Raw genomic sequence first — 56,262 nt, 5'->3', positions numbered from 1 at the left:
CAGCCAGGTGTGGTTGCCTTAACAATCGGTACAAGCGGCGCGATTCGCACGGTAACCGATCAACCAGTCACGGATATAAAGGGAAGAATCTTTTGTTATGCGTTGACAGAAAATCACTGGGTTATTGGTGGTCCGGTTAACAATGGTGGCATGGTGATGCGTTGGCTTCGTGATGAGCTTTGTAGGGAAGAAGTAGAAGAAGCGAAAAGAATTGGTGCTGATCCTTATGATTTAATCACTGAAAAACTTGCCAAAGTAAAAGCTGGTGCGGAAGGTCTAGTCTTTCATCCGTATCTAGCTGGAGAACGTGCACCATTGTGGAATGCTAATGCAAGAGGTTCATTTTTTGGATTAGGCATGCACCACAAAAAAGAACATATGATGCGGGCTGTGTTAGAAGGGATTAATCTAAATATTTATACCGTATTACTTGCCTTAGAGGAGATTATTGGCATACCAGAAAAAATTCATGCTACAGGTGGTTTTGCGAAATCTGCTGTTTGGAGACAAATGCTTGCAGATGTATTCAATCAGGAAGTGCAAATCCCAGAAAGTGTTGAAAGCTCTTGCCTAGGTGCGGTGGTACTAGGTTTATATGCTTTAGGGGAAATTGATGATCTAACCGTTGTTTCGGATATGGTTGGTACGACGGAAAGCCATAAACCAGACCAAGAACAGGTGAAAATTTATACAGAGTTAATTCCGATTTACTTACGCCTAAGTCGTCTATTTGAAGAAGATTATGAAGCAATTGTTCAATTCCAACAAAAATATAGCTCGTAGTAGTGTGCAGAGGGACATTTCTCGTAAACGAGGGGACGGTTCTTGTGTTTCCATAAATGGAAACACAAGAACCGTCCCTCTGCTTACTTTGTTATGCTGTTTAATCTTTCTGTGCTTAGTAGCATGATTCCTATGTAAATGGCTATAAAGAATGGAAAGATTGCAATGGTTGTATAGGATGCGATAAAGCCAAGCAGTGGTGGCATTAGAGTGCTACCAGTGTATGCTGTAGCCATTTGATATCCCATAATGGTTTGGGAATGCGTCTTACCAAATCGTGCTGGTGTTTCATGTAACATACATGGGAATATTGGCGCTAACCCTAATCCAATCATTACAAAGCCAACAAGTGAGACAATCGAAGGTAACGGTAATAATAACAGCGCCCCGCCAACGAAAGCGATGATTTGTCCTGATCGAATTAGGTTGCGGTTACTCATTTTAAAAGTAATAAACCCAGTTAAAAATCTACCAACCGTCAAACCACCCCAATAAAAGGATACCCACTGTGCGGCAACTGCCGCAGGTAACTCTTTCACATTAACGAGAAAGCTACTTCCCCAGAGACCAACGGAAGTTTCAACCCCGCAATAGAACAAAAAGGTTAACATGGCGAATTTCACACCTTTGATTTGCAAAGGTTTCACTTGGCTCAAATCATTATCCGTAGTGGAACTAACTAACGCTTCCGTATCCACTGACTCCGCATGCTGCTCTTTTGAAACGCGTCTCCATAATGGTAAAGATAATAGCAGGATTACGACTAAAATCATTTGAATCACTGCAATAGTAAGATATCCACCCCTCCAGCCATTTTTCCCCGCGATAAACAGTGCCATAATGATGGGACCTAAGGTTGCTCCCACACCCCAAAAGCTATGTAACCAACTCATATGGTGTGCTTTGTAATGTAAAGCAACGTAATTGTTTAATGCAGTATCAACAGCTCCAGCACCTAACCCAAGGGGGATAGTAAATAAAACCATCCAAAGAATCGATGGTGCAAAATAAAAACCCAGTAAGGCCATAGCGGTCATAAGACAACTTACAACGGTGACTTTACCAGTACCAAATCGTTTAATTACTTTACCACTAGCTAAACTCGAAACAACCGTACCTACTGCTGCAGTCATAGACAGGACTCCCCCTGTCTCCAGTGGCACTCCAATGTCAAGATGCATCACAGGCCAGGCAGCGCCTAGCAATGAATCCGGTAATCCTAAACTAATAAAAGCTAAATAAATAATGACTAAGAGTAATAGTGTCAATTGTACTGTTTCACCTCTCTCAAAAATGGCTTTAGAATTAGTAAAATATTTACGCTATTGAAAATGTATCATAACTTACATAAGAAGGGGTAAACACAAGACCTTCTTTCCTTAATTTTTTTGAATAAAGTTAAGTCAATTTAAACATTGTAAAGCGAATGCATTGTTATTGTTAATTATTGGTAACGGTGATATTTTATTGCTATTCCTACAGTATGATAGAAATGTAGTTTACTATTGTTACATTTAAAGGAGGAAATATCGATGCAAGAGTGGAAGAAAATGAAAAAGGGTTTCATAACTTTATTGGCAGTGTTAATGATCACTGGATTTGCAACAGGGTGTAGTGAAGATACGGAAGATAATGAATCTGAGGATAATAATACAGAAGAAAATGCAGAGGAATAAATGAAATAGTTGGTAAGGCTAAATAACAAAAAAGGAGGTGCAATTAGTATGCTAATTGCACCTCCTTTTTTATCTATAAACCAACTTTGAAGTTGATTTACCCTTAATGTACATTTATTGGACTATTTATTCGTAATATTCGTATATTTGATTAAGGAAAAAATGAAATTTGAGGTGGGTATATGAAGGCAATTGTGTACAAAAGGTACGGTCCCCCTGATGTTCTTGAGTTGAAACGGGTAGAAAAACCTATTCCGAAAGAGAATGAAATTTTAGTTAAAGTAAAAGCCACAACTGTAACAGTAGCAGATATTCGAGCGCGGAGCTTTACCTTACCACCAGTTTTTTGGCTACCTGCACGTGTATCGCTTGGTTTGAAGAAACCAAAAAAAGAGATTTTAGGGATGGAATTAGCTGGAGAAGTGGAGTATGTAGGAAAGCATGTAAAAAAGTTTAAGCAAGGGGACCAAATTTTTGCAGCTTCCTTGATTGGATTTGGAGCGTATGCCGAATATAAGTGTTTAGAGGAAGATGGGCCTGTTGCAATAAAGCCTTCTAATTTAACTTTTGGTGAAGCTGCCGCCATTCCTATTGGAGCTCGAACAGCATTGTATTTTCTTAAAAAGGCCGGTATAAAGAGTGGTCAATCGATTCTAGTCTATGGTGCTTCTGGAAGTGTAGGTAGTTATGCAGTTCAACTTGCCAAATATCTCGGTGCGATTGTTACAGGTGTTTGCAGCACCTCTAATTTAGAATTAGTAAAATCTTTTGGAGCTGACAAAGTAATAGATTACACAACAGAAGATATTTCTAATATCGTCGAAACATATGATTTCATCTTTGAAGCGGTGAACAAGAGCAGTTTTTCAGATTGTAAAAAATTATTAAAGAACAATGGTACCTATATAAATGTTACTGAACCATTGCCTAGCGTTCAGATGCTGTGGACATCGTTGACGAGTAGTAAGAAGTTAATAATGGGCCAAAATTCACCTGAGACTTCCGAAGCTTTAGATTTTCTAAAAGAACTTGTTGAGATGGGAAAGTTGAAAGTGGTTATTGACAGATACTATTCATTTGATGAGATTGTCGAAGCGCATAGATATGTCGAGAAAGGACATAAGAGGGGAAATGTCGTTATAAATGTGGAATAAAACCGGATTAGCAAGACAAAAAGACCAGATTAATCTAGTCCTTTTGTCTTGCTAGTTTTATAGTGTAATGCGCAAAGTTAAGTCCATCATCTATTAGCTAAATAAAAAGGTTTTAGGAAGAACGAAGTCGTTTCTTAGCACTGCGGTTATCAGCGGTAACCGGTTGTATCGCCAATGCTTTTCCTAACCCATAGGTCGGCATATTGCCGTAGATCGATTCATAACTGCCACTTTTTACTTGATACGTTTCGTGATAGATGCCGACTGCATCATTGTTACCAACTTTTTTATTGAAATTTTTCCATGCCGTTAAGTGCTTCTGGCCTTTTGCATAGGCAATGAGTTCTTCGGTTGAACGCCAGTATTGGATCATTACAGTTGTTCTAAGTCCAAAATAGCTTTCCATCGATAAAAAACCTAATTCCTCTTTATGAACATAAAGCTCTTTGATCATGCCAGGCATAGCGTTGAAAACGGGCAACCATTTGTGTACAGCAAGTCGTTTGTTAATACGCATGCCAATGATGAAGACAACAATATCATCCTTATTTTCCGTTGTGTACCGGCCGGTATGAATGTTGGTAGCCATTTCTAATCCTCCTCTTTATTAACTTTTTCGAGCGTACGCTGGCACCAATCAATGGCAGCGATCGTTACGCTTTTTCCGTAATCCAGGGTGAATAACCAGTACATCGCATCCGCATCCTCTTTATTGTGATCGATGATACTTTGTTCAATTGCCACATACGTTTGGTAGCGACTTTCCAATCTTTGTTTATATTGCTTTAGGAGCATTACAGTTTGCTCATCCGTCTGATAGCGACCGAAAAATAATTTAAGCAAGATTTCATTTCGTTCGACAGGTAATTGTTCGACTGGTTGCTCCAGCCAATTTCTTAATACTGCTATGCCTTTTTCTGTCAGATGATATTCATTTTTATCCTGCTTTCCTTTACTAGTAGAAGCTTGAACTTCTGCTAATCCTTCTTTTACAAGTAGTTTTAACGTAGGATATATCTGGCCATAACTGATTTTCCAGAAATGATTTAAGCTAGTATCAATGAATTTTTTGATCGCATAGCCTGATCTACATTCGGTAGTTAATATGCCTAATAGTGCATATGTTGTATCGTTATAATTTTTCAATTGTCTCAACACCTATCAAAAAGATATATATCATTTAGATATATTATATGTGTGTCTTTATAAGAATACAAGTAACTTTCAAAAAATTTACAAACAATTCCTACTGTGCTCGTTTTTGCTACAACCTATAAGAGTTTCCAACGCAACATTTAGTATTGGCCCCTCCAAGTTTTTAATAAGTGAAAAAATATAATCAGTAGTAAGAAAACAATAGTTGGGAAAGATTACTTAAATGGGAGGTGAAAAGATGAGTTTAACTCCAGAACAAAGAAACCAAGTAGGGAAAGAAATCGGAGACAACTTAAAGCTTGCTGGATTAACACCAGAAGTTGTCCAGGCTGATCTAGCTTTCAATCATGCGCAGTACGAAGAAACAGTAAAGTTTGGGCCTACCGCTAATGAAGAAGAGGTAGCACGCTTGCGAAATTATTTAGCAGAAAAGGTAAAAGAACAAGGCAAAGAACCATATTCTTATACTTAATCATGGGTGTAAGCAGGGGGACGGTTCTTGTGTTTCCAGAAATGGAAACACAAGAACCGTCCACTTGCTTTTTTTTGGAAAAATGAGTTGAAATTTTTAACAAAGTATAATAAACTTACCTACAATACCAAATCAAAGTAAGTCAATCGGAATTAAAGGTAATCGGTTTGCATAAACTGAAGGATCGTAATGGTGCGGGGGTGGATAAATATGCCGGATAATAAGCTTGTTCAAGTAAGTAACTTAGGTAAATCCTTTGATGTGAATGGAACGGAAGAGAAAGTACTACACGATATTTCCTTACATGTGGATCGAAATGAAGTCGTCTCTGTCTTAGGGGAAAGTGGATGCGGCAAGAGTACGTTACTCAATATTATCGGTGGATTTGAAAAGCCGACAACTGGTGAAGTTACCATTGATGGCAAAACAGTCCAAAAGCCGAGTAAGAACTGCATGATGCTTTTTCAAAATTATGGGTTATTGCCATGGAGAACGGTATTTAAGAATGTGGAGTTAGGTTTAGAAGGACAGAAGATGTCTGCATCTGAACGCAATGAGCGCGTTTTTAAGTACTTGGAATTAGTAGGTTTAGAGAATAAAGGACAACAGTTCCCGCATGAAATGTCTGGTGGGATGCAACAACGTGTAGCGATTGCCCGTGCGTTAGTGACGGAGCCAGATATGATCTTAATGGATGAACCGTTTGCGGCACTCGACACATTTAATCGTTACTATTTGCAGGATGAGTTATTAAAGATCCAAGAAAGAAGCCATACAACCATTGTCCTTGTTACCCATGATATTGATGAGGCAATCTATTTATCTGACAGAATATTTATGATGAGTAAAAATCCTGGTGAGATTCACCGTGAAATAAAAATTGATTTATCGAAGCCGCGCGACAGAAGTCATAGTAATTTTCAATATTATCGTAAACAAATACTTGAAGAATTCAAGTTTAGTGGGGAAAAGAGCAACATCGGATTTCATATTTAACTAAACAAAGGGGGATAAGGAGAAATGAATAAAGGAAGATGGAGTAAAATAGTAAGTTTTGCACTAGTGTCTGTGCTACTGCTTTTAACAGCTTGTGGGGAAGATAGTGCTAGTGGTTCAGCAGATAAACCGACAGTAAAAATTGGGTATCTACCAATTACGCATGCTGTTCCACTTTATGTAGAGGAAGCTTTGGCAGAAGAAGGCTTTGAAAACTTTGAGTTAGAGCTAGTGAAATTTGGCTCATGGCCTGATCTAATGGATGCATTAAATACGGGAAGAATCGACGGAGCATCAGCATTAGTAACAGTTGCGATGCGTGCAAAGGAACAAGGAATAGACCTCAAAGCAGTGGCACTAGGTCACCGCGATGGGAACGCGCTTGTAACAGCAAACGATATTGAGGGAATAGCGGATCTCGAAGGTAAAACGTTTGCGATCCCACACAAGTTTTCGACACACAATATATTACTCTATCAAGCTTTGAAACAAAACGGCTTTGACTACGAATACGTCAACGCTGTTGAAATGCCACCGGCAGAAATGCCTGCAGCGTTATCAGAAGGTAGAATTGCTGGTTACGTGGTAGCGGAACCGTTTGGTGCGCAATCGGTCGTACACGGGAACGGAAAAGTTCTCTATCAAGAGGATGATTTGTGGCAAAATGCGATTGACTGTGCGTTAGTGTTACGAAGTGAATTTATTGAATCAGAGCAAGAAGCGGCTGAGGAGTTTGTGGATGCGTATGTAGCAGCAGGTCTTGAGGCCGATGCAGGGCATGAGGAAACACACGCGATCATTCAAGACTATTTAGATGTCGATGATGAAGTACTTGACCTATCACTAGAATGGATTTCGTATGACGATTTAAAAATTAATGAAGATTCCTATACAGAGCTAAGAGAATACATCATTGAAATGGGGCTTTCGGAAAATCCACCAACGTATGATGATTTCGTTGATAATTCTCTAATCGATAAAGCGATGTGATTAAGATGAATAGTGTAGCGAAAAAAACGTTAAATATTTTCATAGGTTTTGCGATCTTAATCGCGATTTGGCAAACGGTCATTTTAGTAACAACGATTAATGAAAACCTATTTCCGACACCACTGATGGTGTTAGAAGGCATTATTTCATTAATCGCTGATGGTACCTTGTTTGTGCACTTGCAGGTAAGTCTGTTTCGCTTTGCGGCGGGCTACTTATCTGCGGTCGTGGTCGCGATTGTTCTTGGTTTATTTTTAGGACGGATGGAACGGGTTTGGAATATTGTCGACCCAATTGTGCAAGTATTGCGTCCGGTTGCACCAATTGCTTGGGCACCGTTTATTGTATTGTGGTTTGGGATTGGTAATGCCCCTGCCATTGTAATTATTTTCATTGCAGCATTTTTCCCAGTGTTACTTTCAACGGTTTCTGCGGTGAAAAAGGTAGATAAGACGTATCTAAAAGTGGCGGAAAATTTGGAGATCAAACAACCGCAGTTGATGACAAAAATAATATTCCCGGCCGCATTTCCTTATATTGCAAACGGGCTCCATATTGCGCTTGGAACGGCATGGATTTTCCTTGTTTCCGGTGAAATGGTTGGCGCGCAATCTGGGTTAGGTTATTTAATTGTCGATGCTAGGAATTTACTTCGATTAGATCTAGTGCTAGCAGGGATCATTTTTATCGGTTTATGTGGACTACTTTTAGATAAGTTGATTATGGCTTTTGAAAAGTGGATTCAGAAGCAGTGGGGTGGCGTTACACCGTCAAAATAAGGGACCGCAACCTGACAGACGGGGATGAATAAAAAATAGTTCCTCACACCTTGTGTTAGGAACTAATCTTCTCCTCATCTACTTCCACAACGGATAACTGATCGACATTGGTTTCACAGTGTGGGCAATAGTAGGCAATCGTTACCTCATGCTGACATTCGGTATGAACTAACTTTTTATAACATGTTTGCAAATGGTCTCGTCCCCATAAAAGTATTGCGTGAAACACGTGCTCTAAATCTTTTCCGCTATCAGTCAACTGGTAGTGGTAGCGTGGTGGGTGATCGGAATATAACTCTGACGTGACAAGGCCACATTGTTCTAAGTATTTCAACCGGTCTGACAAAATATTGGAGGATATCCCATCAAGTGCTTTTTTGATATCACTGAATGTAACATTCCCTTTTAAGATTTCATGGGCGATTAATAACGTCCAGCGGTCTCCAATTATGTTTAATGATTGCGCAATATTACATGGTAAGTTGTAAGTTGTTTTCATGTAGAGTCCTCCTTTTTTTCCATAGGACCATAATAACATAAATATAAAAAGTATAGTTGGTTGTTATTTTTAACTAAGTATAATAAAATAACTTATAAGAGAGTATAAATAAACAAAAACAAGGAGTGGAGCAAACATGGCTTTATTTTTAGTCGAAACAACGGTTAATGGGGTATCAAGTAAAACGGAATTTGAGAACAAAGTAGAGGAAATTAAAACTGCCGTAGAACCAAAGCAAGTAAACGTAGTCGAGGTTCAAGTGTCGAAGGACTTTTCAAAAGCATTTTTCATTTTGGAAGGAGAAAATGAAGATGCAATAAATGCTGGTCTTGCAGATGTTGATGTGACAGTTGAATTAGTGAAAGAAGTAAGATTAGTAGGGAAAGAATTAGATGAAGTGAAAAAGCAAGCAGATAAAGTGAACTACCTCGTGCAATGGAACTTACCAGAAAACCTTACAATGGACGCCTACCTAAACCGTAAAAAAGAAAAATCTGTTCACTATGCAGAGGTTCCTGAGGTTTCTTTCTCTAGAACGTACGTATGTGAAGATATGTCTAAATGCTTATGCTTCTACGATGCACCAGATGAAGAAGCTATAAAAAGAGCGCGTGACGCAGTGCAAGCACCAATCGATTCTGTTACGGAAATTGACAATAACTAATTAACTTGTTTTCTCCCAATCATCAATGGTTGGGAGAGAACATCCCTTTTCCCCATCCCTATTTCCTCGTAAACATGGCGGGTGGTTCTCCTGTCCAAAGTAGCGTGAACAGGGGGACAGTTCTCTTGTCCACAAATGTGTCTTCTTAACAGTTATAAATCTAGGAGAGGTTGAGTCATATGATATCAGAAGGAATTAGCCAAAATGAAACATTAGAAGCGATCATTCAAGATCAATTAAAGCCTTATGTACGAAAAATAGACAGTGAAGCCTATTATGCGAAGGAGTATTTGCAAGCATTAGGGCGAGCTGGATTCTATGATTCAAAGCAGGCACCTGTAAATGACGTACTAAAAAGAGAAATAGCTGTTGTAGAAGAAACCGCAAAATACTGCATGACAACTGCCTTTAACTTGTGGTGTCAATTGGCTTCAATGACCTATTTGCGCTATAGCGATAATGCTTATCTTAAAGAAGAGATTTTACCCGAGTTAGAAAAAGGGGAGGTTCTCGGTGGAACGGGTTTATCCAATCCAATGAAATTTTATGGTGGCATGGAGAAATTGCACTTACAAGCAACGCGAACAGAAGGCGGCTATTACGTGTCCGGAACACTGCCATCTGTCTCTAATTTAGGTGAGAACCACTGGTTTGGCATGGTAGCAGAAGTGAATGAAGGTCATCGCGTGATGGCTTATGTTCGTTGTGATTCGGAAGGTTTGAACCTAAAGGAAAAAGTAGATTATCTTGGTTTGAACGGAAGTGCGACGTATGCCTGCCAATTTAAAGACGTCTTTATTCCAGACAAATGGGTGATTGCAGAAAACGCAGATGCCTTTATTAAACAAGTTCGTCCAGCCTTTATTTTCTATCAAATCCCACTTGGGTTTGGGGTAACAGCTAGTTCGATTCGGTCGATCCTTCGTGCTCGTACAAAACAGGGTGGCTGTAACAGTTACTTACCTGTGCAAGCAGATGATTTGGAACAGGAGCTAAATTCGTTACGCGAGCAAACCTACGAACTTGCAGGCGAGACAGAGGACTTTCCCGCTATTTGGGAAAAACTCCTCAGAATCCGTTTAGGTATCGCCTATCTAACATCAAAAGCCGTACATGCCAATATGATGCATAGCGGAAGTGCTGCATATATTCAAAAAAGTGATCCTGCAAGAAGATTACGAGAATCCTATTTTCTCGTAAATCTAACGCCAACGGTTAGACATTTAGAGAAACTATTGTCAGTCTAATATTGAAAAAGTGCCTTTTCTCTATGTATAATGTGTTGATTTGACATGTTGTGAATGGAGGGAAGGCACTTTTTTTATCTGGGTAGGAATTAACGTTCTATTCGATACCAATATCGATACGCTTCTTTAAATCCTAACTTTGAATAAAGGTTTAAAGCTGGATGATTATCTAACACAACTTGCAGATAGGCATGTTTTGCTCCATGTTCCTTACCCCAATGCAAAATAGTAGAAATCAGTTGCTGGGCATATCCCTTGTTTCTATACTTTTCATTCGTAACAATATCAAACAATCCTATGTATCCGTCCTCTAAAACGCCCATACCACAAGCCAAAGGCTCCTTATTATCCTGAAATAAAGTGACATAGCAAACGCGCGGAACGATTCTTTGTAGCATCTGTTTTAGTGTAGGCCGGTCCGTTTCTCTTACTTTATTTAGTGCACAAAAATCCGTAAACCATTTGTCATCAAAGTCGTTATAGATGACTGCGTTATTCGCAGGGGGTGCTGTACCAACGTGTAATGGTAATAGTTGCACACTGGTTAATCCATCTAATGCATATCCTTCGTGTTCTAAAATGGCATCCAGGTTTTCTGGAAATACATTGGTAGTAAGCTTGTACACAACCTTTAGATTTTGGGTTCGATACATATTTCTCATCGCTACTATTTTTTCTTTTACCTCATCATTTGAAGGGGAAAGAGGATTAACTGAGTTCGCTCTTTTTGTGTATCCATTAGAAAATCGCACGATCCACCCATCCACAAGTTGTGTTTCTAGTGCTGGCAGGGCATGCAATGATAGTTCCTCTATTTTTTGTATGTTCACCTTACTATTCATTTGACTTAATCTCCCACCTTACCAGTGCACTTGAAGTTTATTCCCATTTGGATCAAAAAAGTAGAAATAGGCATGGCCTTTATCTTCTTGTATAGCCTCCACCTTAACGTTATTTTCTGCTAAGTGTTGATGAAATTTCATTAACTCTGGACTAGTAAAGCCAATACTAAAGGCGGCTTCTTGATTAATTGTAAAATGGGCAAATGATTCATCTTCCGTAGGAACCAAGATTAGTAAAAATGACCCCTCACCAACTTTTAAAATCGCATAAGGGTCATCCGTAATGGTTAACACCTGAAGCCCTAATACATCTTGATACCATTGTGTGGACTGTTCTAAGTCTCTCACAGGAATTCTAATATAGTGAACTTGATCAATAAACGATTTACGCATAACGTGTTCTCCTTTCATAGGTAAAGCCTGTGCAAAAATTCCCCTAAACGAGTTGTGGCATTCTTTGACTTAAGACATGATTGACATCTTGTACTGTATTTTCTACGAACTCGTCGCTCTCATTTGGCGTCAAATATATAAATTTGTGGTCTTTGGAAACTGTGTGGTTAAGATAGAAGTTTGTGATGTTCTTAATCTGTTTATTTGTTTGACCTTTCGGAAAGAAATTTAAGTACTCAGGAAAATCAGTGATATGCTGAAAAGTAGTCCAGAAAATATTCTCCTTATGATTTTTAAGATATAAAAAGTCTAAACCGTACCAATCTCTTTTAACAAGCGGCGTATAGTTAGGCGTATTTATGATCTCCTGGAAGACTTTTTCTTTTTTCTTTTGATTCGTGAATGCAATCCATTTTTCATCCGTCACCAAATGTATGTAATACCCAAGATAATAGGAGAATGCCCGAAGCGAAAGCTCTTTTTCATCTTGGAGATATTGTTGGTAAAAAGAATCAGCATTAATTTTTCCATCGATCTTGAAATGCGTAATTTCTTTTGGAGGAGTTGGTTTACCATCCTTTCCGATCAGTCCACAATCTGGTCCGATATTACCAACCAAAAAATCATTCTTGGAGATTGGAAGCTCTTTTTTTAGAAATGCTTCGGCAATCCTAAAGTGAGTAACCCATGTAGCCAAATTTTCCACTCCTAACTTGTTTATATGCTTATACAATAAAAAGAATTTCGTCATGGATACTCGAAGTTCCTTTTTTTTTTTCGAACATCCACCAACATTAATTTTTCTATATACCAAAGGATTCTTTTGTAAGCAGAGGGACGGTTCTTTTGTGGACAAAAGAACCGTCCCTCTGCTCACAATTTGTCAATAGAAATTCATGGAGTAAATGTAAGATTTGACATACTTGTGAATGATTTCACATTATGTGGTTTTGTAACACTTTCTGTAATATAATACATGTGAAATAATGAACAAACTTGAATAACAATGAGGAGGAAATCTTTCGTGAAAACAAAATGGTTATTTTATGCTTTCGTTGCAATGATGTCTTTATTCTTAATTGTAGGTTGTGGAACGGATACCGATGAAGCAAGTGGTTCCGACAAAGCAAGCGGGGAAGCTGGAGAGTATGAAGATGGTCTTTACTTTGCCCAAGAAGATGGGTTCTCAGAAGATAGTGGATGGAAATATGTTGTTACATTAGAAGTGGAAGATGGAGAAATAGTAAAAGCTGACTGGAATGGTGCAAACATAAATGGTGGAGATGACAAAAAGACTTCTTCTACTAATGGTGATTATGGCATGGTTGAAAAAGGTGGAGCTCAAGCAGAATGGCATGAGCAAGCTGAAAAAGCAGAAGCACACTTGCTTGAGATTCAAGATCCAACTGCAATTGAATACACAAGTGATGAAGGACATACCGATGCAATCTCGGGTGTATCGATACACGTTGTAGAATTCTTTGATTTAGCAGAAAAAGCGTTAGCAAACGGTCCGGTTGATAAGGGCGCTTACAAAGATGGAGCTTACTTCGAGGAACAAGATAGTTTTGATGAAAAAAGTGGATGGAAATACACTGCTTCTCTAACAGTGATTAATGGTACTATCGTTGCAGCGGACTGGGATGGTGTGCATAAAGATGGTGGAGACGACAAGGATACTGTTTCTGCTAATGGCGAATACGGAATGGTAGAAAACGGTGGAGCTCAAGACGAATGGCATGTGCAAGCTGAAAAAGCTGAAGCATACCTACTTGAAAAACAAGATCCAACAGCAATCGAATACACAACAGATGAAGGACATACCGATGCAATCTCTGGCGTATCTATTCACGTTGTAGAATTCTTCGATTTAGCAGAAAAAGCACTAGCCGACGCAAAATAATGGAAACATGGGGACGGTTCTTGTGCACACACTTTGTGTGCGCAAGAACCGTCCCCATGTTTATGTCTTTTTAGGCATTCTTTTAAAAGGATTAAATAATTTTTGGAATTTTATGTTAAAATGGGGTTGTGATTCTGTGATCTTAAAGTAAAGGATGGCTGAAGAAGAAATTCACATTAAACATTAAGATATTATGCAAAGGGGATCATTTTTTATGACAGGTAAATTTTCAGATAGACGTTTAAGTCTAATAATCATTTGGGGATTATCTATCATTTTTATTAGTTGTCTCTACTCTTTATTTTGTATGTTCAGTTACGAATTTAACCTGTTATCTGACATTTCCTATTGTATATAGCGCTAAAAAACTAGATAGAGGTGATTATTGTGAAAGTACTGCTAGGTCATATTAGTTTCTTCATTGTTCTGATATTTCTCTCTCTCGTTTCTTTTTTTCTGATATTTGGCGCAGGGTTTGGGGGCGATATTAACATATTCGTGTTATATACACCTTTTTCCTTTAGTGTGTTTTGGCTCATTGGTTACACGTGGTTCATTCTTAGAACAAATCCAGATAAGATAAAATGGGTATTTCATCCGACTGAAAATCTTGGGTTTAACGTTTTTCTGCTTTCAGGTATTTTTACTGCATATTGTGTATTTCTAACATTATTTTTCGGTTTCATACCAATGATTGGAACCTCCATAATAATACTTCTTATCTGGTACTGGCTACTTTATAGATATATACAGAACAAAAACAGAGGGAAATATACGAAATGGGTGCCGAGTACGATTTTATTTATCCTTTCTCTGATCTATGCCTATCAAATATGTAAATTTTATCTTATCAACACTTGAGATAGTGAGTTCAAGTATAAAACACTTATGTTTGTATATTAGTGTACATAAATTAACGGAGCTAATGTGCAACAAGGATTCGAGTGAGAAAATGAAGTTTCTAAAAAGAAGACGGTTAAAAATACTGAATATGAAAGTAAGGAATGAACCAAATGATACTAAATGATCATAACCAATTTATTAGAGAGATTTATTTAAAAAGGGATCAAATCCCAAACGATCAATCTTTTCCTTTTTCACTTCCGGTTTTCAGGACATTAAGAGATTTAAAAATTCACCCTAATGTTACCTATATTATTGGTGAAAACGGAATGGGGAAATCTACTTTGCTTGAAGGTATTGCCATAGCTCTAGGATTTAACCCTGAAGGTGGTACATTAAACTTCAATTTTTCAAGTTATGATTCTCATTCAGAGCTAGATCAATATCTACGCGTGGTGAAAGGGGGAAATAAACCAAAGGATCATTTCTTTTTTAGGGCTGAAACTTTTTATAACGTTGCAACGAATATTGAAGAATTAGATAAAGAACCAGGTGGCGGTAAAATTATTGATGGCTTTGGAGGAAAGTCTCTGCACGAACAATCCCATGGTGAGTCTTTTTTTGCTGCATTTACGGAGCGATTTAGAGGTCATGGGTTGTATATTTTGGATGAACCAGAAGCTGCTTTGTCACCTTTAAGGCAGTTATCTTTATTAGCGAGAATCAATGATTTAGTCAATGAATCCTCTCAATTCATTATATCTACGCATTCACCTATTCTTATGGCATATCCCAACTCGAAGATTATTGAACTCACTGAGAATGGATTACATGAAGTGACGCTTGAAGATACGCAGCACTATTCGATTATGAAACAATTTTTTGATGATCGATCACGCTTATTGCATCATCTTTTTGAGTAGAGAAAATAAAGCTAATAACTAACAAGAAATTGTAAGTAAAGAAGCAGGTTAATACAACAATCCAATTACATTAAAAAGGGGGAGTTAATATGATTTTAGCGTCATCGGTAGGTGGAATACATATAGGAGATATTATCTTTTCATTGTTTTCGTTCTTATTTTTAGTAGCTATCGTTGTAGGAATTGTATGGTTTGTTATTATTTCTAAGAAAAAAAATAATCGATTAGAACGAGTTGAAGAAAAATTAGATAAGTTGTTAAACGAAAAGGAAAATTAGGTCGATAAATGCTACCAACAAACAGGAGCTAGTGTGCGAAGGTCAGTGTGACTGATTTACCAAATGGCAGGCATATTAATTAAAAACGAAGGTGGTGCAGATTTGTATTACGTTATAATAGCTTTTTCATTATTGGCTTCAACAATTTTATCTGTTCTAATTCTAAAAAAGAAAAACAATAAAGTGTTGAGTATGCTGTCTGCTTTTTGTGTAAATGTACTGATCTTAGTGTTAGCAACGTGGAGAGCCTATAGTATGGATGATGAAGCTAGGATCTTTGGTTTTGGTTATATAATTTGATATTTGCTATCCCGCTAATAACTTGGATAAACTTTTTAATACTTCAATTCCCAAGAAAAAAGAAAGTGAAAGCATAGAAATAGGAATTGTCGATGTGGGAACGCTTAGTTCATCTTCGTACATATAAAGAATGAAGAGGTGAAGTATGAAAGATAGAGTGAAGGAAACTTTCAACCAATTGGCAAGCATTTATGAAAACACGGTTGATACCAAGAGTTTGTTTAATAGTGAATATGAAAGACCTTCCATGATAGAGCAGATACCAGAAGATCTTAGGGATATGAAAGTTCTTGATGCTGGTTGTGCGGCTGGATGGTACTCTCTCCAATTAGTCTCGCGAGGAGCAAATGTAGTTGCGACTGATATTAGTCCGGAAATGGTTCTTGCTACGAGGCGGCGTTTGGGAGATAAGGCTGATGTTTTTTGCCTGGATCTAGAAGCAAAGCTACCTTTTGAAGATAATACATTTGATTACATAATAAGTTCATTGACCCTCCATTACATAAAGGATTGGAACTTTACTTTTGATGAGTTTCAAAGAATTTTAAAGCCACAAGGGATTCTTATGTTTTCCGTTCACCATCCATTTTCAGATATCAAACTACTCCAAGATCCCAACTATTTCAATACTGAATTGATTATTGATAAATGGAACAAAGAGGGGAAATCATTTGATGTTCCCTTTTACCGAAGACCACTTCATTCGATTTTAAACGAGACATTAAAGTATTTTTTAATTGAAGAAGTAATAGAACCTCAACCTACAATGCAGTTTAAATTACAAGCTCCTGAAAAATATGAAAGCCTTTTGAAGTGTCCGCAATTTCTGGTTATCAAGGCATTTTTACATTAATATCTTTAACGCAAGGCAACATTGGGGTCGTCATTCGTGGCGATCTTTTTCTTATAAATTCAAAAGTTATTGTGGAATATTATGTTAACATATAGATGTATGTATTACGAGCTAAAAAGAAGTCGTAGAACGTACCATTCTGCGACTTCTTTCATTAATTTAAACGACATAAAGGAGAACTAATGATGAAAAAAAATAAAGACATTCTAATTGTTATGCTTACTATGGTGTTGTTCATTTTATTAGCTGCCTGTGGCAATACACAGGAAGAATCGAGTGCTAAGTTTGATAACCAGTCGCAAAATAAAAACGCTACTCAACACACAAATGATGAAACTTCTAATGATGGTACGGATAATGAATCCAACCATGCAGATAAAAGTGATACGAAAGAAAAAATAGATACAACAAGCAATGAATCTATAATAGATGAAGGATCATCTCCTTCTAGTAGTGAAGGTAGTCTGAAAGAAGAATACCTGAAGAAACTAAGTGATGTTAAAAAAGAAACAGAAGAATTAGAAGCGACAGATTCATCGACATACGCATTGAAAAAGGTAGAAAACGATAGATGGGAAGCTTGGGATGCATTACTTAATGACATATATGGTGCGTTAGAGGAACAACTACCGCAAGAGGAAATGGACCAATTAAGAGAAAAACAGCGGAATTGGTTAGAATATAGGGATGAAAGTGCACTGGAAGCATCATTGAAATATAAGGGTGGTACGCAAGAACATTTAGAATATGTGATTGTGCTAGCAAATCTAACAGAAGAAAGATGTTATGAATTGGTTGAGGATTATATGAAGTGAAAATACTTCTATTGGTACGAATAGGATCTATACACCTTCTTATTAAAACATTTGGAACAAAGGGGTGACTTATTGCGTTGGAAACGAATGCTTTATTTTATAAAATTAAAACGGGGATTGTTTCTTCAGAGGATTATATAAAATGGTCACACAATTTAATAGAAAGCAATATGTCGTCACCATCTCTATCTATTATGTCTTCATTGTCATCGGATGAAAATATCTTTGAAGTAGAACATTACTTTAGAAGAGCTTTGAAAGAACTGGGAATAAAAGAACCTACCATGGAGACAAGTGATAGAGCCTATATATCCTTTTTAGTAAGCGATATAGTAAAAACCGAGCGTACTTCTGAGATATTTGATTTGGCTTATAAGGTTTTTCGGATTGTGGTAGACCTTCAATATCCAGAAGATTTAATTGCGTGGTATGAGATAAGTGAAAAGATTGATCAACTTCAATATGATGAGTCGCCTTTAGAATTTGATGAAGAAGATTTGAAAATGATGATCAAAAATGAAGCTAACCTCATTTTGGAAGAAAAAAAGTAGTTTTGATAGGAAATATAAAGGAGGTATGCAAGATAAAGGCAGTAAGGATTGCGGAATATGAATTGGAGATCGATTATGAAAAGACGCTATCGTATTATAAGAAACTCCCACTTATCGGTGAAGAAGAACACTGTCACTGCATTTACTGCAAAAATTATGCGCTAGCAACCAACCATTTTCCTATGATCGTGAAGACGCTGTTTGATGATATCGGTTTGGATCCTAAAAAGGGTGCTGAAGTTAGTCACTTTTACCAAGCTAAAAATAGTAAGCATATGTATGTCGCAGATTACAGGATTTTTGGAAAGATATTAAAGAAGCCAAGTGTAAGTGTTGTTGATATTTACTATAAGAATGATGAAGATTACTTTAAGCTTGGTTTTGAAGAAGGCCATACTTCAGACGGTGCGATTATCTTTTATATTGATGCTTTTTTACCTTGGGTTTTAGAAGAGGATCCTGAGATTATGTAATAGGAGATTGTTTTGTACTTTAAGTAATATTGATAAAAGTTATAGAAAAGGGAGTTTATCGATGATTTTAAAAAGAGAAATAGGACTGTTGAGTATATGTTTATGCCTGTTCTTCTTATTTGGGTGCCAGCAAATTTCTAATGCTGAGCGAACGGAGGAATCATTGGTTGATTATGAGTACCTACCATTAGACAACGGCTATTCTGCAGAGGTCGATAACTGGTTACATGATGCTAAACAAAGCGGAGATGAGATTGCACATAATTATGCCGCAGAAGACGGGATTGAGTATGTGTATGCCAAAGGGTATAGCCAAGCCAAGGCTTCTTATGTATATGAAAATATAGATAAGAAAATAAATAGTAAAATAAAAGTGACCTTACTTAAAGGTGAAAGCAGTGATGAGTTGTTCATCAAAGTTACTTATAGTAAAGATATTGATGTAACAGAGTTAGATGTAATAGAGGATGAAGCATTGTTTTACAATTAACAGTTATACAACCAAATTTTAAATATCTAGCGTTGAAGGGGCGATCAAAAAATGATTGCCTCTTTCTCTTTTAGCTAACTTTTGGAATATTATGTTAGTATTGAAATATGGTACTTTAACTATGTGATGCAAGAACATATTATTTTGTAAAACTACAAATGAAAGTGTGATTATATGAAAATACTAAGAGTTATCTTAGCAATTACAGTAGTCTCCTTAGCAGGTTATAGTTTAATAACAGATGAATATGGACTAATACCTTATACACTATTAATCTTAGGGTTACTACTTGTGGTTATGGGGATTAATGAAATTCTAGAAAAACGAAAAATAACTGCTCTTATTTGTTTCCTCGCAGCTGGCTTCGATATATTTGTTAGTTTGGACATATTATTTGGTTAACCTGGTCCTGACCGGAATAACTATAAAGAGGAGTGATGTAGTGGAGATTATCATCGGATATTTATTAGGTGCTATTGTCTTTATCCTATTTATCATTTCATTATTTAAAATGGTATCTAATCGAATGAAAACAGCTAATAGTGAATTAAATAAAAGGGTAACTGACCTAGAAAAACGGGTGGAGGAATTAGAAAACAAATAAATTTTGCTTCTACTTTTTGATGCAGCTGATTCTGATGACAAAAAGTCTAATTTAAAGGATTTCCTATTAGAAGGAGGTACCAATGAAAGCTAAGGTTTATATTAGTCTATCTGTTGTATTTATTGTGGCAGGGGTGCTTTGGTTACAACAATCAGGAGAGCGCGACCGAGCATTCATGGATAGTCTACTTATACATCAGCCTATTGAACTGAATCAAGTCAAAGCGATTCATGTATGGGAAAAGGATCAAGATATAAAAAGGGTTCCAACAGATGAATATATACATGTTGTGGATGGCTTTAATCAGTATGAACCAAACAGAATTGCATCAAAAGAAGTTCCTCCTTCTTCACAGGCGCAAGTTGTAATAGATACAAATGATGGCGCAACTATCGTTATCAATTATGTAGATGAAAAAATATATGTAAACAGAAATGATGTTGGTGAGGGGTTAATAGAATATGTGTTGCTTGATAAGGAACCTAGATTAGAAAACTTTTTTAGGGAGCTCATAGTTGAATAAGTTTTTTGATGAGGGAGGTATAAAGGTTGGTATGGTTGCAAGGGGGACCTTTTCTTGAAGTGAGTTTTGTTCTAAAGCTTGATGGTGAAAAGAAAGAAGCTATTCAAGCAATAATAGATAAATTGTCTAATCTCGATCACAAAATTGAAATAGTAGAAGAAAGACTTGGCGAGATAATTAATTCGTTTAGTAATGGTTATCCCTATGATATAGAAGACCCAGAAACAGTATTTATACACGCCATGCATTTACGTTTATATGTTCATGTAGCTGGGAGGCGTAAAGCGAATTTACAGATCGAACAAATATCTTCCAATGCGCTATTGGTATTTTTTTGTTTTTATGGAAGTGAATATGATGCGCCCGAATGGGATCAAATTGGCATAGGAGATGAAGACCTAATTTGTTTCAATAGCTTTTTGACTGAGCTCTATACTACATTTCAATTTAAGCTTGGTAGTATAGGGGTGGAAGAAGATGTATTAGGTTTACTTGATTGTGAACAAGTTCGACCAAATGAGTGTTATCGCTTTGAAAAGATTAAAACACAATCATTCTTTGATAGAAACCTAACCTCCTTTCATTCCGTAATATGGAATGAGCAATATGGAAAGTTAGATCCTATTCCTTTTGACTACAAAAGACTGAATCATTCAGGCTTGTTCATAAAGGGTAACAATCGTTCAAGAAAGGAGAGAACGTGATTGAGTCATAATAAGTCGGGAAGATTAGTAAGGTGGAGAGAGAAGTATGGAGCAATTGCTGTTGCAATAAGTTGCATATGTAGTGCAATTGTATCGTGGGGGAATAACTGGATACTTACGGGTATTTTAGTTTTAGGTGTTTTTTTTTGCGGATTAATAGGTATTTTTGATATAAAGCGAGCTAACCAAAAACGCAAATAGTAGTGAAATAAAGTAAATGAGGTGTATTTTCAACTATTTTATTCAAGAGAGGAGTAGTGGTTTATGGATAGAACGAAAATGATTCAAATAATGGTAAGTATAACTTTACTTGGGATCGCAATTGCAATTTTTCCAAGATACAACGAATTAGTGGATATGGGGAACATGAATCAAGCATTCTCTTATAGTCTAACTTTAGGAATTATCTATTTTTTATTCGGCATTCTTATAGAATTAGATAGGCTGCTTCATAACAAAACATTTGAAATTAGATGGGGTGCGTTGATCCCTTCCATCATCATTATTGCGTTAGTTTCTATACCAACAAGTAGGTGGATATTATGGTTTGGTGTAGGGTTTCCATATCCATATAATCCGTTCGTTTATCCAGAGCTCAAAGCAATCGCTACTGTTGTAGCTGGAATATTGTTTGTTCGTGGAATTAAGCAATAACAAGACTAACTATGTTTCACAATTTTAGTTTTGATAATTCTAAAGGATTTTTGGATCATTTCTTTTAGATCAATTTGCCCTTTTACAAGTTCAAAGTCTGCCTCAAACGTATCCCTTTCACAAAGGTACTGTTCTCCGTTTTTATCCGTAATTAGATAGTCTCCTGGAAGCCCCTTTTTAGTGCCGTCGCTTGTTTCAATAGTAATTGATCTTGTAAGTTTTAGTGCCTCAACAACAATGGGTTTCTTTCTATACTTTGGCATAGGTATCAACCTCCTTTTACTGCTATTTAATACAGACTATGCAAAACGGGCGAATGTGTTTAGGCTATAGGCATAAATGGAAACACAAGAACCGTCCCCATGTTTCCGAAACTTTTGATCTTTTGGGTTCGTATAGTATGCTAGGTGTTGCGACATTTTTTTATACGAGGAGCTAATCAAATGGAACAAACGGAAAAGAATACGCTGAAAGCCTTTTATTCGCTTATTTTATCAACAAAGGTACCTAAGCTTGCATTGACGATCGGATTAATTGGTGGGTTATTTACCACAATTGTTGGACTTTCAATTCCGATTTTAACAAGGGAAATGGTCGATGGATTCTCCATGGATGCCTTGAATTTTTATATGATCGGGGCTTTTTTACTTGTTTTTATTTTACAAGCGGTAACAGATGGAATATCGATGTATGCACTTGCCTATACGGGTCAAAAAATTGTGGCTGGTTTACGTGAGAAGATGTGGTTGAAACTTTTACGCATGCCTGTCAGTTACTTTGATACAAACACAAGTGGGGAAACAGTGAGTCGAGTCGTTAACGATACGGGAATAGTAAAGGACTTAATTACACAACATTTCCCTCAATTTATTACCGGTATCATTACGATTATTGGTGCTGTGACGATCCTATTTATCATGGATTGGAAAATGACTTTGTTAATGTTAATTAGCGTTCCAATCACGGTGCTTTTTATGGTACCGTTAGGGAGAAAAATGTCAAAGATCTCCCGTGGTTTACAGGATGAAACTGCTTCATTCACTGGAAGCGTCCAACAAACACTCAGTGAAATTCGGTTGATGAAAGCCTCAAATGCGGAGGTAATGGAAGATAAAAAAGGTGTTGCTGGAATACATAGACTCTTTTCATTTGGATTAAGAGAAGGTCGTATCTTCGCACTTATTGCTCCTTTAATGTATTTGGTTGTAATGGTTGTTATTGTTGTCATCATTGGATATGGCGGAGTTCGAGTAGAAGATGGCACGATGAGTACGGGATCTTTAGTAGCATTCTTACTGTATCTTTTCCAAATCATTTTTCCGATCACGTCCTTCACGATGTTTTTCACCCAATTGCAAAAAGCAACGGGAGCAACGGAACGGATTATTGACATATTGGAACTGGATGAAGAAGTAGGGCAAGAGGGCATTGAAATGGATATCTCTAATCAGGTAGTTCATGTAAAGGATGTGTCTTTTTCGTATAGTGAGGAAGAGCCGGTGATTCAACATGTGTCCTTTGATGTGGAACCAGGAACAATGGTTGCCTTTGCTGGACCGAGTGGTGGTGGAAAAACAACGATGTTTGGCCTGCTTGAGCGTTTCTATGAGCCAACCTCGGGTGAGATTCTAATCGGAGATACGCCGATTAAGGACTTGTCTATGTACGCTTGGAGAAGTCAAATCGGTTATGTCTCCCAGGATAGTCCGATGATGGTTGGAACGATACGTGAAAATTTATGCTACGGACTAGAAGATCGTCAGGATATAACAGATGAGCGTCTTTGGAATGTAGCGGAAATGGCTTATGCAGATCAGTTCATTAAAGAATTTCCGAAAGGTCTTGATACCGAAGTGGGAGAGCGTGGCGTCAAGCTTTCAGGTGGTCAAAGACAGCGAATTGCGATCGCCAGGGCGTTCTTAAGAGATCCAAAAATATTGATGATGGATGAAGCAACAGCAAGCTTGGACAGTCAATCGGAGGGTATTGTACAGCAGGCTCTCACAAGGCTGATGGAAGGACGAACAACCTTTATTATTGCCCATCGGTTATCAACGATCGTAAACGCGAATAAGATTATCTTTATCGAAAAAGGCCAAGTAACCGGGACAGGTACCCACCGCGAACTCGTCCAAACACATGACCTTTACCGAGAATTCGCCGAACAACAGCTCACATAATGGAAACAAGGGGACGGTTCTTTTGTCCACAATTTTGTGGACAAAAGAACCGTCCCTATGTGTATTTTTCTACTGTTCGATACAAACTAGGAAAAATATAGACCGAGGAGTGGATGTTGTGGAGTTTGAGATCCAAGCAAAAGATGGTGCTTTGCCGTGTGAGGTAATTATTGATGAGGACAATGGCAGGTATATGCTTCGAGATGCGGATACAACAGGTGAAGTGTTTAATGACCCGTATCAATTAAAAGCATGGATCGAGGCTAATTGGCATGCTGGTAGGTTTGAGGATCCAGATCAGTTTCAGCAGCTTTTACAAGAACTGAAGGCTTATTCCTAGTGCGATCACAGATGATCCGACGATCAAGTGACTAAAGCAAAAAACATGCTACGCATTGTAATAAAATAAAAAGGGTGATAGAAAGCCCATCACCCTTTTACAACCTTAACTATTACTATCATTATGTTTCTTACTAGGTAGTTTATTGCTTGGACGTCCGTTACCTTGTCGCTTCTTGTTTTTTGCTTGCTTTCGTTTGTTTTCATTAAATTCTTCTACAAATTCATGTGTATCCACAAAAAACACCTCCTTGGTTCCGTTTTAAGTTAACCTTCTTAGGACGAGATCATGCATAGCGGTCAGAGTTTAATGTGTAGTCATTGAACAAAAACCTTTTGTCAAAGAAATGGCTCCCACTATTGGTCCCTGTTCATATCAGATGAATCATCATAATCATAACGAAATCCGTCGGCCTGAGCAGATCCTTTTTGTTTGGTTTTCTCTTGTTCTCGGGTTTTATTTTGTTCTTGTTTTTTATTTTGCTTCATCTTAATGCCTCCCAATCTACTTTTTTTTATTATTCCTAAAAATGGTTGTACTATGCGAAAAGCCTTAAGAAGTTGCACACATAGGACAAATTGCCCCAAGTTGCCTGAATTTTATTTAAAAAACACCCAAATGCAACAAAAAAATGTCAGTTGTTGTTGTTACCTGATGGAAATTGTAGTTAAATAGTATTATAGAGTTGTGAAAGCGCTTTAATATTTTTTTATTTAATTCTAGGAAAATGTACAGAATGGGGGGAACATGTTGAAAAAGCGATGGGATTTAAAGAATGTAAAGAAACGCACGAATATCAAACCTATAGTAGAAAAAGCAAAAGTTTTGTTCTCTAAGCTCAAAATAGAAAAACAAGATGCATCAAAAGCGACATCGGTGAACAAAGGTAAATCTATAGGTACAAAGATCTTAAGCTCGTTCATTATTGGGGTTTTGGTGTTTGTATCGATTGTAGGTGTGTCTTCTTACGTTATCTCAAATAACATTATTAAGGGGAAGGTAGAAGATGCGAGCGCACAGACGATTGTTCAAGCAGGTGATAAATTAGATTTTGCCCTGTCCAAGTACACAAGTTTAATCCAAGAAAAGCTGGCGGATGAAGAGTTTTTTACAAACTTAAGCTCGGTTGCTAAGTACAATAACGACTTAAGTGATTATGAGTATATCAAGGTCATGAATAGTATTGCTGATGAATTAAACAAAGCTACATACACCGATTCAAATGTCGGCATACAGTTAATTCATATCGAAAATTCGATTGTCTTTTCCACTGGTGTGAATCAAGATGATGAAGGTATCTTAAATTCAGAATGGTATAGCAAAGCCAAGGAATCAACGGAAGATGTATGGATTGGTGGTACCGAGGCTGGTACATCTGGTGTGAATGACGAATCTACCGTAAGCTTTGCAAGAAAATTAACAGTTAATCAAGCCAACAGTTATGTCATTGCTGTTGATATTGATGCGACATATTTCAAAGAGTTATTTAGCAATGTATCATTTGGTGATAACACGGTGAAAGTGGTGGATGGGGAGAATAATATTGTCTTTTCTTATAATGATGAAGAGATCAATACAAAAAACGATTATGCAATGGATGTAGATACAGAAAGCAACGTAGTGGAATCCGGGGACCTTTTGGTATTTCAGTATGATTCTAATGTCTCTGATTGGTACTTAGTTGGGGCTGTTTCGTCAAGCGAACTAACCAAAGATACGAAAATAATATTTTATATTACAATTGGTATTATTTTATTCTCTGTAATCGTAGCATTCTTTGTTGGAAGAATGATCGTTAAATCAATAAGTGCCCCATTAGGAGAGTTAACTAACCTTATGTCTGAAGCTAGTGCAGGCGATTTACGAGTCCGTTCCGAGTTAACGGGTCGAAAAGATGAAATTGGTTCTCTAACAACGAGTTTCAATCATATGCTTGAGATGATTTCAGATATGATGGTTAAGACAAAAGAATCTTCGAACAAAGTGTTGAAAGCTGCTACGGATTTAACAGATGTGTCAAAAGTTACCTCACAATCTGCCAAGGAAGTTGCTGCAGCTTCAGAAGAAATAGCAACGGGTGCGACAACGTTAACAGAGGAAGCGGAAATTGGGAATAATTTAGCAGTGCAAATCAATGATGAAGTAGAGAATGTTTATCGTAACAATGATGCGATGGAAAAATATGCACAAGAAGTATTGGAAGTTAGTAACAAAGGGATAGATAAAATGAGTGAGCTAGTCGAGCAAACAGAGCGCGGCGAACAAATAACAACTGCTCTTGTTGGTCGAACAGTCGTACTAAAAGAAAGCACAAAAAACATTATTGATGTAATGGTGATCCTTAAAAAGATCTCAGATCGAACGAATTTGCTTTCGTTAAACGCAGCAATTGAAGCAGCACGTGCTGGGGAAGCTGGTAAAGGTTTTGCCGTTGTAGCGGATGAAATAAGAAAACTATCTGAACAATCGAAACAGTCGATTGATGCAGTAGGTGGCATTGTAGATGCTATTACGGTTGAGATCAATAAAACGTTGGAAATGCTAGAAGAGGCTAATCCAGTATTTAAAGAACAAGTAAATAAAGCGAAGGAAACGGATGAAATTTTAAATCATGTAGGAAGAAACATGAGTGATTTCACCTCGAAGATTCAACTTGTTTCTAGTTCGATCAATGAATTAAGAGAATCGCAACAGAAGTTGTCGGATACGATTGCGCATGTTAGTGCAACTGCGGAGGAATCATCTGCTATTAGTGAAGAAGTATCTGCTTCAACAGAAGAACAGCTTAAGATGAGTGATTCATTAGTATTTACTTCAGATGAATTGAAGGTCATGTCAGAAGAGCTACAAGCGTTGTTGGAACAGTTTAAGCTATAACGGAAACAAGGGGACGGTTCTTGTGTACACACTTTTGTGTACACAAGAACCGTCCCCTTGCTTACTTTTATCCGTTTACTAACTTCATGCGTATTTTATTGGATAGCAGTTCGATGATTAAAATTAGGATGACTAGGCCGATTAGGATTGAGCCAACTTGTTCCCATTTGTAGCCTTGCATGGCGAAAATGAGAGGTGCTCCAATACCGCCTGCACCAACAAGTCCTAAAATCGAAGCTTCACGCATATTCATGTCAAACCGGTAAATCATGACGGATAAAAAGATTGATAACAACTGTGGAATAATACCAAATCGGATTTTTTCAAAGGTTGTACACCCAATAGAAGTCATCGATTCTAATACTTTCACATCCAATTCCTCAATGGCATCAACATATAATTTCGCTAACATCCCAATCGAAGTGATCCCAATCGTTAATACACCTGCAAACGGACCTGGTCCTGTCACACGAATAAACATCAATCCATACACAAGTGCTGGAATGGTACGTATAAAGATAAGTAATAAGCGAGTAAGCCATGCTGCTGGTTTTGGAACAATATTTGAGGCGGCTAGAAATGCTAATGGTACAGCTAAAACAGCACCAACCAAAGTTCCGAGTAAAGCAATAGCAAGGGTTTCCCATAATAAATACAACACGCCATTTGTCGTCAAACTAAACAGGAATTCCAAATCTGGATGTAAAAGGCCACCTACAATGTTAGATGCAATTTTCATGCCATTCTGATCCAGTTCAAAGCTAACTTCCGTTACGGACCAAGCAATAAGAAGACATACGATTGCTAAGATGGTAAGAAAATAACGATAATGGCGTGGTGCAGCAAATAACTGCTTTTCTACTGTCGTCATACTAGGAACTACTCCTTTAAATTAACTTTTTCCTAAAGTGCTCACTAACGGTTTCAATCATATAGACGGTAAGGACTAACATGATTACGATCATGCCTAGGCTTGAATAATCGCGCCACCCAATCGTTTCATTAATCAAGTTACCAATTCCACCTGCGCCTACATAACCAAGAATGGCGGCATACCTTACATTTCCTTCAAAGCAAAATAGTGAGGTAGACAGATATCCTGGAAGTATTTGAGGAAATATTGCATAACGAAATGCCTGGATTCTTGTCATTCCTGTCGATTCCATTGCTTCAAAAGGACCCATGTCCACATTCTCGATTGCTTCATACAGCAACTTACCTACATAGGAAATGGTGAATAGAAAAATTGCGATTGTTCCTGCCGTAGCAGGTAAATCGAAAACATACGTTGCAATTAATGCTGTTACTAACGTTGGCATCGTTCTTAACAGACTAAGCACAGTCTTTAATATCGAATCTAGGATTCTATTTTTAATAATATTGGAAGAAGCGAGTACTGCTGCTGGTAACGCAACAATCGCACCAATTACCGAACCGAAAAAAGACATCTTTAACGTCACCATGAGTTCAGGTAGGATACCGCTAATGTACCCCCAGTTTGGTTGGAGCATTTGCAAGATGATAGTGAAGAACTCATGTATTCGTTTGAAAATTACTTCAAAGCTAAAACCAGTGGCTTGCGCAGCATAATATACAGCGATCATGACAATAAGTAGAATGAGTGGTGTTTTCGAGCGCTTTTCTACTACTACTTTTCCGTTGGCTAAGACTATTTTTTTTGGTGGAAAAATTTTATTGTACATGTACGTGTTGCTCCTCGAAGACCGTCTTATATTCTTCTTCGTTCCCTCCATAAATCTCATGAAGGATCGTATCTGTTACTTTAGAGGACGGCCCATCAAAGACGATCTCGCCTTGGCGAACACCAATAATTCGATCCGCATATTCCAAAGCAACCTCGACATGGTGAATATTCATGATGACAGAGATGTTCATCTCCTTATTAATTCGTTTAAAATCGTCCATTACTAGTTTAGAAGTCACTGGGTCTAGGGATGCAATTGGCTCATCTGCTAAAATAATGTCAGGGTTTTGAGCCAGAGTACGAGCGAGTGCTACACGTTGTTGCTGTCCTCCGGATAATTGATCGACACGAATATAGGCTTTATCTAAAATCCCAACTTTATCTAAGGCTTCTAATGCCTTTATTTTTGTTGTTTCTTATACAGGCCAGTGATATTGCGCCATAGGGCATTATCAGGGACAAAAGAAACTAGGACATTATTAAGCACAGAAATTCTTGTAACTAGATTAAAGGATTGAAAGATCATCCCAATTCTTCTACGTAAATTCCTGACTTGTTTCCCTTTCAGATTGGTAATATTCGTACCATCAACAAAAAGTTGTCCGTCAGTAATATCGTGCATGCGGTTAATACATCGGATGAGCGTTGATTTTCCCGCTCCGGATAAACCGATAACTGCAACGAACTCACCTTGGTCAATGAATAAGTTGAGATTGTGTAAAGCTTTTGTACCATTTGGATAAATCTTATGAACATTAATAAACTCGATCATGGTATTACTCCAATCTATGATTAGAATCTTTCTTACTTATTTAGAAGATAGATTGAAAAAATAAGAACATCACCATAAAATGATGTTCTTATTTTTATTTAGTAACGAACTGTCACTTCTAAATGTAATCACCTATCTACAAATAAAGAGTGAATCAATTATTGCTTAAGTCCTTTTAAAAATTCTTGTGCGTCTCTTTCACCATCGTAATCAGCTGCAGTTGCTTTTTGATAGCCTTCATGGCTGTAAACGCTAATGACTTCTTTTCCTGCATCGGTTTGAGCAATGTTCATAAATGCTTCTTGAAGAGCAGCTTTTAAATCGTCCGTCATCGTTTCTGAATTTTTACTTACAGAAACGGTATCGTTATAGATCGGTTGCGTAACACCAATAACGTTTGTTTCATCCCAAATCGAAGCGGAACGTTCAAAATCAGTTGTCCATTTATCTTCATTGTCACGACGTGCATCAGCGTAAGCCACAACAATATCGACTTGTTGTGCTGCTAATTTTGCAAAAGAGTCACCGTATCCATTCGATTGAACAGCATTGTCTAAGTCTGTAACACTCTTTTCAAAATTATCTTGTAACCATAGTGTTGGATAAATATATCCTGCTGAAGAAGATGTGGATTGTACAGCCCAGTTTGCACTATTTAGATCTTCCCACGTTAATGCTTCGCCATTGTTAATCTTTTTAGCAAGTTCTTGGCCTTTTTCAGAAGGGCCAGCGATCATTAGGCTACGATAGTAAGTTGCTTGTTCATCCTCTGAACCTTCCGTAGGTTTATTGTCATTCCAATCTTTTGGATTTTCAGAGTCATTGGACAACGCTGCACGTGTGGCAGTTAAGATTACATCTGCACCGTCATCGTATAATACAAACGTACCACCAGGGATTAATCCGACATCCGTAGTACCTGCAGAAAGAGCTTCCCCTACAGCTTCATATGTAGTTCCAACATTGATTTCAATTGTGTCTACATCATAACCAAGCTTACTTAACTCATCTTTTAAAAGTCCTTTAAGTGGTTCTGTCATCGTAACAATTTCTTCTGGGTCACGAGATGGGACAAAATCCACCTTCAATGTTTCGATGTTCTCATTTCCAGCTTCAGTATTTTCTTCTTCAGCTGCGTTATTGTCGGTATTTTCATTTTCTGCATTTTCATTTGTATCGGTTTCAGCACTTGCTGTGTTATCTTTGTCCTCAGAACCACAACCAGCTATAAAGCCGATCAATAACAAAACCCCAAGTAAAATCATTAATTTCGTTTTCATTATCCATTCCCCTTGTCGTTAAATATGTTTTTGAAACTATTTGTTGAAACATGTATCATCTTACACCCAAGATATTAAGCATTTATGTAGGGAGTATAAAGAATTTGTAAATGATGGAAACATGGGGACGGTTCTTGTGTACACAAAAGTGTGCACACAAGAACCGTCCCCATGTTTCCATCTGAGGTGTTTTATGTTTGGCCAATTGGGAAATAAGTAATCTAGAGTCAAATGATAAAAGGGTGAATCTAATGAGAGAGATGACAGTAGGTTTACTGCCGGCTCCGGAATTACCTGAGAAGGTGGCTAGGAGTTTAACAGAAACACTTCCAGATGCATTAAACAAGTATATTGATGCCAACGTGGAATGGAACGTTGAGGTAATAGTGGACCCGTTAACAGGGGCGGCGGAAACTGCAGATGAAATATCAGAGGAAGCGAAACATGCAAAAGAAATGCATAATTGGGATTATGCAATCAGTGTGACGGACCTTCCCGTTTTTTCTAAGAAAGATATTGTGTTAGCAATCTCAAATGTGAATGAAAAAGTCACACAAATTTCTCTTCCTGCATTTGGACTATTCCCAATGCGAAAGAGATTAAAGGATACCATTATTCAGATGGTAAGGGACTTACATATGGAAAAGTCCAATCAAATGCAGGAAATGGAGCGTGGGATGTTTAAGCAAATAAACCATAAAATTTCTCGTGTTTTATCACCTGTACGAAGAAAAAGAACGAAGCAAAGTCAGGATACGATTTATCAATATTTTGTGATCCCTAGGTTGAATGGTAAGCTGAGAATTACGTTGGGGATGGTCCATGCGAATCGTCCATGGAAGATCTTTTCTTCGTTTAAAAAAGTAATCGCAATTGCGTTTGCTACTGGTGCGTATGGACTTATTTTTCCTTCTTTATGGAACCTGAGTGTTGTATTTGAACCTTCTCGTTATATACTCCTCATGGTTACATCCTTAGGGAGTATGGTGCTTTGGATTATGCTTGCTCACCACTTGTGGGAAAAACCTAGCTATTGGAATAAGCGGAAAATGCGCAGAATCTATAATACAACGACGGTGATCACCTTGAGTGTCGCAGTCCTATTTTATTACATTATATTATTTGGTTTGTTTTTCTTAGCAGTAAGGCTCTTTGTGCCAGAACAACTTTTCCGTGGTCAGTCCGTCCTGCATGGAAACGTTACGATTGTAGATTACCTTCATCTGACTTGGCTTGTGACTTCTGTTGCGACATTAGGTGGTGCGATTGGTGCCGGGTTAGAGGATGATGAGTTAGTAAGCAATGCAACATACGGCTATCGACAACAAAAACGTTATGAACAGAGTAAACGAGATCAAGAAAATGCATAATAAATTTGGAGTGCAGGTACCAAGTAGTGGAGTGCTACTTGGTACTTTTTTCATAATGGATTTTTTGTATTCCTGAGTAGCATCAAACTGTCAATTATAGTGGAAATAAGGGATTAAACGTCCCCGATAGTTGCTTTTAACTCCAAGAACCTAGAATCTATGTGTAGTTACGGAACAATTTCTAGAAGATAATCATCAATAACAGTCAATCCAAATTATAGATTTATTTCTCATCCTTCATCCAAGGTGGATCGCCATATTTATGTAGCGTTTTGTTAATTTTATACACCGTATAAGGAATGAGATAAGCTAATACGGTGCAGATAATCGATAATGTTCCTGGCATGCGTTCTATAATGAAATTCCACATCATGATCCCTTCTCTTTCTGGGTTGTGAACTGTGTATTACCTGACATTTCGATGTTGGCATTAACAGTCACATTGATTTTGCTATTTGCGAAATAGTTTGCACCTGTATCCCACTCATCCTTTAGGGACTCCCACAATTTGTAATGATGACCATATAAGTAGATATTGAATTTAAAAATATCTGTTTTTAAGTCTGTTTGTGCTTTCGTGATTGTTTTATCTACCAATTTCTTGACCTCTTTTTCTAAACCCTTTGCATACAAATCTAAATGGGTGTGTGGGTTTATTTTGCTATTGGTTTCGGAAATTACGCCAGAAATATTCACATCTATTTCAAATGTTAGATTGTTTTTATCCTTATTGGTCAATTTCAAGCTGCTTTGTACATTAGCGATCATTATATTCGCCTTTGCATCTTGAATGGAGATCCTCATATTACCTGCTTCCATATCACCTGTCATAAAATTTCGGCCCATTGTTAATGGACCATCCAATGTACCAATAACAGCTCGTTCATTGGTATTAAACACAGCAACACCACTATTTTCAATGCTCTTGTCATCAACGATTGCAAGATACGGTATGACAAAACTAACATTCGCAAACAATTTTTCATGTAAATCTCCGAGTCGAAGTGGTGGGGAAACTTCAGCACTTTTCTTGTTGTCTAGCAATTCACTTATATATTGCGAGGGCACTTTTATGTGTTCCGGTTCTATATCTAATAAAGAGCTAGCCTTTTCTTTGGTTACTGCAACGAGGACACTTCTTCGGTTTTGCTGCTCACGTGTGAATAGATCAAGTAATTTTTCAAACAAATCAGGTTGTTTGACGACATCCTCCGAGAACAAAAGTACCTCTAAATGATGGGCATACAACGTTCGATTTGCTCGCTTTGATATTTCATTATTAATATGCATGAGACTTTCACCCGAAAGTGCCAGATTGCGAAAAGCTGGTTGTTCTCCGCCTCCTGTCGTTGCAGTTCCAATAGCAGCAGGTACGATCAGCTGTTGCGTCAAAGTTAGCTGTGGATTATCTTTCGTTGTTTGTTCAGCTAAATCAATTGATGATCCTCGAATAAACGCGCGATTCTCTATTTCTTCACTATCCCAACAACCAGATAGAAAAACTATTACGAATAAAGATGAAAGAATCTCCAAGTATTTTCGCATGCGCATCCTATTTCACCCCTCTGACTTTGTGCAATACGAATAACAACAACGTAACACCTGTTGCCAGAGTAATGCCAAAGTAACTTAACATTCTTCCGGAATAATCAAGCTCATAAGTGTTTTTAGGCAAACCACTAATGAAAAAAATAATAGGGGCGAGTAAGAAAACAAGTTTTTCCTTTTTCGCGTTTTTAAAAACAGATTGGAATACGATTACAGCAAGATCATATGTCATAACGGTTGTGTTAAAGATTGCCATTGTCCACACGACGAAAAATAACGAGTCAAACCGATTAAAAAATCCACCTGGTAGTTCAATTGCCCTTGCAAGTTCGATCACGGGAAACATTAAATTGGAAGTGGTGATATTCCCAAATACCAGAAGCGTCATCGTGAAAATGATGAGATGAAGTAGAATCACGAGTATTACACCATACATTGCCATTTTGGGTGTTTTTTTTGGTGAGCGGATTAGTGAAACATAAAATAAAACATAGCCAAATACCCCAAAGCCGCCGATCGTTGAAATGCTTCGTAGGGTAGCAAAAGAATAGCCGTTCAGATCCGTTTGAAAAAAGGGATAAGCATTAGTAGCATCTGTAAATCCAAGTGAAAATACGGCAAGTATGAATATAGCTACAAGAATGACTGGGAAAAAAAGTGCATTTAGGCGAAAAATAGCTACGCGAGACCCTGCCACCGCATAAATAACTACTAATAAAAAAGCTAGCCCAATCACTTCGATTGGTGTTCGATTAAATAAATATAAATGTGATATTTCAGCAATGGCTCTTACTTCAAAGCAAGTAATCAAAATACCGTGCAAGGCAAAAAGTAAAGCAAGTGCTACCGCGATGGGTTTGGATACCAGTTTAGATGCATAAGTGACAAAAGACTGCCCAGGAAAGTGAATGGCAAGACTTACTCCTAGCCATGTGAGGAGGATCGTAATTACGCCGCCTAATAAAATAGTATAAATGGCATCCAAACCGATTGTTGGCTCTGCCAAGACTCTGGGCATATAAAGAAAACCAATCGCAATAACGACAGAAGGGATTGCAATCATAATATCCAGATCTTGTATTGTTTCATTGCTTTGCTTTAACTTATTCATTAGAAGGATCCCTCTTTGTTTTATCCATTGTTTTTAAGTAGCTTGGACGTTTCGTAAGCATCATAATTGGTGCCCGAATGATCATTTCCTTCCAATCTTTTAATAATAACGGGCCAAATGGAGTTGAATAAGGAACACCAAAACTTTTGAGATTAACAAGATGTATATTGATCATGATATAGACAAGTATGATTCCATAAAGACCGAGCGTAGCAGCGGCGATCATGAATGTGAAACGTATGAGGCGGAAACTAATCGCCATACTATATTGAGGTGTGGCAAACGATGCAATGGCAGTAAGGGCAGTAATAATGACTAAAAACGGACTAACGATCCCCGCACTAACAGCAGATTCACCGATTACTAGCCCACCAACAATTCCGATCGTTGCACCAATAATTTTTGGAAGCCTCACACCTGCCTCATGTAAAATTTCAAAGGTGATCGCCATCAACATCGCTTCTATAAATGCAGGAAAAGGCACACCCTCTCGCGAAGCCGCGATGGAAAATAAGAGTTTAGCAGGCAACATTTCTGGGTGGAAGGATATGAGCGCAATATACACACTAGGCAAAAAAATCGCAATAAATGCTGATAAAAAGCGCAATAAGCGTAAAGACGTTCCAACAATCCATCGTTGACTGTTATCTTCCAAGGAGTGCAATGTTTCGACTAACGTCATCGGTGCTATTAAAACAAACGGCGTACCATCCACTAGAATAACGACTTTTCCTTTTAAAAGGGCATCGACCGCCCGATCAGGACGTTCTGTATCACCTAGTTGAGGAAAAGGAGATAAAAAACTATCTTGGATCCAATGTTCAACCTCGCCTGAGCCTACGGCATATTCCGTATCAATTGATTGAAGCCTTCGATTGATTTCTTGAACTAGATCGGGATTCACAATCCCATCAATATAACTAACTACAAGCTTTTGTTTCGAACGGCGACCAATTTCATGTGTTTTAAAACGGAGATTAGGGTCTTTAATATCTTGGCGGATTAATGATACATTTGTTCCGATATTCTCAATAAAACCTGCTCTTGGACCACGAATTAACCGTTCCGATTGCGGCTCTTCAATTGCGCGATGTTCTCCACCTGCGGTTCCCATAAGTAATACAGTGTCTGTCTGATCGATGTAGAGGGCAGTGCTTCCGGATAAGATGGCAAGGGAGACGTCATCTAATGTTTTGACTTTCTTTATATCCGATATCGCAATAATTTCTTGATAGAAATAATCTGACAAGTCTATGTCGGCCTCTGGTTCTTTTTCTAGGATTGTTTTTAGGATATTATCTTGAACTAATTTGTGATCAACCATTCCTTTTATATAAACAATTGCTGCTTTTTGGTGGTCTGTACCAATCGACAATTCACGAACAATAAGATCATCAGGCTCATCAAGCATCTTTTTCACACTGTCTACATTCTCGTCAAGATTGGTACCAATCTTGATTTGAAATGAAGCATTATGTTTAGGTGTTGTTGCGTTCTTTTTTTTATTTTGTGACCTAGCATACCTCTTCATAATTTCTCCTCGGGTATATTGTTATTATCTCCATTCTTTTCCTATATCGTGTTTTTTATACGACTGTGGACAAGAGAACCGTCCCTCTGTTTCCACCTCTGTTTCCAATGAAGCTATTGATTAGGTGCCACGTTAGGTCACCCTTCAGTGCTTGTATGATCTTTTCTATTGTTATGAGAATAAAATAAATCCGTTTCCTTGCGCTCTTTTACTGTGCTTTAAGGAGACAGTGGATTGAATTAATTGTGTATACAGTTCAGGTTCTGTTAGCGTTCTCCCCAACTCTTTTTCCAGTTGTTCGATCATAATTGCGGCAGCTCCTGCCACGTGGGGAGTAGCCATCGATGTGCCAGATAGCGATGCATACTTTCCGTTTAGATAGGTTGATCGTACATCCACTCCTGGAGCAACGAGGTCAATCTCGTCATTTGAATTCGTAAAAGGAGCCATATTCCCTTTATGATCGACTGCACCTACTTGCACCACTTCTTGATAATGACCTGGGTATAACCTTTCCGTTGTATGAATATTATCATCACCATCATTTCCGGCAGCGCAAACAACCAACATATCATTGGCTACTGCTTTTCGGACAGCTTGATGAAGTTTTGGGTGATTCTCTTTTGACCCAAAGGATATGGAAAGAACCCGTATTTTCTCACCGTTATTACCTCGCCATCTGATTGCATAGTGGATCGCATTAATAATGCTTTCCGTCTCTCCATACCCCTTTGCATCAAAGGCCTTCAAAACGAATACTTGTGCGTGAGGAGCTACACCAGAGACGCCAAGACCATTCACCGTAGCGGCAATGGTTCCAGCTACATGTGTACCGTGTCCATTTTGATCATTAAAATCTAGAAAGTTAGATTTATTCTCTGATGAAAAATTTCTTCCGCCAATAATTCTATTTTTTAGATCAGGATGTTTCCGATCACAACCTGTATCAATGACCCCAACAACACCTCTGCCTGTATAGCCTTCTTTCCACTTTTTCGGTGCTCGCATCATTTTAATAGCCGTAGGGATTTCATTCGTTTTAGCAAACGCTTGCTGTACTTTAAATGGAATTAATTGTACTTGTACCATGATTCTCCTCCTTATTACTAATAGACAATTCAACAAGGAGAAAAAAGTGTACGATTATATGTCCTTTTTCAAAAATGTATAGATACCCATCATTTTTAGCAGATAAATAAAAAATTCCTGTACAGGTTCCAATTGTACAGGAATTATTTAACTTTTCTTAGCAGTAATTAGCAGCACCGACGATAATTAATAAGATAAACAGTACCACAATTAAAACAAATGTGTTCTGTGTGCGCCCAGGAGGACAATAGCCATAACTAGGCATCATATATTGTGGCATGTATGGTTGGCTAGCAACCATAGTAGGTGCAGCGTTTACGTTTGCTCCAACATTAGGAGCTGCATTTACATTTGCATACATGTTAACACATCCTTTTAAGCTTGATCACTATACTATATTCACCTAATTTGTAACTGAGCCCGTCAATAGGAAGAATGGGCGAATATGACAAACCCAATTTTATGATGTTTTAACTAGAAATCATTTTTTGTAGGTAGGAAATATATCGTTTACATGAAATGGAGCTTTTATTATGGTGTACGACAATTGGAATAAAAGCGTTGTTGATCGTTCTTGTCATTGATATAGACTCAGAAGAAATTCTTGTAACTAGATTGGTTACATATGCAGTTCGATCACTACCTGGGCTTCTGTTTTGATTAAGAATATCAATAATTTCTTTATGGCTCTTTATTCCAAATCCATGACTATAAAACTGCCCACTAGTTAAAGCGACAGCATTTAATCCTCTAAACCAGGGAGTACTTGGATTATAGTCAGGGTTTTTAATATAGACAACATCACTAGGTATATAATGATCGGAATAAAAAGTGTATAGACCGAGATTAGGTTCCGTATGCCAACTGTATAAATAGAGTTGTGGAAACAATTCATTAAATTTTTCCTCCCCTATACGATGCAATAAGGCATGGTAGAAGATGATGACACATGCTGTTGCGCATTCAAATGCATAGAGGAAGCTATTGTTGAAAATATCTAGAATGGCTTGAGAAGGTTTTCTATTCGGATGTAATTGGAATCCACCTTGTGCTGTTAAATACCAGTAATCGGGGTTGCAACGAGCATATTCGAAAATGGTGAATACGGCCTGACTTTGATTCATTTTTTCTGCACTTTCTATCATGTTCTTTCTAACGTTAATATCAAACAAAAATGCATCCATGGAAGGAAAGGAATAAAGGCCAGGAGAGTTATGCATTTTTTCGATAATTATTCTTTCCATACTTCCCAAGTTCCACGAGTCCGTCATTTCAAGGGGCTTCCCAGATACTTGTATCATCTCATTCTCCGTTCTACACTAAAAATTTTGTTATTCATACTTAACCTATTCACAATACAAACTAAAAATGTGCTCCTGATGGAAACATGGGGACGGTTCTTGTGTTCACAAATTAACATAAGTGGAAAAAGGAAAAAGCGTACAACCGAGGCTGTACGCTTTTTTTACTAAACTTCGACTGTTTCTGTAACTTCTTTTTGCTCTCTTCTTCTTGCAATAACTGTTCTTAGGTAAGGTAAAACATATCTGTCTGCGCCAAATTTACCAGCGTTCGCTCCAGCAACAAGGATGACTGTACCGATTAAAATGTCAGTTGGGTTGTGAGATACTGTTCCAGCTAGTAAGAAAGAGAAGTTCATTACCATTCCGAAGAAGGCTGCTGCTGTTGTGAAACAGCCAAGCATTAAACCAAGTCCTACTAATACTTCACCCCAAGGAACAAGGATGTTGAAAAGATCTGCATTTGGAATTGCAAAAGCTTGTAAGAAGTCTACATACCATCCATAAACAATCCCATCTGGACCTGCGACTGGGTTAGCCACTGCGCCTTGTAAAAATCCTGTTGCATCAAATCCACCAGTAACTTTTCCTAAACCTGCTGTAAACCACATATAGCCAAGATAAATTCGAATGATTGCCAACACACCAGCTACAACGTTATTTTTTCTTAATAATTCAAACATGTCGATCACTCCTAATATTTTATCATGTTCATCATTTCACATTTGGTTTTTCAAGAATTCTTGTTTGTGTCTTTCTATGTTTTTATATTAACACGTATAATAAGTATAGAAAATAAGTTTGTGCAATACTTCACATTTAAGAAACAAAGTTATGACAAATGCGTGAAGGTTGATATTTAGTGTTGACAATAGAACAGAAGAGTGGGAAATGATCATGTTAAAGGTGGTATGTGTCGCAATGCTCAAATGGTTAAACAAACGTTTGATCAAAAACATGTCAAAAGGCGCATGCGTTTCGATGCATCAAAAAAGAGGGTAGCACCTATATTAGTAGCTAACCCTCTTGATTATACTGAATTTCCATAGAAAACGTCGATTATTTCCCGTCCCGTATATGCAACAGCTTCTGCTTTAACTCATTTTCCATCGAGCTAATCTCTTGTTCTGCTTCTATACGTTTTCTTCTACCATCGTCTTGAATCTGTAATACTTCTTCAAGCGTAGAAACTAAATGCTCTTGCGTTTTCTTCAAGGTATCAATATCGACAAGGCCACGCTCATTTAGTTTAGCAGTCTCAATCGTATTCGTTTTTAGCATTTCTGCATTTTTTAACAATAGGTCATTCGTAGTTTGGGATACTTGCTTTTGCGCCTCCACTGCATGCTTCTGTCGGAACATGGTTAGCGCAATGGCAACTTGATTTTTCCATAATGGAATGGCTGTTAAAATAGAAGATTGAATCTTTTCCACAAGCACCTGGTTTGTACTTTGAATTAATCTAATTTGCGGTGCACTTTGCACGGTGATTTGGCGACTTAACTTCAAATCATGCAATCGTTTTTCTAATCGGTCCGCAAATTGAAGCATATCATTAACCTCTTGATATTTCATTTGATCATTCGTAGCTTCTGCTTCTTTCCTCAATGCCGGTAACTCCTTTTGCTCGATTTCTTCAAGCTTGAGTTCTCCGGCAGCGATGTAGACGTTAAGCCCTTTGAAATATTCTTTATTATTTTCATAGAGTTTTTCCAACATCGTGATATCAGATAAAAGTACATCTTTATTTTGCTCTAATCTCACGCTTATTCGATCAATTTGTGCACCTGTTTTTTGGTATTTAGAGATGATCTCGTTCACGGATCCAGAAAGCTTACCGAACAAACGCTTGATAACATTTTGTTTTTCAGACTTCAAATCATCAGGGTTCATGTCGTTAAATTTTTTCATTAAGTCACTAATTACTTGTCCAACTTCCCCAACATCTTTCTTTTGGACATGCTCAAGCATCGTGTGGGAGAATGCCAATAACTTTGTTTGTGCCTGTGTCCCGTAAGAAATGATCGCTTCGTGGTTTTTTGGATCAATTTGTATAGCAAGCATTTTGGCCTTTTCTTGATCTTCCTCTGGCAAAACATCGATAAGGCGTGGTGATTTCGTTTCCACTATTTGCGTTTCTGATACGCTTTCCCGATCTCCAAATGGTTTAGCCAATAAATCATCCATTAAATCAAGATCACCATTGTTGATCGTATCTTTGTTATTATTCACTATCATCCAACCTTTCCTTTAGGAATGTACTATTTATGTGGATTTGTCGTGTGCTTCGCATAATCTAATTCAAAATGCAGCTGCTCAAGGTCACCTGAAAGAATATGATAAAGGTCATTTTCGATCGTCGTTTTCATTTCTTTAATCGTATGACGTGTTTCAGAAAGAGCTTTCTCCATTTCACTATTCTTCTTTGGTTGAGACGAAAGCAACACATATTTTTCTGTTAGTTCTACTGCTGAATCCAAATGGGAAAAATAGAATTTCTCACCTTGATAGAACCGCTTTGGCTCTTTCTTTGTTACTTGATAAATCTTCCTAACAGTACGTAACATATCAAAAACTTCTTTTAAAAAAGCAAATTGGCGAATAGAAAATAGTGCTTTTTGCATGCGGCGTATTTTGCGATTTGCTTCCTCTAAATTTTTGCGAATATAGCGATATTCTCTCATTTTTAATTGATTCTTTTTCAACGTACGGAAATAAATAGATGCCGATAAAAGTCCATAAGTTAGGCCTGCGCCTAGTAAAGCTATAGCTGATGCATGCCAATAAGGTAAATCGTAAGCAAAAAAGCTAACCAACCAAATGGTAGACTTCACAGGAATTGCGATCATGATTCGAACGACTACGGTTAGAAACTTGTACATCTATATCGACTCCTAACTTTAAATCTACATATATCTACATGTATTTACGTTTTAAAGGGAACAAAGGTTTCAGTTCTTATTAGGACAAGTATAACAAATGGAGAGGTAATGCATACAGCGGGTGCATGAAGTTGTTTGAGAAGGATGGATTATAGCTTATCTCCCAATTAAATATTTTACTTTCATGTGGGAATAGTAGCGGGTAGGAGGTGTTAGCGGATGGCAAAACAAAATAAAAATGTGGATATAGCAAACGAAGACGCAGCCGCAGCCGCACGTAAAAGCGCATCGATAGACAAGGAAGTGGATAAGCGACATAACGAAAATGCCCGGGCGTCTGCTGCGCTTGATTCCGATTCTCCAAGAATTGATACAGATCATCTATAAAAGGAACCCCAATTGCTAGCGCACTAACAATTGGGGTTCCTTTTTAATGAAGCGTAACGTTTTTAATCGCGCATTGCTCCAGCCTCGCGGGAAGTCATCGCACCGTCTCCGTTTTTCACATCTTTTTGGATTTGTTGTTTTACTTTTTGAGGATCCGTCCCCGCGAATCCAGGCTGCATAAATGATTTGGTATTAGCTTCTCTTTTCTTGGTCATCTAAATCCTCCTTTTTGTTGCGTGTGTTATTATTTACGCAGGCAGGGCTACCTATCCAATTACGAAAAATTTTTACATTATATGGGAAGGTATCTGTTTTTAAGCTATACTGAAAGGGAACAAATCAACACAAGGGGAGTCCTTCGTATGAAAAAAACGATAATCACAATATCTATCACAATTCTTATTGGTTTGGTCATCTCCATCATCTATAACCAAAATCCAATTGATATCAAACCACCACATTTAACCCACACCATTGACCAAGAAAATGCACCGCAACAAGAACCACAACCCGAAGTGTTACAACCAGTAAATAACAACGAGTTAAGTTATACGTTACAAAATGATGAGGTTAACATTACCTACAATGGCGGTAATGACTGGATCAAAGTCCCAATTGTAAAGGATGCATTATTTGCTGGAGAGTATCAGGGAAACAAACAACAATTAATCAGTGATAGCTATGTACTCACTGAAGCGCGTGCTGCATTCTTATATCAAGGCGGTGATGTATTAGTGAAGTACACGCTTGATCAAGGAGAAACGTGGCAGGACAGTGTAATTTTCGAAAGCTTTCATGGGCTACGTTTTAGAAAAATAGACTTCATCGATGATCAATTTGGCTATGCTATTCTTTCTGGCGGACGAACGATGTCATCTGAATATTCGAATGCCTTTCTAACGCATGACGGTGGGGCAACATGGGAAGCAACTGCAGAAGCCGGAAGCATGCGTTTAATTGCAGATGGAGGTTTTGTAGATGCGAATACAGGATTTTTATCCTATGGAACAATTAATCCCGAAGAACCAGATGTGTATGTGACAACAGATGGCGGAAAGTCATGGCGTCATGCGGTGTTCCAGATCCCGAGTCAGTATGAGCGTGTCTTTGTCCAAGCGGAAACACCAGTGAAAGAGGGCGATCACTTAGCGGTTTTGTTGAACCAAGGCCCAACAGGTGATTATCAAGGTGGAAAAGTAAAAGGGAAGTTCATTTCAAAGGACAACGGATTAACATGGGAATTTTCCGAGGAGGTTGAACCAAATGAAACAGAGCAAGGTTAAGTGGACGAAGAGTGTTGGTTGGCTGCTGTTCTTAATGGCAATTGGCTTCTTTTGTTTGCAAATTGGCTATTTAATTATCCAGCCAAGATATCAAGTGGAGTATATTGATAATCGAATTTTCTATGTCATTAATATGCTCAGTATCATTTGCTTATATATGGCGCTTCTGTTTTTGTTAACATGGAAAAAAATTTGGACAGTAGTGGTTACAACTATGGTGACGCTTTTCATTATTGTAAATGTTGTACTTCTGGTTGAGCGTAATAAGGAAGTTAAAAATATCTCGAGCATATCACCTAACTTACAGCAGATTTTTGCAATCAAACAAGACACGGAGACAGGAGAGGCGATGTACTATAGGTCATACTACGGTATTCTCAGTCGTCCAAAAGATCGATTGGAGCCGGAGATCGCAGGCGATTATAAAATTGAATGGTTGGCAAATGATATTGCGGCCTTTACTTATGAAGCGGAAGACCAAACGATCCAACAATTCATTGGTACATATGGTGATCGGCAAGAAGATAGCATGTCTTATTATTATGTAGCTTCTCAAATCCGAGGGAAATGGGGAGCGGATAACGCTCAGGTAGAAAGGCAAAACAATGGAATTGCCATTACAGTAGACGATCAAACGGAGTTGTTTGGATGGGACAATGTCGAACAGTTCGGTACACTTGCAATTGTTTTGAAAAAAAACAATGAAGCCGTTTGGGCGATAAGTTTAGATGAAAATTTTGTTGCCAACTCAGAGGAAATTGAACCGACTGTAGGGAATATTAGTTTGTACAAGGCAACGATGGAAGAGAATGATCCGATTGTATTGGCGTATCAGGGTGGAGCGTTTTAGAGTGCTTTTCTAGGAAGGTGTGCGATGAAAATAAAACCGTTATTGTTGATAATCCTTACGGTGGTTGCAATTGTATATGCACTAATAGATATCATTTATCAAATTCAAAGTGGCAATTTTCCTAGGGTAACTACGATTATTTTATTCCTATATGCAACGTTCATTTGCTGCATTTTCTTTTCAAAAAAGAAGGTGAGATGAGAAGCGTAAGCATAATATAGAGTACATGTAACTTGGTATTTTGAAAGGGGATGTCAGATTGGATTTTATTCTTTTTGGTTTGTTTGCTCTCATGGGTGGGTGTTTATTGATTGGTTTGTCTAGGAAAGAAAAGAAATGGATTGGTGGAATCGGTGGATTAATGGCGCTTGTGTTTATCGTTGTTAGTCAAATCATTAAGCTACAAACCGGATTTTATGGAGAGTGGAGTCAGGAGGTATCTGAGACTGTTGGTCAATGGGTTGTTCCTTGTTTCCTTGTTTTAGGAATTTATTTACTTGGGATGATTAATTACCGATGGATTAAAGCGGCGCTCAATAAGGAATTATGGGTGAAATGGTTACTACTGGGTTTAGATATTCTATTTAGTCTGGTGTACATTTGGTTTGGCGGTTTTGTGTTATTTATTGTAGCATTTACGTATTTTCCGTTCGCTCCTTAAAGGTAGGGGTTTTTTATTGAGGAAGGCGTGATAGATCAAGGATTGCGAGTTCTCATAATTGGTAAAATTAGTGCACCACATTAGCAAAAAGTTCATACATAAATGACCTCTTGGAGGAGAGTATAAATGTGTACCTGAAAAACCAAGGAGGTTGCTATAGTGATAAATCAAAATCAGATGCAAGGCAATCAGCAAATGCCTCAAAATATGGTGAACCAAGCTATTAATCATAATCATGGTGCGCACGAAATCCTTGACTCACATGAGTTAATCGGTTGTTTAATCGGTACGTTAGAGCACTATGAGATTTATGATCAAAATATCCAGGACCAAGAACTTAAAGGGATTCTTCAACGTCAAAAAGCTTTCATGACACAAATGTATAATACCGTTGTAGAAAGCTTCAGTACGGGACAAGATCCGACTGTGCCAACGCAGCAATATAAAATGCAGCAAAGCAATGAGGTCACGTATGGATTAAAAGCTGGGCAACCAAAAAAGCCGAAGCAGTCTGTGAGTGAGCTTACCGATGAATGTTATTCTTCATTTATGTTAAGTCAAACAAAAGCAGCCACTTCGACGCTTGCGATGGCAGCAGCTGAGATGAACAACCCAGTCTTGCGTCGTGTTATTGCGGACAGCGTTCCGAATATGATTGAAATGAGCTATGAGCTATTCCTATATCAAAACAAAAATGGTTATTATCAGGTGCCACAACTAAAAGATCAAGACATGAATATTATGCTACAAGCTTATACAAAGGCTCCACAGCAGGGCATGCATTAAGTTTGGAAACAGAGGGACGGTTCTTGTGTTCACAAGAACCGTTCCCTTTTTCTGTTTTTTTACATATGTAGGTTAAAACAAAGTGACACGGCTACGAGCCCAATTTTTGTATGAATGTACTACTGCCCACGCAAAATGGGTGAAGCGCCATAGTATAGTTATTGAACAGCTTAAGGAAAGCTTAGAAACATCGACAGAGAAAATCGGTATGTATTTTCAAGGAGGTGTAGATGAGATGCACAACAGTTTTGCATTGATTGTCGTGTTATTCATCTTGTTAATCATTGTGGGGACTTCTTACGTTGTCTAAAATATGGTAATGAGATAGGGAGGTCACAGTTGCTGTGGCCTCTTTTTGGCGTTGTTAAACGTATGGAAATGGAAACGCAAGAACCGTCCCCATGTTTCCGTTTTTTTAAAGAATAACTTTTGAAAATGTGGGGATTCTAATTATTGTAGGAAGGAAAAAAGAAATAAATGAGGTGTCGGTGAAAAATAACTTGGATGAACTTTAACTAATTAAGTTAAGGCACGAATCACAAATCTTCATGTAAAAATGAGGTGTTGGTGTTCGACAAACAAGTGAATGTAGTAGTTAGTCATTAGTGAATCCTTTATAATGAGGTGTTACGAATGCACAATACTACAGAATGTTCTAAGTAACTCACCAAACGTATTTCAAACCTTCCTGCATAAGACAGGGGCTAATCGTGCCCTTGTCTTTTTCTATTTCGTAAATCATTATATTGTCATTATTAAAATTCCCTTCAAATTTCTGTTTCAATAATTTCCCCTTTTTCTGTCATATAACTAAGTGCTACTGTCCCGTGTTCTATTTTTTCTTCGTTTTTTAAATAAGAAATGAAATCGTTTAATTTTTCTTCATCATGTTCGCTATGCTCTCGCGACACCATTATATTGATGTGTGGTTTTACACTGTCACCATTTTCTTTATAACTACCGGCACGCTCAGGGTCAATCCCTAAATTCTTTCCAATTCCACGTCCGATAGAAGCATGATAGATGTGCATTTGGGGGAAATGGTCATTCAGATAATTTCTAGTATTGTTTTCAAGTTCCTTTGTCCATTTTTCAGCAACGTAACTATCTACTAATGTGCCTGTTGTACTAAGACGGTAAATTAAGAAATTCACACCATTCTTTGTATTACGAACTTTTGCAGCATATTCGAATTCAAAGTTTCCCATGTTATCGTATAGTGCATCGTACACTTCATAGCCTTCACTAAAATGGTCATGTAAATATTGATTTGCATCGTTTATGATTTCTTCTTCTTTTGCACTATCTGGAGCCATCTCTATCTTGAAAATGATCACTAGGATAACAACTCCTGCAATTACAACACCAACGATACCGAGCAATACTTTTAACAAGTTATTCAAAACATCACTCCCCTTACTATATTGGCGTGACAACAAAACACTGCAACATAACTGCCTTTTCGTAAAACGTTACTCTCTCCGATTTTAACACAAATTTCCAATGCGTTTGGTAACAATATAGAATTATTAGATTCGGAATACTAAATACATAAAATTAACATTCTCCTTCGTCAACCGGACCGGTTTTCCTATATTGATTAACTTCATCATATGTTAAGCTTATAAAGGAATTATGAAATGTAATGGGGATGGGGAGGATTGTTCATGGATCATAAGCAGATTACATATGCAGTGGAAGCAAATAATCTCGTTAAAACTTTTGGTAAGGAACGTGCTGTTGATGGGATTAGCTTGAATGTACCAAAAGGGATTGTGTACGGATTTCTTGGACCAAATGGTGCTGGGAAAACTACTACAATTCGAATGTTGGCAACCTTATTACAACCGAGTGAAGGGCATGCGAAGGTGATGGGGTATGACCTTGTTCAGGAAGCAGATTCTGTCAGACAGTCGATTAGCTTGACTGGACAATTTGCGTCTGTGGATGAGGAACTGTCTGGTAGGGAAAATTTAATTTTTATTGGCAGATTGGTCGGATTTTCGAAAAAGGATGCGAAGACAAGAGCAGATGAATTACTAAAAGCGTTTAAATTGGAAGATGCAGCGAAACGTCAGGTTAAAAAATACTCCGGTGGTATGCGTCGAAGAATTGACATTGCAGCCAGTATCGTCACCTCACCAGACCTTCTTTTCTTAGATGAACCTACAACAGGACTAGACCCAAGAAGCCGTAATCAAGTATGGGATATTGTCCGTGCACTCGTAAAAAATGGCACAACCGTATTTTTAACTACCCAATATTTAGAAGAAGCTGATCAACTTGCGGATTTAATCGGTGTGATTGATCAAGGAAAACTAATCGCAGAAGGCACGAGTAAAGAGTTAAAAGCATCAATCGGAGCGGGTAGCCTAACCGTGCACTTTGATGATGTAACAGAATTAGAGAAAGCGAAAGAAATTTTTGAACAACAACTAAACCATTTTGCTGAAGCAAATTTACGGGAGATATCTTTAACCGTTCCTATAAAGGAACACGCTAAGGCTGCTAAAGCGATTGGGGAGTTAGCGAATAATGATGTGCAGATTAAGGACTTTTCCATGAGTCAGCCGAGTTTAGATGAAGTTTTTCTAACCTTAACCGGAAAATTACCAGAGAGTGAAGGGGATGAATTACATGAGCAATCATGAAGAGGCGTTTGAAAATGCTATAACAGTGAAGAAACGTCCAAAAAAGCCGAGCGCCCTTAGTGCCGCTTCAACCTTTGCGTGGCGAGCATTATTGAGGATTCGTTACGTCCCAGAGCAACTATTTGATGTGACCGTGTTTCCGATTATCTTCCTACTCATGTTTACGTATTTATTTGGCGGAGCCATCTCGGGATCAACGGGGGAATATTTAGATTTTGTGTTACCCGGTATTCTCGTCATGACTGTGGCGATGATCACGATGTACACGGGGCTCGACTTAAATAAAGATATTGAAAAAGGTGTGTTTGACAGGTTTCGGTCTTTACCAATATGGCGCCCGGCAGTACTTGTAGGTGCGCTTAGTGTTGATGCCGTTCGTTATTTGATCGCTTCAACAATCATGATTACATTGGGTTATATTTTAGGCTTTAGACCAGAAGCAGGGTTTGGCGGCGTTGTTTTAGGTGTTGCATTATTACTCTTCTTCTCCTTTAGTCTATCTTGGATCTGGACCATGCTTGGGATCATTGTACGTACGGAAAAGGCATTGATGGCCATGAGTATGATGATTTTATTTCCGCTAACCTTTCTAAGCAGTGTGTTCGTGGATCCAACTACCATGCCAAATTGGTTACAAAAATTTGTTGATATCAATCCAATTACATTTGTGGTCGATGCGGTTCGCGGTTTGATTCATGGAACAGATGCGATTGGTGATATCATGATGGTCATCTATATTTCGATTGGATTGATTTTAGTTTTTGGAACGTTGACGATGTACTTTTTTAAGAATAAAGAGTAGGGCTTTTCCCGTTTCGATGGAGAAACATAAAAAATAGCATACTAATTACCAGACCAAATCACATATGATTTGGTCTGTTCTTTTTTCCTTATATCAGTGATTTGATGTTAATACTTGAATAGACAGAAAAAACTACATTTCTCATAGTGGACAACCAAACATACGAGAATATTCTCGACTGAATATGACTGACGTTCGTAGGATATTGAATCTCGATAGCGGTAATGATAAACAAACTAGAAAAGGAAACTAAATAAGTCGACGTGAATGGGATCCAATATGTTCTTCTCCACAGTTCAGAATCAAATGTTTCATCTGATGTTAAAATGCGACAAAAAAGTAATATGAAACTGTAGTTAAAAGTTAAAAATGTGATAGTCATCCAAGCATTAGAAATACCATCAACATACCATAAGATAAATGCTTATTGAGGTGATTTATTTATGGTTAAAGTCCGAAAATATAGTGGATGCTGTCCAATATATCCGGTACCAAAGGCGAAAAAACAAAAATGCAAATGTCCACCTGGACCAAGAGGACCAGAAGGACCAGCAGGACCAACAGGACCAGCAGGACCAGCAGGACCAGCAGGACCAGCAGGACCAGCGGGACCAGCGGGGTCAACAGGACCAACAGGACCAGCGGGACCTCAAGGGGAAACCGGGGCTACTGGACCTCAAGGACCTGCTGGAGGAGTATTAGCGTTTGCAGATTTTTATGCTTTGATGCCTCCAGATAATGGAGCAACAGTTGCTGTCGGTGGAGATGTAGATTTTCCGCAAGATGGACCTATTAGTGCTAATGGGCTAATTGCCCGCACTAGTGCTGATACATTTAACTTGGCTGAAATTGGCACTTATCAGGTTTTGTTTCAAGTAAGTGTCACCGAAGCTGGTCAGTTAGTCTTAACTATCAATGATGTTGAACTACCCTATACGGTGGTCGGGCGAGCAACTGGAACTTCTCAGATAGTTGGAATAGCTCTTGTGACAACTTCAACCATCAATTCAATACTAACTGTCCGAAATCCTGCTGACAATTCCACAGCACTAACCATCACTCCTCTCGCTGGAGGAACTGAGCCTGTTTCAGCACACCTTGTTATCACGCGACTCGAATAAAATAACATGATGTAGTAGCGAGGTTATTTTGAGACCCCTAAGAAGTCTTTACTCTCGGAATAAATAAATTAATAAATAAATACAATTTTGCTTTGCTTATAACATAGTTTATTTGTTAATTAGATGTAATAGGCATTGAAAAAGGATCTTCATAATCGAGGATCCTTTTTTTATTGTTTATTAAATTGACGCACCCGTAATTTAAGACACGAGAAAGAATTTAACCCTTTACACAGTGCAAAGGTAGTGAAACAAAGCAGGATAAAATAATTGATCCAGAATGGTTAAGATTGTTTTAGATGTTATATAAATGGGGATGCCCCTTGCTAAAAATTAAAGAATTTTCCGAGAAATCATCTGAAACTGAATAATGACAGGTCTTTTTTGACCCATTGCAGCTGAGAATCATCCATAACAATTAGATTCTGAAGAAAAAGTAGATTTTTTGAAAGGGAGTGTATATGTTGATAGATGATAACATAAAAGGAAGAATTGAGCAGTTGATAAAAATGATGCCCAAGCGATGTTAAAAATTATTTATGGGTTTGTTGAAGCTGCAATGACGGGAAATGGTGTAGATGAAATGAAGTTAGACGTTTTAGACCGAATATCTAATTTTCAAAAAAGCATTCCAGATGTGAAAGAGTCAAATAATTAAGATAGTATATAGATTTTGTGAAAAAGTGTACTTAAAGTAACGGCACCCTTATCCTTAATCAGCATAAGATGTTATCCGTGTTATTCCATCCGTACATGATCATAGTACAATATAAAGAAATATTTCTGGAGGTGACTCGTGATGAAGTGGGAAGATGTGTGCCAAGCTTTTCCGGACCAATGGGTACTGATAGAAGCTATACAAGCACATACAAATGAGGAAAATGAGCGTATTTTAGATGAAATTGCCCCTTTGAAAAATTTTTCAAATTCTCCAGAGGCGATGAAAGCATATCAAGAAATTCATAGAGAAGACCCTAATCGGGAATTATATGTTCTTTATACTAACCGCAAGGAGCCTAAGATCATCGAGAAAAAATGGGTAGGTGTTAGGTGATAGTGGAAAAACTAATTTTAGATGAGGGTTTATTGCTGACGGATATGGAACTAACATTTAATGGACAATTGCTATCATTGGATTGGACTTATTGCAACAATTGAAAGCAGTCATAAATATAGACGAACTATCATTACAGTCAAATAGCTAAATGGTAAGTATTTTAGGTGTACTTCTTCTATACTTGCCGTTTTTTGTGTTATAGCTTATATGTAGAGATAATCAAATTTTGTGAAGGTATTCACTTAAAGTGACGGATAGCGAGCGCTCAATAAGACTAATCGCTTCTTATGCTAACCCAAAAGCTTAGGAGAAAGTAGTAAGAAGAGGTGTATAAGATATGAACCTTATTAAGTATTTAGGTGTACAGTTAATTCTATTTAGTGTAATTATCCTAGCTAGTTTTTACTTAGATCCTTACATTAACAAGCCATTTACATCTACCGACTTAATAGCAATAATTATCGGTATTACAATACTGGTTGTAGTTTTTAATTTTAATAAGTTGAAAAAAGGTCTAAAACCCATTCCTACATATAATAAGATTTTACTTTCTGTAATAGCATTTGTTATTGCAATAATTGTTATAGGCGTTTTAACTGGAGAAATGCAGTTTTAGCTTATTAAATAATGGAGAGCTTTAACACAACAAGAGGAACGTCATATTTAACGTGACGTTCTTTTCTTTTTGGAAAATAAAAGGAAGAGACGGGATGTTGTGATAAAATTTAATTATATTCAATTGTTCTTCAATAAACGAAGTAGTTATGTAACTTTTGCTAAGTTTTTATAAGAGGGGGCAAACATGATAAATCGAATCTTAGAAAAAATAATTTATTTTGGGTTCACAATATTTATCTTCGTGGTTTTATGGAAAATCACGGGTGAATTTTGGGAAGCTTTTGTACCATGGAATTACAAAACTGATCTATTAGGAATCTTTATAGTAGCACCACTACTAGTATTGGTTTCGTTTATTTTATCTAACTTGTCCTTTAAAGTCATAAAGGGTAGTAAAAAGTAAAAGTCCTTATTGCGATTATTTAAGACTTAGGAGGGCAAAAGTGAAGAAATGTGCAGCTTTAATTGGTATTATAATATTTTTTGGTGCGATGGTAGGTTGCTCTTCTGATGAAGATGAATTATACAAATTTATAGAATCATACAATGCGTATGCGGAGAAATCTACATCAGTAGCTTTGTTAGAAGAAGAATTAGACCCCAACGAAGATTGGAAACATCGTTTACATCAATCGGATGTTTATGCTATAAATGCCATTTATAATGAATATGAAGATATTATTTATGAAGTGGCTATAAAAGGTAAAAATTCAATTTTAAACTTAGATGGGGAAGGTTTTGAAAGTTCGCTTGTTATTGCCAAGGTACTAGGTCTGGATAGGGAGGTAATTTCAGAACACTATCAAAAGGCATTAGAGAAAGATAATGAAAAGAAGGATATCATATACACGGAAAATAATTATGATGTGAATTTTTATCATTCGACAGGAATTGGAACAAACGAATTGTATGTTTCATATAAGAAAAACAGTGACCAAAAACATGAACAAAAAATTACTAGAGTATCTACAAGAAATTTATTTATTTCTCATGTAAAAAATTTCGAACAATATATGTGGTTCCAGGACATTATTGTCGTTGGCACCGTCATTGAACAAGGTGAAAGCTATCACAAACTTAACCAGGATATCACGCCATCAACAATAAGACTTAATGAAACCTTAACTGGTAATGTAGACGAGACTTTTACAATAATACAAAGCGCATCGAAGGATGGAAAGGATACGTTTGTTCAACCTGGGGAACAGTATATTTTCTTTCTCAGACCAAAATCAACGATATTTAATGGACACTTCATTTCAAATAAGTGGAGAATTACGGATGGAAAGGTGAATGTTATTATACCAACAGATGTTAACAAAGTGAGTGGATTTGAAAGTGACGAATTAGATGCGATTTTGGATAGGATTCGAGATGGCTTAAAAAATAAGGAAAAACCAGAATATATGCAATGAGAAATCTTAAATTAGGTAACTTTATATTTATAGTAATACAAGATGTAAGGCATGTGACTTATTACACTTAAGCTAACGGGATGCTTATCTTCAAAAAGGAATTGCACCCTTGTTCTATTAATGGGCAGAAGCGTTGAAGAAGCATGGTAAAATAAAGAAAAAGAGTAGTAGAGTTTAAGAAGGTGTTTGTTAATTAGATGGTCTAATAACAACAGTATTTCACTAATATTTTTTCAAACATCATATCAGAATTCAAATACAAAGTATTTGTGCTAACGTAGTATGCATCGTCAGAAAAAACAGAGAATTATTACAGATAATAAGGAGTCTATATGATAAAAAACGTAAAGGATTGGAAAGACCCCACGCTGTTACTATCTTCTATGGGAATATCTAGTATCGGAGACTTTATCTATTTAGTTGCGATTAATATTATTGTATATCAAATAACGGGGTCGGCAACTGCTGTTGCAGGACTGTGGATAGTTGGTCCACTAACGAATATTATTACCAAGTTTTGGACTGGAAGTTTTATTGATTACCGTAGTAAGAGAAAAGTAATGATTGTAACATACATAATTAGAGCTGCTTTCATCTGCTTAATCCCACTCGCACCAAATATAACAGTTATATATGGGATTTTGGTTATCCTAAGTGTAGCAAAAGCATTCTTCCATCCATCATCAATGACATACGTTGCTATACTTGTTCCTAAAGCAAAAAGAAAGCAATTTAACTCTATTCGCTCTTTTACAACTTCGGGGGCATTTATTATTGGACCAGCAATCGGTGGCTCTCTTATTTTATTGACTTCTATTGAAGCAACATTGTGGCTAAATGCATTGTTCTTTCTGTTTTCGGCAATTTTACTATTTTTTCTACCAGAAAAAGAAAATATTAATAAAGATACAATTCCAACATTGACTTTTTCCCAAGTGGTACAGGATTTTTCAGTCGTTCAGAAGTTCATGTCCCAAAATAAATACGTATCTTTTACTTACCTTGGATTCATTATGGTTATGCTTTTCACCTTTGCTATGGATGCGCAAGAAGTTGTGTTTACGCAACAAGTTATAGGGCTTTCAGAGATGGAGTATAGTCTATTGATAAGTATAACTGGGGTTGGTTCTGTTATAGGTGCTATGTTGCTTTCCATTTTTTCAAAATTATTCTCGCTTAGATATATGATTGTCATCGGTATTGTCATGATGACGATAGGTTATGTAATCTATGCATTTTCATGGTCATTTCTGTCAATTGTGGTTGGATTTGTAATCTTAGGTTTCTTTAATGTGTTCTTAAATGCAGGAATAACGACTTTTTACCAAAACAATGTTCCAGTAGAAATTATGGGCAGAGTAACGAGTATTTATCAGTTAATACAAAGTGCTGCTCAAGTGATATTTATTCTTGTAGCAGGTTTTGCAGCGGATTTAATTTCATTACGGCTTACAATTATCACGATGGCACTTGTAATGCTATTCTTATCTATAATCTTTTCTTTTTCAGTATTGAAATCAAACAAAACAGTTTATTTTCGAGAAGACTACAACGATAAAGACAAACTAAGTGTTTAAGTGAAAAAAGTTAACCTAATTAAAGTGTAAGGTGTTTATTGCATGAAGGGATCAAGAGCTAAACAAGGAGTTGTAATTTGGAAGCTCCTATTGTGTTATAGAAGTAATTTACTCAAGAAATTAACGGGGGAGTGTACATGGATGTAAAAGTAGTATGGAATAACGAAGAACTATATGGTTGCGAGTATCTTAATTTAGGGAGTACAACTGAAAACCTCGTTGTTCAAAGTACAGTAATTTATGTAGACGAAAAAAACAGCGATGCTCATAAATTGAATTATATTGTTGAATTAAATAAACATTGGCTTACTAAGAAGTGTAGTATTAATGTTAATAACAATAATAGTCTAGAATTACATACTGATGGAGAAGGGAACTGGTTTAATAGTGATGGGGAATTAATTGACAGCCTCGAAGGTGCAATAGACATAGATATTTCAGCTACTCCTTTTTCCAACACTTTACCTATTAATAGAATTAATTGGAGTATTAATCAAATAGAACTCTTTCATATGGTATATATATCAATTCCTTCTTTAAAAATAAAAAAGGTACCCCAGTCTTATCAATACATTCGTATGGAAGGTGAATTAAGATACTTCAAATACCGTTGTTATGATTTTGAGACAATCATTTGTGTTGATTCTAGCGGGCTAGTTGTTAAGTATCCAGATACATTTAGTAGGGTACTATAATTCTGAATCTCTAATTCCATTTACTTAAATAGAATTTTGTAGACGTAAAGAAGCAGGTTCAAAATATATAAGGGGAAATTATTGTGATTACATTTGTTCCAAACACAATAGAGAAGATACAAATAGAAATGGATATTATGAATTCTAATCAAGAGTATAATAGTATTTCTAAAGCGAAAAAGATAGTAGAAGAGAGTGACATTTTAGAAGAGTATCATGAAAGCGAAGAATTAAATGTTATTCGCTTATTAATAAAGAATAATGAAAAATATATAGGTTTAGTTGACTATTGTTTAAATAATTCTGCTGATGAACGGACTTGGATTAGTCTTTTTGCAATCCATAAAAACGATCAAGGTAGTGGAATTGCTAAAAAAGTGTACCATGAATTTGAAAAGATAATTAGAGACAAAAAGAAAGATAGTATAAGACTTGCTGTGCATAAAAATAATAAGCAGGGCATTTACTTCTGGAATTCTGTAGGATTCGTGAAGTACAAAGAATTAGAATACAATGGCAAGCCACATTTTTGTTTAGAAAAAGAAATAACTGATTAATAAAATACGTGAACTAATATTAAGTTTTATCGAGATGAGGAATTAGTGTAACGCACTTATTCCTCATTTCATTGTAGTAGATGAAAAAAGCGTACAGCCATTCTGGCTATACGCTTTCCAATTAAACTTCCACCGTTTCCTTCACTTCTTGTTGCTTTCTTCTTCTTGCAACAACTGTTCTTAGGTAAGGTAACACATATCTGTCTGCGCCAAATTTACCAGCGTTCGCTCCAGCTACAAGGATCACTGTAC

70 protein-coding genes and 1 pseudogene (1 of these 71 only partly in view) are annotated in these 56,262 nt (G+C 37.3%); 45 read left to right on the top strand and 26 right to left on the bottom strand.

The annotated features are described in order from the left end of the window. A protein-coding gene (gene gntK / locus NYQ66_RS12055; RefSeq protein ID WP_259869804.1) for a gluconokinase crosses the window boundary here: on the top strand, positions 1-783 show its 3' portion. Its footprint begins 756 nt before the window's first position; only the last 783 of its 1,539 coding nucleotides appear in the window; the start codon falls outside the window, past its left edge; it ends in the stop codon at positions 781-783. Positions 784-866: 83 nt separating this feature from the next. Here gntK and NYQ66_RS12050 read toward each other — a convergent pair whose 3' ends face one another. Beyond that, positions 867-2,051: an MFS transporter gene (locus NYQ66_RS12050; protein ID WP_259869803.1), complete on the bottom strand. Its 1,185-nt coding sequence runs from the start codon at positions 2,049-2,051 to the stop codon at positions 867-869. A 264-nt stretch (positions 2,052-2,315) separates the two neighbouring features. Between NYQ66_RS12050 and NYQ66_RS12045 the strand changes: the two genes are divergently transcribed. Beyond that, positions 2,316-2,459 (top strand): hypothetical protein, encoded by a 144-nt coding sequence (locus NYQ66_RS12045; protein ID WP_259869801.1) that lies wholly within the window; start codon positions 2,316-2,318, stop codon positions 2,457-2,459. 182 nt (positions 2,460-2,641) lie between these two features. Beyond that, on the top strand, positions 2,642-3,613 hold the full coding sequence (locus NYQ66_RS12040) for an NAD(P)-dependent alcohol dehydrogenase (RefSeq protein WP_259869798.1): 972 nt from the start codon (positions 2,642-2,644) through the stop codon (positions 3,611-3,613). A 112-nt stretch (positions 3,614-3,725) separates the two neighbouring features. Here NYQ66_RS12040 and NYQ66_RS12035 read toward each other — a convergent pair whose 3' ends face one another. Next, positions 3,726-4,202 carry a DUF4188 domain-containing protein gene (locus NYQ66_RS12035; protein ID WP_259869796.1) on the bottom strand — a complete coding sequence of 159 codons (477 nt, stop codon included), beginning with the start codon at positions 4,200-4,202 and terminating at the stop codon, positions 3,726-3,728. Positions 4,203-4,204: 2 nt separating this feature from the next. Then, positions 4,205-4,759 (bottom strand): PadR family transcriptional regulator, encoded by a 555-nt coding sequence (locus NYQ66_RS12030; RefSeq protein ID WP_259869793.1) that lies wholly within the window; start codon positions 4,757-4,759, stop codon positions 4,205-4,207. 247 nt (positions 4,760-5,006) lie between these two features. On the opposite strand from NYQ66_RS12030, the gene NYQ66_RS12025 reads away from it, so the two are divergent. The 4 genes from NYQ66_RS12025 to NYQ66_RS12010 all read left to right on the top strand — a co-directional run bounded on the left by NYQ66_RS12025 (position 5,007) and on the right by NYQ66_RS12010 (position 8,005). Beyond that, positions 5,007-5,240 carry a DUF2316 family protein gene (locus NYQ66_RS12025; protein WP_259869790.1) on the top strand — a complete coding sequence of 78 codons (234 nt, stop codon included), beginning with the start codon at positions 5,007-5,009 and terminating at the stop codon, positions 5,238-5,240. 210 nt (positions 5,241-5,450) lie between these two features. Beyond that, the gene (locus NYQ66_RS12020; RefSeq protein ID WP_259869788.1) at positions 5,451-6,236 is read left to right on the top strand and encodes an ABC transporter ATP-binding protein; all 786 of its coding nucleotides are present in this window, start codon (positions 5,451-5,453) and stop codon (positions 6,234-6,236) included. A gap of 24 nt (positions 6,237-6,260) precedes the next feature. Beyond that, on the top strand, positions 6,261-7,226 hold the full coding sequence (locus NYQ66_RS12015) for an ABC transporter substrate-binding protein (RefSeq protein ID WP_259869786.1): 966 nt from the start codon (positions 6,261-6,263) through the stop codon (positions 7,224-7,226). Positions 7,227-7,231: 5 nt separating this feature from the next. Beyond that, positions 7,232-8,005, top strand: a complete 774-nt coding sequence (locus NYQ66_RS12010; RefSeq protein WP_259869784.1) for an ABC transporter permease — start codon at positions 7,232-7,234, stop codon at positions 8,003-8,005. Positions 8,006-8,060: 55 nt separating this feature from the next. Here NYQ66_RS12010 and NYQ66_RS12005 read toward each other — a convergent pair whose 3' ends face one another. Next, a complete protein-coding gene (locus NYQ66_RS12005; RefSeq protein WP_259869781.1) occupies positions 8,061-8,504 on the bottom strand; it encodes a winged helix-turn-helix transcriptional regulator in 444 nt (147 codons plus the stop codon). Between the two features lie 136 nt (positions 8,505-8,640). Between NYQ66_RS12005 and NYQ66_RS12000 the strand changes: the two genes are divergently transcribed. Together NYQ66_RS12000 and NYQ66_RS11995 are read left to right on the top strand one after the other, a co-directional pair. Then, positions 8,641-9,168 carry a DUF4242 domain-containing protein gene (locus NYQ66_RS12000; protein ID WP_259869779.1) on the top strand — a complete coding sequence of 176 codons (528 nt, stop codon included), beginning with the start codon at positions 8,641-8,643 and terminating at the stop codon, positions 9,166-9,168. 179 nt (positions 9,169-9,347) lie between these two features. After that, positions 9,348-10,415: an acyl-CoA dehydrogenase family protein gene (locus NYQ66_RS11995; RefSeq protein WP_259869777.1), complete on the top strand. Its 1,068-nt coding sequence runs from the start codon at positions 9,348-9,350 to the stop codon at positions 10,413-10,415. Between the two features lie 89 nt (positions 10,416-10,504). Here the strand turns inward: NYQ66_RS11995 and NYQ66_RS11990 are convergent, their stop codons facing one another. Genes NYQ66_RS11990 through NYQ66_RS11980 form a run of 3 tightly spaced genes read right to left on the bottom strand, consistent with a single transcriptional unit; the run spans position 10,505 to position 12,347 of the window. Continuing rightward, positions 10,505-11,257 carry a GNAT family N-acetyltransferase gene (locus NYQ66_RS11990; protein WP_259869776.1) on the bottom strand — a complete coding sequence of 251 codons (753 nt, stop codon included), beginning with the start codon at positions 11,255-11,257 and terminating at the stop codon, positions 10,505-10,507. Positions 11,258-11,275: 18 nt separating this feature from the next. Next, complete coding sequence (locus NYQ66_RS11985; protein ID WP_259869774.1) at positions 11,276-11,650, bottom strand: VOC family protein; 375 nt, start codon at positions 11,648-11,650, stop codon at positions 11,276-11,278. 43 nt (positions 11,651-11,693) lie between these two features. Next, complete coding sequence (locus NYQ66_RS11980; protein WP_259869771.1) at positions 11,694-12,347, bottom strand: zinc dependent phospholipase C family protein; 654 nt, start codon at positions 12,345-12,347, stop codon at positions 11,694-11,696. A gap of 327 nt (positions 12,348-12,674) precedes the next feature. On the opposite strand from NYQ66_RS11980, the gene NYQ66_RS11975 reads away from it, so the two are divergent. The 15 genes from NYQ66_RS11975 (at position 12,675) to NYQ66_RS11905 (ending at position 21,564) form a co-directional block, all read left to right on the top strand. Continuing rightward, complete coding sequence (locus NYQ66_RS11975) at positions 12,675-13,553, top strand: FMN-binding protein (protein WP_259869768.1); 879 nt, start codon at positions 12,675-12,677, stop codon at positions 13,551-13,553. Positions 13,554-14,566: 1,013 nt separating this feature from the next. Continuing rightward, positions 14,567-15,319, top strand: coding sequence for an AAA family ATPase (locus tag NYQ66_RS11970; RefSeq protein WP_259869766.1), 753 nt, complete (start codon positions 14,567-14,569; stop codon positions 15,317-15,319). Between the two features lie 89 nt (positions 15,320-15,408). Beyond that, positions 15,409-15,597: a hypothetical protein gene (locus NYQ66_RS11965; RefSeq protein ID WP_259869764.1), complete on the top strand. Its 189-nt coding sequence runs from the start codon at positions 15,409-15,411 to the stop codon at positions 15,595-15,597. Between the two features lie 102 nt (positions 15,598-15,699). Further along, the gene (locus NYQ66_RS11960; RefSeq protein WP_259869762.1) at positions 15,700-15,897 is read left to right on the top strand and encodes a hypothetical protein; all 198 of its coding nucleotides are present in this window, start codon (positions 15,700-15,702) and stop codon (positions 15,895-15,897) included. 145 nt (positions 15,898-16,042) lie between these two features. Continuing rightward, positions 16,043-16,750, top strand: a complete 708-nt coding sequence (locus tag NYQ66_RS11955) for a class I SAM-dependent methyltransferase (RefSeq protein WP_259869760.1) — start codon at positions 16,043-16,045, stop codon at positions 16,748-16,750. Positions 16,751-16,935: 185 nt separating this feature from the next. Then, positions 16,936-17,565 carry a lysozyme inhibitor LprI family protein gene (locus NYQ66_RS11950; RefSeq protein ID WP_259869758.1) on the top strand — a complete coding sequence of 210 codons (630 nt, stop codon included), beginning with the start codon at positions 16,936-16,938 and terminating at the stop codon, positions 17,563-17,565. 77 nt (positions 17,566-17,642) lie between these two features. Next, positions 17,643-18,116 (top strand): hypothetical protein, encoded by a 474-nt coding sequence (locus tag NYQ66_RS11945; RefSeq protein ID WP_259869756.1) that lies wholly within the window; start codon positions 17,643-17,645, stop codon positions 18,114-18,116. Between the two features lie 62 nt (positions 18,117-18,178). Continuing rightward, positions 18,179-18,589, top strand: a complete 411-nt coding sequence (locus tag NYQ66_RS11940; RefSeq protein WP_259869754.1) for a hypothetical protein — start codon at positions 18,179-18,181, stop codon at positions 18,587-18,589. A gap of 61 nt (positions 18,590-18,650) precedes the next feature. Then, positions 18,651-19,079, top strand: coding sequence for a hypothetical protein (locus tag NYQ66_RS11935; RefSeq protein WP_259869752.1), 429 nt, complete (start codon positions 18,651-18,653; stop codon positions 19,077-19,079). Positions 19,080-19,253: 174 nt separating this feature from the next. After that, positions 19,254-19,481, top strand: coding sequence for a DUF3953 domain-containing protein (locus NYQ66_RS11930; protein WP_259869750.1), 228 nt, complete (start codon positions 19,254-19,256; stop codon positions 19,479-19,481). 40 nt (positions 19,482-19,521) lie between these two features. Then, positions 19,522-19,683 (top strand): hypothetical protein, encoded by a 162-nt coding sequence (locus NYQ66_RS11925; protein ID WP_259869748.1) that lies wholly within the window; start codon positions 19,522-19,524, stop codon positions 19,681-19,683. Between the two features lie 82 nt (positions 19,684-19,765). Continuing rightward, a complete protein-coding gene (locus NYQ66_RS11920; protein WP_259869746.1) occupies positions 19,766-20,206 on the top strand; it encodes a hypothetical protein in 441 nt (146 codons plus the stop codon). A 26-nt stretch (positions 20,207-20,232) separates the two neighbouring features. Beyond that, positions 20,233-20,910 (top strand): hypothetical protein, encoded by a 678-nt coding sequence (locus NYQ66_RS11915; RefSeq protein WP_259869744.1) that lies wholly within the window; start codon positions 20,233-20,235, stop codon positions 20,908-20,910. Further along, a complete protein-coding gene (locus NYQ66_RS11910) occupies positions 20,911-21,111 on the top strand; it encodes a hypothetical protein (RefSeq protein ID WP_259869742.1) in 201 nt (66 codons plus the stop codon). It begins immediately after the preceding gene. Between the two features lie 63 nt (positions 21,112-21,174). Further along, positions 21,175-21,564 (top strand): hypothetical protein, encoded by a 390-nt coding sequence (locus NYQ66_RS11905; protein ID WP_259869740.1) that lies wholly within the window; start codon positions 21,175-21,177, stop codon positions 21,562-21,564. Positions 21,565-21,569: 5 nt separating this feature from the next. Here NYQ66_RS11905 and NYQ66_RS11900 read toward each other — a convergent pair whose 3' ends face one another. Beyond that, the gene (locus tag NYQ66_RS11900; protein WP_259869737.1) at positions 21,570-21,827 is read right to left on the bottom strand and encodes a PGDYG domain-containing protein; all 258 of its coding nucleotides are present in this window, start codon (positions 21,825-21,827) and stop codon (positions 21,570-21,572) included. 180 nt (positions 21,828-22,007) lie between these two features. Here NYQ66_RS11900 and NYQ66_RS11895 point away from each other — a divergent pair, with 180 nt between their 5' ends. Together NYQ66_RS11895 and NYQ66_RS11890 are read left to right on the top strand one after the other, a co-directional pair. Then, complete coding sequence (locus NYQ66_RS11895) at positions 22,008-23,744, top strand: ABC transporter ATP-binding protein (protein WP_259869735.1); 1,737 nt, start codon at positions 22,008-22,010, stop codon at positions 23,742-23,744. 118 nt (positions 23,745-23,862) lie between these two features. Next, positions 23,863-24,084, top strand: a complete 222-nt coding sequence (locus NYQ66_RS11890; RefSeq protein WP_259869733.1) for a hypothetical protein — start codon at positions 23,863-23,865, stop codon at positions 24,082-24,084. 105 nt (positions 24,085-24,189) lie between these two features. Here NYQ66_RS11890 and NYQ66_RS11885 read toward each other — a convergent pair whose 3' ends face one another. After that, positions 24,190-24,321 (bottom strand): DUF4023 domain-containing protein, encoded by a 132-nt coding sequence (locus NYQ66_RS11885; RefSeq protein WP_259869731.1) that lies wholly within the window; start codon positions 24,319-24,321, stop codon positions 24,190-24,192. Between the two features lie 119 nt (positions 24,322-24,440). Continuing rightward, a complete protein-coding gene (locus tag NYQ66_RS11880) occupies positions 24,441-24,572 on the bottom strand; it encodes a hypothetical protein (RefSeq protein ID WP_259869729.1) in 132 nt (43 codons plus the stop codon). A gap of 262 nt (positions 24,573-24,834) precedes the next feature. Between NYQ66_RS11880 and NYQ66_RS11875 the strand changes: the two genes are divergently transcribed. Next, positions 24,835-26,961 (top strand): methyl-accepting chemotaxis protein, encoded by a 2,127-nt coding sequence (locus NYQ66_RS11875; RefSeq protein ID WP_259869727.1) that lies wholly within the window; start codon positions 24,835-24,837, stop codon positions 26,959-26,961. A 67-nt stretch (positions 26,962-27,028) separates the two neighbouring features. Here NYQ66_RS11875 and phnE (NYQ66_RS11870) read toward each other — a convergent pair whose 3' ends face one another. The 4 genes and pseudogenes from phnE (NYQ66_RS11870) to NYQ66_RS11855 form a co-directional block, all read right to left on the bottom strand. Continuing rightward, positions 27,029-27,832, bottom strand: coding sequence for a phosphonate ABC transporter, permease protein PhnE (phnE, locus tag NYQ66_RS11870; protein ID WP_259869725.1), 804 nt, complete (start codon positions 27,830-27,832; stop codon positions 27,029-27,031). Between the two features lie 16 nt (positions 27,833-27,848). Beyond that, positions 27,849-28,664, bottom strand: a complete 816-nt coding sequence (gene phnE, locus NYQ66_RS11865) for a phosphonate ABC transporter, permease protein PhnE (RefSeq protein ID WP_259869724.1) — start codon at positions 28,662-28,664, stop codon at positions 27,849-27,851. Then, positions 28,654-29,438: pseudogene (gene phnC / locus NYQ66_RS11860) on the bottom strand (phosphonate ABC transporter ATP-binding protein). The gene phnE (NYQ66_RS11865) and the pseudogene phnC overlap by 11 nt, the downstream one beginning before the upstream one ends. 158 nt (positions 29,439-29,596) lie before the next feature. Further along, positions 29,597-30,718: a phosphate/phosphite/phosphonate ABC transporter substrate-binding protein gene (locus NYQ66_RS11855; protein WP_259869722.1), complete on the bottom strand. Its 1,122-nt coding sequence runs from the start codon at positions 30,716-30,718 to the stop codon at positions 29,597-29,599. A 251-nt stretch (positions 30,719-30,969) separates the two neighbouring features. Here NYQ66_RS11855 and NYQ66_RS11850 point away from each other — a divergent pair, with 251 nt between their 5' ends. Then, entirely contained in the window at positions 30,970-32,088 is a 1,119-nt protein-coding gene (locus NYQ66_RS11850; protein ID WP_259869720.1) for a hypothetical protein, read from the top strand. A 223-nt stretch (positions 32,089-32,311) separates the two neighbouring features. Here NYQ66_RS11850 and NYQ66_RS11845 read toward each other — a convergent pair whose 3' ends face one another. From NYQ66_RS11845 to NYQ66_RS11800, 10 genes are all read right to left on the bottom strand, one after another. After that, on the bottom strand, positions 32,312-32,458 hold the full coding sequence (locus NYQ66_RS11845; protein WP_259869718.1) for a hypothetical protein: 147 nt from the start codon (positions 32,456-32,458) through the stop codon (positions 32,312-32,314). Continuing rightward, a complete protein-coding gene (locus tag NYQ66_RS11840; protein ID WP_259869716.1) occupies positions 32,458-33,639 on the bottom strand; it encodes a Ger(x)C family spore germination protein in 1,182 nt (393 codons plus the stop codon). Before NYQ66_RS11840 ends, NYQ66_RS11845 begins: the two co-directional genes overlap by 1 nt. 1 nt (position 33,640) lies before the next feature. Beyond that, positions 33,641-34,747, bottom strand: coding sequence for a GerAB/ArcD/ProY family transporter (locus NYQ66_RS11835; RefSeq protein ID WP_259869713.1), 1,107 nt, complete (start codon positions 34,745-34,747; stop codon positions 33,641-33,643). Continuing rightward, entirely contained in the window at positions 34,740-36,278 is a 1,539-nt protein-coding gene (locus NYQ66_RS11830) for a spore germination protein (protein ID WP_259869712.1), read from the bottom strand. Before NYQ66_RS11830 ends, NYQ66_RS11835 begins: the two co-directional genes overlap by 8 nt. Positions 36,279-36,449: 171 nt before the next feature. After that, positions 36,450-37,367 (bottom strand): S8 family peptidase, encoded by a 918-nt coding sequence (locus tag NYQ66_RS11825; RefSeq protein WP_259869710.1) that lies wholly within the window; start codon positions 37,365-37,367, stop codon positions 36,450-36,452. Between the two features lie 157 nt (positions 37,368-37,524). Continuing rightward, positions 37,525-37,728, bottom strand: coding sequence for a YjcZ family sporulation protein (locus NYQ66_RS21525; RefSeq protein WP_407652077.1), 204 nt, complete (start codon positions 37,726-37,728; stop codon positions 37,525-37,527). 109 nt (positions 37,729-37,837) lie between these two features. Continuing rightward, the gene (locus NYQ66_RS11815) at positions 37,838-38,668 is read right to left on the bottom strand and encodes a protein-glutamine gamma-glutamyltransferase (protein WP_259869708.1); all 831 of its coding nucleotides are present in this window, start codon (positions 38,666-38,668) and stop codon (positions 37,838-37,840) included. Between the two features lie 167 nt (positions 38,669-38,835). Beyond that, positions 38,836-39,351, bottom strand: coding sequence for a DoxX family protein (locus NYQ66_RS11810; protein WP_259869706.1), 516 nt, complete (start codon positions 39,349-39,351; stop codon positions 38,836-38,838). 376 nt (positions 39,352-39,727) lie between these two features. Then, positions 39,728-40,906 carry a toxic anion resistance protein gene (locus NYQ66_RS11805; protein WP_407652076.1) on the bottom strand — a complete coding sequence of 393 codons (1,179 nt, stop codon included), beginning with the start codon at positions 40,904-40,906 and terminating at the stop codon, positions 39,728-39,730. A 23-nt stretch (positions 40,907-40,929) separates the two neighbouring features. Next, complete coding sequence (locus NYQ66_RS11800) at positions 40,930-41,550, bottom strand: 5-bromo-4-chloroindolyl phosphate hydrolysis family protein (protein ID WP_259869703.1); 621 nt, start codon at positions 41,548-41,550, stop codon at positions 40,930-40,932. Between the two features lie 219 nt (positions 41,551-41,769). On the opposite strand from NYQ66_RS11800, the gene NYQ66_RS11795 reads away from it, so the two are divergent. Beyond that, positions 41,770-41,937: a hypothetical protein gene (locus NYQ66_RS11795; protein WP_259869701.1), complete on the top strand. Its 168-nt coding sequence runs from the start codon at positions 41,770-41,772 to the stop codon at positions 41,935-41,937. 62 nt (positions 41,938-41,999) lie between these two features. Here the strand turns inward: NYQ66_RS11795 and NYQ66_RS11790 are convergent, their stop codons facing one another. Next, positions 42,000-42,152 carry a hypothetical protein gene (locus tag NYQ66_RS11790; RefSeq protein WP_259869699.1) on the bottom strand — a complete coding sequence of 51 codons (153 nt, stop codon included), beginning with the start codon at positions 42,150-42,152 and terminating at the stop codon, positions 42,000-42,002. 147 nt (positions 42,153-42,299) lie between these two features. Here NYQ66_RS11790 and NYQ66_RS11785 point away from each other — a divergent pair, with 147 nt between their 5' ends. From NYQ66_RS11785 to NYQ66_RS11765, 5 genes are all read left to right on the top strand, one after another. After that, entirely contained in the window at positions 42,300-43,220 is a 921-nt protein-coding gene (locus NYQ66_RS11785; RefSeq protein ID WP_259869698.1) for a WD40/YVTN/BNR-like repeat-containing protein, read from the top strand. Further along, the gene (locus NYQ66_RS11780; protein WP_259869695.1) at positions 43,201-44,070 is read left to right on the top strand and encodes a hypothetical protein; all 870 of its coding nucleotides are present in this window, start codon (positions 43,201-43,203) and stop codon (positions 44,068-44,070) included. The genes NYQ66_RS11785 and NYQ66_RS11780 overlap by 20 nt, the downstream gene beginning before the upstream one ends. 259 nt (positions 44,071-44,329) lie before the next feature. Continuing rightward, entirely contained in the window at positions 44,330-44,731 is a 402-nt protein-coding gene (locus NYQ66_RS11775) for a hypothetical protein (protein WP_259869693.1), read from the top strand. A gap of 159 nt (positions 44,732-44,890) precedes the next feature. Then, on the top strand, positions 44,891-45,517 hold the full coding sequence (locus NYQ66_RS11770) for a spore coat protein (RefSeq protein ID WP_259869692.1): 627 nt from the start codon (positions 44,891-44,893) through the stop codon (positions 45,515-45,517). A gap of 235 nt (positions 45,518-45,752) precedes the next feature. Continuing rightward, positions 45,753-45,827 carry a YjcZ family sporulation protein gene (locus tag NYQ66_RS11765; protein WP_259867957.1) on the top strand — a complete coding sequence of 25 codons (75 nt, stop codon included), beginning with the start codon at positions 45,753-45,755 and terminating at the stop codon, positions 45,825-45,827. Between the two features lie 457 nt (positions 45,828-46,284). Here the strand turns inward: NYQ66_RS11765 and NYQ66_RS11760 are convergent, their stop codons facing one another. Then, positions 46,285-46,920, bottom strand: a complete 636-nt coding sequence (locus tag NYQ66_RS11760; RefSeq protein ID WP_259869690.1) for a hypothetical protein — start codon at positions 46,918-46,920, stop codon at positions 46,285-46,287. A gap of 264 nt (positions 46,921-47,184) precedes the next feature. On the opposite strand from NYQ66_RS11760, the gene NYQ66_RS11755 reads away from it, so the two are divergent. The 11 genes from NYQ66_RS11755 (at position 47,185) to NYQ66_RS11705 (ending at position 56,010) form a co-directional block, all read left to right on the top strand. Then, the gene (locus NYQ66_RS11755; RefSeq protein ID WP_259869687.1) at positions 47,185-48,168 is read left to right on the top strand and encodes an ATP-binding cassette domain-containing protein; all 984 of its coding nucleotides are present in this window, start codon (positions 47,185-47,187) and stop codon (positions 48,166-48,168) included. Next, a complete protein-coding gene (locus NYQ66_RS11750; protein WP_259869684.1) occupies positions 48,155-48,970 on the top strand; it encodes an ABC transporter permease in 816 nt (271 codons plus the stop codon). The genes NYQ66_RS11755 and NYQ66_RS11750 overlap by 14 nt, the downstream gene beginning before the upstream one ends. Before the next feature lie 443 nt (positions 48,971-49,413). Further along, entirely contained in the window at positions 49,414-50,091 is a 678-nt protein-coding gene (locus NYQ66_RS11745; RefSeq protein ID WP_259869681.1) for a collagen-like protein, read from the top strand. Positions 50,092-50,614: 523 nt separating this feature from the next. Then, positions 50,615-50,749, top strand: a complete 135-nt coding sequence (locus tag NYQ66_RS11740) for a hypothetical protein (RefSeq protein ID WP_259869679.1) — start codon at positions 50,615-50,617, stop codon at positions 50,747-50,749. Positions 50,750-50,890: 141 nt separating this feature from the next. Continuing rightward, positions 50,891-51,145, top strand: coding sequence for a hypothetical protein (locus tag NYQ66_RS11735; protein ID WP_259869676.1), 255 nt, complete (start codon positions 50,891-50,893; stop codon positions 51,143-51,145). Between the two features lie 340 nt (positions 51,146-51,485). Continuing rightward, complete coding sequence (locus NYQ66_RS11730; RefSeq protein WP_259869673.1) at positions 51,486-51,764, top strand: hypothetical protein; 279 nt, start codon at positions 51,486-51,488, stop codon at positions 51,762-51,764. A 186-nt stretch (positions 51,765-51,950) separates the two neighbouring features. After that, entirely contained in the window at positions 51,951-52,169 is a 219-nt protein-coding gene (locus NYQ66_RS11725) for a hypothetical protein (protein ID WP_259869670.1), read from the top strand. A gap of 40 nt (positions 52,170-52,209) precedes the next feature. Beyond that, positions 52,210-53,181 (top strand): hypothetical protein, encoded by a 972-nt coding sequence (locus tag NYQ66_RS11720; protein ID WP_259869667.1) that lies wholly within the window; start codon positions 52,210-52,212, stop codon positions 53,179-53,181. A gap of 332 nt (positions 53,182-53,513) precedes the next feature. Further along, a complete protein-coding gene (locus tag NYQ66_RS11715) occupies positions 53,514-54,758 on the top strand; it encodes an MFS transporter (RefSeq protein ID WP_259869665.1) in 1,245 nt (414 codons plus the stop codon). 137 nt (positions 54,759-54,895) lie between these two features. Then, a complete protein-coding gene (locus NYQ66_RS11710; RefSeq protein WP_259869662.1) occupies positions 54,896-55,453 on the top strand; it encodes a putative glycolipid-binding domain-containing protein in 558 nt (185 codons plus the stop codon). Between the two features lie 83 nt (positions 55,454-55,536). After that, positions 55,537-56,010, top strand: a complete 474-nt coding sequence (locus tag NYQ66_RS11705; RefSeq protein WP_259869660.1) for a GNAT family N-acetyltransferase — start codon at positions 55,537-55,539, stop codon at positions 56,008-56,010. Positions 56,011-56,262 lie beyond the last annotated feature (252 nt).

It is taken from the genome of Aquibacillus koreensis (assembly GCF_025154055.1).
In the GTDB taxonomy this organism is placed as follows: Bacteria; Bacillota; Bacilli; order Bacillales; family Amphibacillaceae; genus Aquibacillus_C; species Aquibacillus_C koreensis.
The sequence above is the reverse complement of the archived record's forward strand: the minus strand, read 5'-3'. Positions and strand labels throughout refer to the sequence as shown.

Excerpts from the sequence above, each read along its gene's own strand:
- NYQ66_RS12045 (WP_259869801.1), top strand. The coding sequence starts at position 2,316 with ATGCAAGAGTGGAAGAAAATGAAAAAGGGTTTCATAACTTTATTGGCA.
- NYQ66_RS12040 (WP_259869798.1), top strand. The coding sequence starts at position 2,642 with ATGAAGGCAATTGTGTACAAAAGGTACGGTCCCCCTGATGTTCTTGAG.
- NYQ66_RS12035 (WP_259869796.1), bottom strand. The coding sequence starts at position 4,202 with ATGGCTACCAACATTCATACCGGCCGGTACACAACGGAAAATAAGGAT.
- NYQ66_RS12025 (WP_259869790.1), top strand. The coding sequence starts at position 5,007 with ATGAGTTTAACTCCAGAACAAAGAAACCAAGTAGGGAAAGAAATCGGA.
- NYQ66_RS12020 (WP_259869788.1), top strand. The coding sequence starts at position 5,451 with ATGCCGGATAATAAGCTTGTTCAAGTAAGTAACTTAGGTAAATCCTTT.
- NYQ66_RS12015 (WP_259869786.1), top strand. The coding sequence starts at position 6,261 with ATGAATAAAGGAAGATGGAGTAAAATAGTAAGTTTTGCACTAGTGTCT.
- NYQ66_RS12010 (WP_259869784.1), top strand. The coding sequence starts at position 7,232 with ATGAATAGTGTAGCGAAAAAAACGTTAAATATTTTCATAGGTTTTGCG.
- NYQ66_RS12005 (WP_259869781.1), bottom strand. The coding sequence starts at position 8,504 with ATGAAAACAACTTACAACTTACCATGTAATATTGCGCAATCATTAAAC.
- NYQ66_RS12000 (WP_259869779.1), top strand. The coding sequence starts at position 8,641 with ATGGCTTTATTTTTAGTCGAAACAACGGTTAATGGGGTATCAAGTAAA.
- NYQ66_RS11995 (WP_259869777.1), top strand. The coding sequence starts at position 9,348 with ATGATATCAGAAGGAATTAGCCAAAATGAAACATTAGAAGCGATCATT.
- NYQ66_RS11990 (WP_259869776.1), bottom strand. The coding sequence starts at position 11,257 with ATGAATAGTAAGGTGAACATACAAAAAATAGAGGAACTATCATTGCAT.
- NYQ66_RS11985 (WP_259869774.1), bottom strand. The coding sequence starts at position 11,650 with ATGCGTAAATCGTTTATTGATCAAGTTCACTATATTAGAATTCCTGTG.
- NYQ66_RS11970 (WP_259869766.1), top strand. The coding sequence starts at position 14,567 with ATGATACTAAATGATCATAACCAATTTATTAGAGAGATTTATTTAAAA.
- NYQ66_RS11965 (WP_259869764.1), top strand. The coding sequence starts at position 15,409 with ATGATTTTAGCGTCATCGGTAGGTGGAATACATATAGGAGATATTATC.
- NYQ66_RS11955 (WP_259869760.1), top strand. The coding sequence starts at position 16,043 with ATGAAAGATAGAGTGAAGGAAACTTTCAACCAATTGGCAAGCATTTAT.
- NYQ66_RS11950 (WP_259869758.1), top strand. The coding sequence starts at position 16,936 with ATGAAAAAAAATAAAGACATTCTAATTGTTATGCTTACTATGGTGTTG.
- NYQ66_RS11935 (WP_259869752.1), top strand. The coding sequence starts at position 18,651 with ATGATTTTAAAAAGAGAAATAGGACTGTTGAGTATATGTTTATGCCTG.
- NYQ66_RS11930 (WP_259869750.1), top strand. The coding sequence starts at position 19,254 with ATGAAAATACTAAGAGTTATCTTAGCAATTACAGTAGTCTCCTTAGCA.
- NYQ66_RS11920 (WP_259869746.1), top strand. The coding sequence starts at position 19,766 with ATGAAAGCTAAGGTTTATATTAGTCTATCTGTTGTATTTATTGTGGCA.
- NYQ66_RS11905 (WP_259869740.1), top strand. The coding sequence starts at position 21,175 with ATGGATAGAACGAAAATGATTCAAATAATGGTAAGTATAACTTTACTT.
- NYQ66_RS11900 (WP_259869737.1), bottom strand. The coding sequence starts at position 21,827 with ATGCCAAAGTATAGAAAGAAACCCATTGTTGTTGAGGCACTAAAACTT.
- NYQ66_RS11895 (WP_259869735.1), top strand. The coding sequence starts at position 22,008 with ATGGAACAAACGGAAAAGAATACGCTGAAAGCCTTTTATTCGCTTATT.
- NYQ66_RS11880 (WP_259869729.1), bottom strand. The coding sequence starts at position 24,572 with ATGAAGCAAAATAAAAAACAAGAACAAAATAAAACCCGAGAACAAGAG.
- phnE (WP_259869725.1), bottom strand. The coding sequence starts at position 27,832 with ATGACGACAGTAGAAAAGCAGTTATTTGCTGCACCACGCCATTATCGT.
- phnE (WP_259869724.1), bottom strand. The coding sequence starts at position 28,664 with ATGTACAATAAAATTTTTCCACCAAAAAAAATAGTCTTAGCCAACGGA.
- NYQ66_RS11855 (WP_259869722.1), bottom strand. The coding sequence starts at position 30,718 with ATGAAAACGAAATTAATGATTTTACTTGGGGTTTTGTTATTGATCGGC.
- NYQ66_RS11850 (WP_259869720.1), top strand. The coding sequence starts at position 30,970 with ATGAGAGAGATGACAGTAGGTTTACTGCCGGCTCCGGAATTACCTGAG.
- NYQ66_RS11845 (WP_259869718.1), bottom strand. The coding sequence starts at position 32,458 with ATGTGGAATTTCATTATAGAACGCATGCCAGGAACATTATCGATTATC.
- NYQ66_RS11840 (WP_259869716.1), bottom strand. The coding sequence starts at position 33,639 with ATGCGCATGCGAAAATACTTGGAGATTCTTTCATCTTTATTCGTAATA.
- NYQ66_RS11835 (WP_259869713.1), bottom strand. The coding sequence starts at position 34,747 with ATGAATAAGTTAAAGCAAAGCAATGAAACAATACAAGATCTGGATATT.
- NYQ66_RS11830 (WP_259869712.1), bottom strand. The coding sequence starts at position 36,278 with ATGAAGAGGTATGCTAGGTCACAAAATAAAAAAAAGAACGCAACAACA.
- NYQ66_RS11825 (WP_259869710.1), bottom strand. The coding sequence starts at position 37,367 with ATGGTACAAGTACAATTAATTCCATTTAAAGTACAGCAAGCGTTTGCT.
- NYQ66_RS21525 (WP_407652077.1), bottom strand. The coding sequence starts at position 37,728 with ATGTATGCAAATGTAAATGCAGCTCCTAATGTTGGAGCAAACGTAAAC.
- NYQ66_RS11815 (WP_259869708.1), bottom strand. The coding sequence starts at position 38,668 with ATGATACAAGTATCTGGGAAGCCCCTTGAAATGACGGACTCGTGGAAC.
- NYQ66_RS11810 (WP_259869706.1), bottom strand. The coding sequence starts at position 39,351 with ATGTTTGAATTATTAAGAAAAAATAACGTTGTAGCTGGTGTGTTGGCA.
- NYQ66_RS11805 (WP_407652076.1), bottom strand. The coding sequence starts at position 40,906 with ATGATAGTGAATAATAACAAAGATACGATCAACAATGGTGATCTTGAT.
- NYQ66_RS11800 (WP_259869703.1), bottom strand. The coding sequence starts at position 41,550 with ATGTACAAGTTTCTAACCGTAGTCGTTCGAATCATGATCGCAATTCCT.
- NYQ66_RS11795 (WP_259869701.1), top strand. The coding sequence starts at position 41,770 with ATGGCAAAACAAAATAAAAATGTGGATATAGCAAACGAAGACGCAGCC.
- NYQ66_RS11790 (WP_259869699.1), bottom strand. The coding sequence starts at position 42,152 with ATGACCAAGAAAAGAGAAGCTAATACCAAATCATTTATGCAGCCTGGA.
- NYQ66_RS11785 (WP_259869698.1), top strand. The coding sequence starts at position 42,300 with ATGAAAAAAACGATAATCACAATATCTATCACAATTCTTATTGGTTTG.
- NYQ66_RS11780 (WP_259869695.1), top strand. The coding sequence starts at position 43,201 with ATGAAACAGAGCAAGGTTAAGTGGACGAAGAGTGTTGGTTGGCTGCTG.
- NYQ66_RS11755 (WP_259869687.1), top strand. The coding sequence starts at position 47,185 with ATGGATCATAAGCAGATTACATATGCAGTGGAAGCAAATAATCTCGTT.
- NYQ66_RS11750 (WP_259869684.1), top strand. The coding sequence starts at position 48,155 with ATGAGCAATCATGAAGAGGCGTTTGAAAATGCTATAACAGTGAAGAAA.
- NYQ66_RS11745 (WP_259869681.1), top strand. The coding sequence starts at position 49,414 with ATGGTTAAAGTCCGAAAATATAGTGGATGCTGTCCAATATATCCGGTA.
- NYQ66_RS11740 (WP_259869679.1), top strand. The coding sequence starts at position 50,615 with ATGTTAAAAATTATTTATGGGTTTGTTGAAGCTGCAATGACGGGAAAT.
- NYQ66_RS11735 (WP_259869676.1), top strand. The coding sequence starts at position 50,891 with ATGAAGTGGGAAGATGTGTGCCAAGCTTTTCCGGACCAATGGGTACTG.
- NYQ66_RS11730 (WP_259869673.1), top strand. The coding sequence starts at position 51,486 with ATGAACCTTATTAAGTATTTAGGTGTACAGTTAATTCTATTTAGTGTA.
- NYQ66_RS11725 (WP_259869670.1), top strand. The coding sequence starts at position 51,951 with ATGATAAATCGAATCTTAGAAAAAATAATTTATTTTGGGTTCACAATA.
- NYQ66_RS11715 (WP_259869665.1), top strand. The coding sequence starts at position 53,514 with ATGATAAAAAACGTAAAGGATTGGAAAGACCCCACGCTGTTACTATCT.
- NYQ66_RS11710 (WP_259869662.1), top strand. The coding sequence starts at position 54,896 with ATGGATGTAAAAGTAGTATGGAATAACGAAGAACTATATGGTTGCGAG.